At 69.0% G+C, this 56,589-nt stretch carries 50 protein-coding genes (1 of these 50 only partly in view); 32 read left to right on the top strand and 18 right to left on the bottom strand.

All coding sequences use genetic code 11. The annotated features are described in order from the left end of the window. Positions 1-8 precede the first annotated feature (8 nt). From ACO07Z_RS14005 to ACO07Z_RS14020, 4 genes are all read left to right on the top strand, one after another. Positions 9-518 (top strand): RNA pyrophosphohydrolase, encoded by a 510-nt coding sequence (locus tag ACO07Z_RS14005; protein WP_421699265.1) that lies wholly within the window; start codon positions 9-11, stop codon positions 516-518. Between the two features lie 161 nt (positions 519-679). Then, positions 680-1,372 carry a TetR/AcrR family transcriptional regulator gene (locus tag ACO07Z_RS14010; RefSeq protein ID WP_421699266.1) on the top strand — a complete coding sequence of 231 codons (693 nt, stop codon included), beginning with the start codon at positions 680-682 and terminating at the stop codon, positions 1,370-1,372. Beyond that, entirely contained in the window at positions 1,369-2,631 is a 1,263-nt protein-coding gene (locus tag ACO07Z_RS14015) for an efflux RND transporter periplasmic adaptor subunit (RefSeq protein WP_421699267.1), read from the top strand. The genes ACO07Z_RS14010 and ACO07Z_RS14015 overlap by 4 nt, the downstream gene beginning before the upstream one ends. Beyond that, positions 2,631-5,831: an efflux RND transporter permease subunit gene (locus ACO07Z_RS14020; RefSeq protein WP_421699268.1), complete on the top strand. Its 3,201-nt coding sequence runs from the start codon at positions 2,631-2,633 to the stop codon at positions 5,829-5,831. The genes ACO07Z_RS14015 and ACO07Z_RS14020 overlap by 1 nt, the downstream gene beginning before the upstream one ends. Positions 5,832-5,953: 122 nt before the next feature. On the opposite strand, the gene ACO07Z_RS14025 is transcribed toward ACO07Z_RS14020, so the two are convergent. The 5 genes from ACO07Z_RS14025 to ACO07Z_RS14045 form a co-directional block, all read right to left on the bottom strand. Then, positions 5,954-6,631, bottom strand: coding sequence for an LON peptidase substrate-binding domain-containing protein (locus tag ACO07Z_RS14025; RefSeq protein WP_421699269.1), 678 nt, complete (start codon positions 6,629-6,631; stop codon positions 5,954-5,956). A gap of 77 nt (positions 6,632-6,708) precedes the next feature. After that, positions 6,709-7,635, bottom strand: a complete 927-nt coding sequence (trxA, locus tag ACO07Z_RS14030) for a thioredoxin (RefSeq protein WP_421699270.1) — start codon at positions 7,633-7,635, stop codon at positions 6,709-6,711. 88 nt (positions 7,636-7,723) lie between these two features. Then, on the bottom strand, positions 7,724-8,257 hold the full coding sequence (locus tag ACO07Z_RS14035) for a prolyl-tRNA synthetase associated domain-containing protein (RefSeq protein ID WP_421699271.1): 534 nt from the start codon (positions 8,255-8,257) through the stop codon (positions 7,724-7,726). Positions 8,258-8,346: 89 nt separating this feature from the next. Then, positions 8,347-9,468, bottom strand: a complete 1,122-nt coding sequence (locus ACO07Z_RS14040; protein WP_421699272.1) for an alginate O-acetyltransferase AlgX-related protein — start codon at positions 9,466-9,468, stop codon at positions 8,347-8,349. Positions 9,469-9,481: 13 nt separating this feature from the next. Beyond that, positions 9,482-10,897 carry an MBOAT family O-acyltransferase gene (locus tag ACO07Z_RS14045; RefSeq protein ID WP_421699273.1) on the bottom strand — a complete coding sequence of 472 codons (1,416 nt, stop codon included), beginning with the start codon at positions 10,895-10,897 and terminating at the stop codon, positions 9,482-9,484. Between the two features lie 211 nt (positions 10,898-11,108). Between ACO07Z_RS14045 and ACO07Z_RS14050 the strand changes: the two genes are divergently transcribed. Then, positions 11,109-11,912 (top strand): gamma-glutamyl-gamma-aminobutyrate hydrolase family protein, encoded by an 804-nt coding sequence (locus ACO07Z_RS14050; protein WP_421699274.1) that lies wholly within the window; start codon positions 11,109-11,111, stop codon positions 11,910-11,912. 7 nt (positions 11,913-11,919) lie between these two features. Here the strand turns inward: ACO07Z_RS14050 and ACO07Z_RS14055 are convergent, their stop codons facing one another. Continuing rightward, complete coding sequence (locus tag ACO07Z_RS14055; protein WP_421699275.1) at positions 11,920-12,594, bottom strand: GntR family transcriptional regulator; 675 nt, start codon at positions 12,592-12,594, stop codon at positions 11,920-11,922. Between the two features lie 107 nt (positions 12,595-12,701). On the opposite strand from ACO07Z_RS14055, the gene ACO07Z_RS14060 reads away from it, so the two are divergent. Next, entirely contained in the window at positions 12,702-12,926 is a 225-nt protein-coding gene (locus ACO07Z_RS14060; protein ID WP_421699276.1) for a Trm112 family protein, read from the top strand. 4 nt (positions 12,927-12,930) lie between these two features. Here ACO07Z_RS14060 and ACO07Z_RS14065 read toward each other — a convergent pair whose 3' ends face one another. Next, positions 12,931-14,163 carry a ubiquinone biosynthesis hydroxylase gene (locus ACO07Z_RS14065; protein ID WP_421699277.1) on the bottom strand — a complete coding sequence of 411 codons (1,233 nt, stop codon included), beginning with the start codon at positions 14,161-14,163 and terminating at the stop codon, positions 12,931-12,933. A gap of 153 nt (positions 14,164-14,316) precedes the next feature. Here ACO07Z_RS14065 and ACO07Z_RS14070 point away from each other — a divergent pair, with 153 nt between their 5' ends. The 10 genes from ACO07Z_RS14070 (at position 14,317) to ACO07Z_RS14115 (ending at position 27,960) form a co-directional block, all read left to right on the top strand. Beyond that, complete coding sequence (locus ACO07Z_RS14070; protein ID WP_421699278.1) at positions 14,317-15,198, top strand: acyl-CoA thioesterase; 882 nt, start codon at positions 14,317-14,319, stop codon at positions 15,196-15,198. 296 nt (positions 15,199-15,494) lie between these two features. After that, a complete protein-coding gene (locus ACO07Z_RS14075) occupies positions 15,495-15,833 on the top strand; it encodes a P-II family nitrogen regulator (RefSeq protein WP_244450241.1) in 339 nt (112 codons plus the stop codon). 51 nt (positions 15,834-15,884) lie between these two features. Next, positions 15,885-17,246 carry an ammonium transporter gene (locus tag ACO07Z_RS14080; protein ID WP_421699279.1) on the top strand — a complete coding sequence of 454 codons (1,362 nt, stop codon included), beginning with the start codon at positions 15,885-15,887 and terminating at the stop codon, positions 17,244-17,246. Positions 17,247-17,446: 200 nt separating this feature from the next. After that, positions 17,447-18,709 carry an aminotransferase class I/II-fold pyridoxal phosphate-dependent enzyme gene (locus ACO07Z_RS14085; RefSeq protein ID WP_421699280.1) on the top strand — a complete coding sequence of 421 codons (1,263 nt, stop codon included), beginning with the start codon at positions 17,447-17,449 and terminating at the stop codon, positions 18,707-18,709. A gap of 47 nt (positions 18,710-18,756) precedes the next feature. Continuing rightward, a complete protein-coding gene (locus ACO07Z_RS14090; RefSeq protein WP_421699281.1) occupies positions 18,757-21,405 on the top strand; it encodes a DNA translocase FtsK in 2,649 nt (882 codons plus the stop codon). Positions 21,406-21,573: 168 nt separating this feature from the next. Beyond that, positions 21,574-22,287 (top strand): outer-membrane lipoprotein carrier protein LolA, encoded by a 714-nt coding sequence (locus ACO07Z_RS14095; RefSeq protein WP_421699282.1) that lies wholly within the window; start codon positions 21,574-21,576, stop codon positions 22,285-22,287. A gap of 275 nt (positions 22,288-22,562) precedes the next feature. Continuing rightward, positions 22,563-23,381, top strand: a complete 819-nt coding sequence (locus tag ACO07Z_RS14100; RefSeq protein WP_421700820.1) for an exodeoxyribonuclease III — start codon at positions 22,563-22,565, stop codon at positions 23,379-23,381. A gap of 94 nt (positions 23,382-23,475) precedes the next feature. Further along, positions 23,476-23,685 (top strand): LPS translocon maturation chaperone LptM, encoded by a 210-nt coding sequence (lptM, locus tag ACO07Z_RS14105; protein WP_244450247.1) that lies wholly within the window; start codon positions 23,476-23,478, stop codon positions 23,683-23,685. 13 nt (positions 23,686-23,698) lie between these two features. Further along, complete coding sequence (lysA, locus tag ACO07Z_RS14110) at positions 23,699-24,967, top strand: diaminopimelate decarboxylase (protein ID WP_421699283.1); 1,269 nt, start codon at positions 23,699-23,701, stop codon at positions 24,965-24,967. Positions 24,968-25,128: 161 nt separating this feature from the next. Then, on the top strand, positions 25,129-27,960 hold the full coding sequence (locus ACO07Z_RS14115; RefSeq protein WP_421699284.1) for a TIGR02302 family protein: 2,832 nt from the start codon (positions 25,129-25,131) through the stop codon (positions 27,958-27,960). Between the two features lie 162 nt (positions 27,961-28,122). On the opposite strand, the gene hpt is transcribed toward ACO07Z_RS14115, so the two are convergent. Beyond that, positions 28,123-28,710: a hypoxanthine phosphoribosyltransferase gene (gene hpt, locus ACO07Z_RS14120; RefSeq protein WP_421699285.1), complete on the bottom strand. Its 588-nt coding sequence runs from the start codon at positions 28,708-28,710 to the stop codon at positions 28,123-28,125. A 192-nt stretch (positions 28,711-28,902) separates the two neighbouring features. Here hpt and ftsE point away from each other — a divergent pair, with 192 nt between their 5' ends. The 4 genes from ftsE (at position 28,903) to ACO07Z_RS14140 (ending at position 31,677) form a co-directional block, all read left to right on the top strand. Next, on the top strand, positions 28,903-29,562 hold the full coding sequence (gene ftsE / locus ACO07Z_RS14125) for a cell division ATP-binding protein FtsE (protein WP_421699286.1): 660 nt from the start codon (positions 28,903-28,905) through the stop codon (positions 29,560-29,562). Beyond that, entirely contained in the window at positions 29,555-30,571 is a 1,017-nt protein-coding gene (locus ACO07Z_RS14130; RefSeq protein WP_421699287.1) for a cell division protein FtsX, read from the top strand. The genes ftsE and ACO07Z_RS14130 overlap by 8 nt, the downstream gene beginning before the upstream one ends. Positions 30,572-30,587: 16 nt before the next feature. Further along, positions 30,588-31,265: a YdcF family protein gene (locus tag ACO07Z_RS14135; RefSeq protein WP_421700821.1), complete on the top strand. Its 678-nt coding sequence runs from the start codon at positions 30,588-30,590 to the stop codon at positions 31,263-31,265. Between the two features lie 88 nt (positions 31,266-31,353). Next, positions 31,354-31,677, top strand: coding sequence for a hypothetical protein (locus ACO07Z_RS14140; protein WP_244450252.1), 324 nt, complete (start codon positions 31,354-31,356; stop codon positions 31,675-31,677). 15 nt (positions 31,678-31,692) lie between these two features. On the opposite strand, the gene ACO07Z_RS14145 is transcribed toward ACO07Z_RS14140, so the two are convergent. Further along, on the bottom strand, positions 31,693-32,247 hold the full coding sequence (locus ACO07Z_RS14145; RefSeq protein ID WP_421699288.1) for a gamma-glutamylcyclotransferase: 555 nt from the start codon (positions 32,245-32,247) through the stop codon (positions 31,693-31,695). A 218-nt stretch (positions 32,248-32,465) separates the two neighbouring features. On the opposite strand from ACO07Z_RS14145, the gene ACO07Z_RS14150 reads away from it, so the two are divergent. Beyond that, positions 32,466-33,551: a DUF2125 domain-containing protein gene (locus ACO07Z_RS14150; RefSeq protein WP_421699289.1), complete on the top strand. Its 1,086-nt coding sequence runs from the start codon at positions 32,466-32,468 to the stop codon at positions 33,549-33,551. Between the two features lie 104 nt (positions 33,552-33,655). Here ACO07Z_RS14150 and edd read toward each other — a convergent pair whose 3' ends face one another. The 3 genes from edd to zwf all read right to left on the bottom strand — a co-directional run bounded on the left by edd (position 33,656) and on the right by zwf (position 37,989). After that, on the bottom strand, positions 33,656-35,494 hold the full coding sequence (edd, locus tag ACO07Z_RS14155; RefSeq protein ID WP_421699290.1) for a phosphogluconate dehydratase: 1,839 nt from the start codon (positions 35,492-35,494) through the stop codon (positions 33,656-33,658). 90 nt (positions 35,495-35,584) lie between these two features. Further along, complete coding sequence (pgl, locus tag ACO07Z_RS14160; protein ID WP_421699291.1) at positions 35,585-36,277, bottom strand: 6-phosphogluconolactonase; 693 nt, start codon at positions 36,275-36,277, stop codon at positions 35,585-35,587. Between the two features lie 236 nt (positions 36,278-36,513). Continuing rightward, entirely contained in the window at positions 36,514-37,989 is a 1,476-nt protein-coding gene (zwf, locus tag ACO07Z_RS14165; RefSeq protein WP_244450257.1) for a glucose-6-phosphate dehydrogenase, read from the bottom strand. Positions 37,990-38,711: 722 nt separating this feature from the next. Between zwf and ACO07Z_RS14170 the strand changes: the two genes are divergently transcribed. The 6 genes from ACO07Z_RS14170 to ACO07Z_RS14195 all read left to right on the top strand — a co-directional run bounded on the left by ACO07Z_RS14170 (position 38,712) and on the right by ACO07Z_RS14195 (position 44,699). Beyond that, a complete protein-coding gene (locus ACO07Z_RS14170) occupies positions 38,712-39,722 on the top strand; it encodes a Bug family tripartite tricarboxylate transporter substrate binding protein (RefSeq protein WP_421699292.1) in 1,011 nt (336 codons plus the stop codon). Positions 39,723-39,982: 260 nt separating this feature from the next. Next, positions 39,983-40,483, top strand: coding sequence for a tripartite tricarboxylate transporter TctB family protein (locus tag ACO07Z_RS14175; protein WP_421699293.1), 501 nt, complete (start codon positions 39,983-39,985; stop codon positions 40,481-40,483). A 45-nt stretch (positions 40,484-40,528) separates the two neighbouring features. Further along, positions 40,529-42,043, top strand: coding sequence for a tripartite tricarboxylate transporter permease (locus ACO07Z_RS14180; RefSeq protein WP_244450821.1), 1,515 nt, complete (start codon positions 40,529-40,531; stop codon positions 42,041-42,043). A 332-nt stretch (positions 42,044-42,375) separates the two neighbouring features. Continuing rightward, complete coding sequence (locus ACO07Z_RS14185) at positions 42,376-43,104, top strand: GntR family transcriptional regulator (protein WP_370874165.1); 729 nt, start codon at positions 42,376-42,378, stop codon at positions 43,102-43,104. 246 nt (positions 43,105-43,350) lie between these two features. Continuing rightward, a complete protein-coding gene (locus ACO07Z_RS14190) occupies positions 43,351-43,812 on the top strand; it encodes a TerB family tellurite resistance protein (protein ID WP_244450261.1) in 462 nt (153 codons plus the stop codon). 125 nt (positions 43,813-43,937) lie between these two features. Further along, a complete protein-coding gene (locus tag ACO07Z_RS14195) occupies positions 43,938-44,699 on the top strand; it encodes a glutamine amidotransferase (RefSeq protein WP_421699294.1) in 762 nt (253 codons plus the stop codon). Positions 44,700-44,860: 161 nt separating this feature from the next. On the opposite strand, the gene ACO07Z_RS14200 is transcribed toward ACO07Z_RS14195, so the two are convergent. From ACO07Z_RS14200 to ACO07Z_RS14210, 3 genes are all read right to left on the bottom strand, one after another. Continuing rightward, positions 44,861-45,325: a MucR family transcriptional regulator gene (locus tag ACO07Z_RS14200; protein WP_421699295.1), complete on the bottom strand. Its 465-nt coding sequence runs from the start codon at positions 45,323-45,325 to the stop codon at positions 44,861-44,863. Between the two features lie 406 nt (positions 45,326-45,731). Continuing rightward, the gene (locus tag ACO07Z_RS14205) at positions 45,732-46,376 is read right to left on the bottom strand and encodes a TenA family protein (protein WP_421699296.1); all 645 of its coding nucleotides are present in this window, start codon (positions 46,374-46,376) and stop codon (positions 45,732-45,734) included. A 153-nt stretch (positions 46,377-46,529) separates the two neighbouring features. Continuing rightward, positions 46,530-47,339 carry an SDR family oxidoreductase gene (locus ACO07Z_RS14210; RefSeq protein ID WP_421699297.1) on the bottom strand — a complete coding sequence of 270 codons (810 nt, stop codon included), beginning with the start codon at positions 47,337-47,339 and terminating at the stop codon, positions 46,530-46,532. A gap of 203 nt (positions 47,340-47,542) precedes the next feature. On the opposite strand from ACO07Z_RS14210, the gene pucL reads away from it, so the two are divergent. The 5 genes from pucL to uraD are packed head-to-tail and all read left to right on the top strand — an operon-like array spanning position 47,543 to position 54,217. Next, positions 47,543-48,382, top strand: coding sequence for a factor-independent urate hydroxylase (pucL, locus tag ACO07Z_RS14215; RefSeq protein ID WP_421699298.1), 840 nt, complete (start codon positions 47,543-47,545; stop codon positions 48,380-48,382). A 33-nt stretch (positions 48,383-48,415) separates the two neighbouring features. Next, a complete protein-coding gene (locus ACO07Z_RS14220; RefSeq protein ID WP_421699299.1) occupies positions 48,416-49,249 on the top strand; it encodes an FAD binding domain-containing protein in 834 nt (277 codons plus the stop codon). Continuing rightward, positions 49,246-51,972: a molybdopterin-dependent oxidoreductase gene (locus ACO07Z_RS14225; RefSeq protein ID WP_421699300.1), complete on the top strand. Its 2,727-nt coding sequence runs from the start codon at positions 49,246-49,248 to the stop codon at positions 51,970-51,972. Before ACO07Z_RS14220 ends, ACO07Z_RS14225 begins: the two co-directional genes overlap by 4 nt. After that, the gene (gene guaD, locus ACO07Z_RS14230) at positions 51,969-53,333 is read left to right on the top strand and encodes a guanine deaminase (RefSeq protein WP_421699301.1); all 1,365 of its coding nucleotides are present in this window, start codon (positions 51,969-51,971) and stop codon (positions 53,331-53,333) included. Before ACO07Z_RS14225 ends, guaD begins: the two co-directional genes overlap by 4 nt. Then, on the top strand, positions 53,330-54,217 hold the full coding sequence (gene uraD / locus ACO07Z_RS14235; protein ID WP_421699302.1) for a 2-oxo-4-hydroxy-4-carboxy-5-ureidoimidazoline decarboxylase: 888 nt from the start codon (positions 53,330-53,332) through the stop codon (positions 54,215-54,217). The genes guaD and uraD overlap by 4 nt, the downstream gene beginning before the upstream one ends. 20 nt (positions 54,218-54,237) lie before the next feature. Here the strand turns inward: uraD and ACO07Z_RS14240 are convergent, their stop codons facing one another. The 3 genes from ACO07Z_RS14240 to ACO07Z_RS14250 form a co-directional block, all read right to left on the bottom strand. Beyond that, the gene (locus ACO07Z_RS14240; RefSeq protein WP_307021563.1) at positions 54,238-54,780 is read right to left on the bottom strand and encodes a flavin reductase; all 543 of its coding nucleotides are present in this window, start codon (positions 54,778-54,780) and stop codon (positions 54,238-54,240) included. Positions 54,781-54,854: 74 nt separating this feature from the next. Continuing rightward, the gene (locus ACO07Z_RS14245; protein WP_244450272.1) at positions 54,855-56,168 is read right to left on the bottom strand and encodes an NtaA/DmoA family FMN-dependent monooxygenase; all 1,314 of its coding nucleotides are present in this window, start codon (positions 56,166-56,168) and stop codon (positions 54,855-54,857) included. 4 nt (positions 56,169-56,172) lie between these two features. Then, on the bottom strand, positions 56,173-56,589 hold the 3' end of the coding sequence (locus tag ACO07Z_RS14250; RefSeq protein ID WP_421699303.1) for an ABC transporter ATP-binding protein. Its footprint extends 432 nt past the window's final position; the window shows 417 of its 849 coding nt (coding positions 433-849); its start codon lies off the right edge, out of view — the gene reads right to left on this strand; the stop codon is at positions 56,173-56,175.

Consider the following 56,589-nt stretch of genomic DNA (forward strand, 5'->3'; position numbering starts at 1 on the left):
GTGGCCCCATGATCCCTTTCGACCAGCTTCCCTATCGCCCCTGCGTCGGGGTGGTGCTCGTCAATCGCGACGGGCTCGTCTTTCTCGGCGAGCGCCGGGGCGGGCCGGAGCAGGTGGACGCGCAGCATTCCTGGCAGATGCCGCAGGGCGGCATTGACGAAGGCGAAAGCCCGGAAGAGGCGGGGCGGCGCGAGCTTTACGAGGAAACCAACGTCTCCTCCGTCGAACCGCTCGCCGTCGCGCCGGACTGGTTCACCTATGACCTGCCGGAGCCACTGGCGCGTCAGGCCTGGAAGGGCCGCTACCGCGGCCAGACGCAGAAATGGATCGCGCTGCGCTTCACCGGCACGGATGACGAAATCGACGTGCTCAATCCCGGCGGCGGGCAGCACAAGCCGGAATTCGTCGCCTGGCGCTGGGAGAAGCTGGAGCGCACGCCGGGGCTGATCGTGCCGTTCAAGCGGCCGGTCTATGAGCAGGTGGTAGCCGCCTTCCAGCCGGTGGTGGCGGCGGACTAAGCCGTCGCCCGCATCCGTTCCCGCCCGTGCCGCGTATCCCCGCCAAGGCCGCGAGCGGGGCATTTCCCGACGTTGCAAAATGCGAACGAACGTTCGTTCTTGACTCAGGGCAAGGGTCTGTCTAAATGCGAATGAACGTTCGCTCCAGCCCGGATCGGTGCATGAACACCCTTGCTTCCCGCGCGACCGCCGCCCCTGCGGCCCGTATGCCGGACGGAAAGTCGGCGGCCGCACGCCCGGAAAAGGAGCGGCGGGACCCGCGTCGCCGGGTGCTGGAGGCGGCCATCGCCTGTTTCGGACGTTCCGGCTTCCACGGCACCTCGATGCAGCAGATCTGCGCCGAGGCCGGCATGAGCCCGGGCGCGCTCTACCGTTATTTCCCCTCCAAGGAATCGATCATCATCGCCATCGTCGATGAGGAGCGGGCGCTGCGGATGAGCTGCGTCGACATGCTGGAAACCGCCCCCAGCTTCGTCGAGGGCCTCGCCCGCATGGGCGCGGCGCTGTTCTCCGGCGAGACGCGCATGGTGACGCTGGAACTCGGCCCGGAAATCTACGCCGAGGCGGCGCGCAACCCGGCGCTGAAGCCGACCTTCGACGCCGCCGAGGACGAGATGAACGCGGCGATCCGCGTCTGCTTCGTCGCCGCACAGGCGCGCGGCGAGATCGACCCTACCCTCGACCCCGACCTTGCCATGGTGATGATCAACGCCATCGGCGACGGGCTGGTGCTGCGCCACGGCTTCGAGCCGACGCTGCCGCTCGACAAGATGATGCCGGCCCTTTCCGGCCTCGTCGCCCGCATGCTGGCGCCCGTCCCGGCGCCGACCCTTTCACCGGACCGCACATCATGACCGTGAAGCCGCCATCCCTGCGCGGGCGCATCGCCCTTGCCCTCACCATGACCGCCGTGGTGGTGGGTGTCGCCGGCTACGCCTTCCGTGACCGCATCGCCACCGGGCTCGGTCTGTTCGAACCGGCGCAGGCCGAGGTCGCCGCGCCGGCGCCGAACGAGGTGAAGGGCATCACCATTTCCGTCGTGCCGGCCACGCGGCGCGAAGTGGTGGAGAAGCTTCCCGTCACCGGCACGCTGGTGGCGCGCGAGGAAGTGATGGTCGGGCCGGAGATCGACGGCTACCAGATCACCGAGATCCTGGTGGAGGAGGGCGACCGGGTGGAGGTGGGCCAGGTGCTCGCCCGGCTGTCGCGCGACATGCTGGAGACGCTGCTCGCCCAGAACACCGCCAATGGCGCCAAGGCGCAGGCCGCCATCGCCCAGCAGCGGGCCCAACTGGAACAGGCGCAGGCGCAGCTGATCGAGGCCAATGCCGCCGTGGAGCGCGCCCGCACCCTGATCAAGACCGGCGCCACCTCGCAGGAAGTGCTGGACCAGCGCGAGCGCGCGGCCAAGGTCGCCTCGGCGCAGGTGACGGCGGCGCAGGAAATGGTCACCGCCGCGCAGGCCGAGGCCGACCAGATCAAGGCCAATCGCGACGAAATCCAGGTGCGGCTCGCCCGCACCGAGATCAAGGCGCCGCTTGCCGGCATCGTCTCGTCGCGCTCCGCCCGCATCGGCGCCATCGTGCTTTCCGCCAACAGCGAGCCGCTGTTTCGCATCGTCAAGGACGGCGCCATCGATCTCGATGCCGAAGTGCCCGAATCCGCCCTGCCGCGGGTGACGCCCGGCCTGAAGGTGGCGGTGACTCCGGCCGGCATCCACACGCCGCTGGAAGGAACGGTGCGGCTGGTCGGCGCCAAGGTCGATCCGGCCACCCGCCTCGCCCGCGTCGCGGTGGCGGTGCCGGACGACGCGCGCCTGCGCCCCGGCGCCTATGCGCGCGGCGTGATTGAGATCGCCCGCCATGACGGCGTCGCCCTGCCGCAATCGGCGGTGCAGTTCGCCCCTGAGGGCGCCTTCGTGCTCGTGGTCGAGGGCGACACGGTGCACCGGCGCCCGGTGACGATCGGGCTCAAGGGCGACGGCTATATCGAAATCACCGACGGGGTGCGCGAGGGCGAGAGCGTCGTCGCCCGCGCCGCCGGCTTCCTGCGCGACGGTGACCGGGTGAGCCCCGTGCCGCTGGCCGACGCTCCCGCGAAGGGCGGTGTGTGATGGCTCTCAACATCTCCGCCTGGGCGATCCGCAAGCCGGTGCCCTCCATCGTGCTGTTCGTGGTGCTGACCGCGATCGGCCTCTACACCTTCGACCGGCTGCCGATCACCCGCATGCCGAACATCGACGTGCCGATCGTCTCCGTCACCATCACCCAGCCCGGCGCCGCGCCAAGCGAATTGGAAACGCAGGTGACCAAGGTGGTCGAAACCTCGATCGCCGGCGTGCAGGGGGTGAAGCACATCTCCTCCACCATCACCGAGGGCACCTCGCTTACCGTCGTCGAGTTCCAGCTGGAAACCCAGGTCGACCGCGCGGTGAATGATGTGCGCGACGCGGTGACCAAGGTGCGCACGGAAATGCCGCAGGACATCGAGGAGCCGCTGGTCCAGCGCGTCGATGTCGAAGGCATGGCCATCGTCACCTATGCCGCCTCCGCCCCGGCGATGACGCCGGAGGAACTGTCCTGGTTCGTCGACGACACGCTGGTGCGCGCGCTACAGGGCGTTCGCGGCGTGGCGCAGGTGAAGCGCGAGGGCGGCGTGGAGCGCGAGATCCGCATCTCGCTCGATCCCGACAAGCTGGCCGCGCTCGGCGTGACGGCGGCGGATGTGAACCGCGAGCTCGCCGCCACCAATGTCGACCTCGCCGGCGGGCGCGGCGAAATCGGCACGCAGGAACAATCCGTGCGCACGCTGGGCGGCGCCAGCACGGTGGAGGACCTCGCCGAGACCCGCATCTCGCTGCCCGCCGCCGGCGGCGGGGGCACGCGCTATGTGCGCCTTGCCGACCTCGCCACCGTGACCGACGGCGCCGCCGAGCCGCGCATCTTCGCCCGGCTCGACGGCAAGCCGGTGGTCGCCTTCGGCATCTACCGCGCCAAGGGCTTCTCCGACGTTGTCGTGGCCGAGAACGCGGAAAAGGCGCTGCTCGATCTCGAAAAGCGCCATCCGGAAGTCGACATCACCCTGATCGACACCACGGTGAAATACACCGAGGCCGACTACACCTCGGCCATGCACACGCTGATGGAAGGCGCGGTGCTGGCGGTGATCGTGGTCATGGTGTTCCTGCGCGACTGGCGCGCCACCATCATCACCGCGACGGCAATCCCGCTCTCCATCCTGCCCACCTTCTGGGTGATGGACATGCTCGGCTTCTCGCTCAACGGCGTGAGCCTGCTCGCCGTCACGCTGGTGACCGGCATCCTGGTCGACGACGCCATCGTCGAGATCGAGAACATCGTGCGCCATATGCGCATGGGCAAATCCGCCTATCGCGCGGCGATCGACGCCGCCGACGAGATCGGCCTCGCCGTGGTGGCGACCACGCTCACCATCGTCGCGGTGTTCCTGCCCGTCAGCTTCATGGGCGGCATTGCCGGCCAGTATTTCCGCCAGTTCGGCATCACGGTCGCCGTGGCGGTGCTGTTCTCGCTGCTGGTGGCGCGCCTGCTGACCCCCATGCTGGCGGCCTATTTCATGCGCGACCATGGCCACCGGGAGACGCCGGACAGCTGGCTGATGCGCGCCTATGTCGGCCTGCTGCACCGCTCCATCCGCCACCGCTTCCTTACGGTGACGGCGGGCATCCTGCTGTTCATCGGCTCGATGTGGCTTTCCACCCTGCTGCCCTCCGGCTTCATCCCCAATTCCGACGTGTCCCGCTCCGTTCTGGCGCTGGAACTGCCGCCGGGGGCGACACTGGAAGCGACGCGACGCGTGGTGGACGAGGTGACCGACACGCTGAAGGCGCAGCCGGAAGTGTCGAGCGTGTTCGCCACCGCCGGCTCCGGCTCCACCGACGGGCCGGCCAGCGGCGGCGGCGAGGTGCGCAAGGCGACGATCATCGTCAATCTGGTGCCGCGCGCCGAACGCACGGCGACGCAGAAGCAGTTCGAGATGCGGCTGCGCGACGAGATCGCCCGCATTCCCGACCTTCGCTTCAATTTCGGCGCCTCCGGCGGCGCCGGCCCGGGCGGGCGCGAATTCACCATCATTCTCTCCGGTTCGGACGGGGCCGAGGTGGAGGCGAAGGCGCTGGAGCTGGAACGCGAGATTCGCGAGAAGGTGAAGGGCCTGTCCAATGTGCAGACCTCGGCGGCTCTGGAGCGGCCGGAACTGCGCGTGGTGCCCAAGCTCGCCGAAGCGGCGGCGCTCGGCGTCTCGGTGTCGGACATCGCCCAGACCGTGCGCATCGCCACGCTCGGCGACGTGTCGCAGAATCTGGCGAAGTTCTCCGCCGGCGACCGCCAGGTGCCGATCCGGGTGCAGCTCGACGAGCGGGCGCGCGGCGACCTCTCCACTTTCGAGACGCTGAAGGTGCGCACCGCCGCCGGCGCCTCGGTGCCGCTGCTCTCGGTCGCCGACATCTCCTTCGGCACCGGCCCGTCGAGTCTCGACCGCTATGACCGCGCGCGGCGCGTGGCGATCGAGGCCGACCTCGCCGGCAACACCCAGCTGGGCGAGGCGCTGGCGGAGGTCTATGCCCTGCCGGCGGCCAAGAACATGCCGTCCAGCATCGTGCTGAAGGAGTCCGGCGACGCCGAGATCATGGGCGAGGTGTTCGGCGGCTTCGCCACGGCGATGATGGCGGGCGTGATGATGGTGCTGGCGGTGCTGGTGCTGCTGTTCGCCAACGTGCTGCAGCCGATCACCATTCTGATCGCGCTGCCGCTGTCGGTGGGCGGCGCCTTCATCGCCCTGCTGCTCACCAACAACGCGATGACGCTGCCGGTGGTGATCGGCTTCCTCATGCTGATGGGCATCGTCACCAAGAACGCGATCCTGCTGGTGGATTTCGCCATCGAGGCGGTGCACGCCGGTGTGGACCGGACCACGGCGCTGATCGAGGCCGGGCGCAAGCGCGCGCAGCCCATCATCATGACCACCATCGCCATGGCGGCGGGCATGATGCCCTCGGCGCTCGGGCTGGGGGAGGGCGGCGATTTCCGCTCGCCCATGGCGATCGCGGTCATCGGCGGCCTGCTGGCCTCGACCCTGCTGTCGCTGATCTTCGTGCCGGCCGTATTCACGCTGATGGACGATCTCGGCCACCTGATGGCGCGCATCTTCGGCCGCTTCATCGGCGCCCGCGACGAGCCGGACGAGCACGCCGGCGCGCCGGTGGCGCGCGCCGGGCTGCACGCGGTGGATGCCGGCCCGCACTCGACGCCCCGCCCGCCGCTGGCGGCGGAGTAAAAGGGGGTCCGATCGTCCCTCATCCCCGGGCTTGACCCGGGGAGCCGTCGTACCTCTGCGGCCGCGTGTGAAAGTCTGGGTGGCCGGGTCAAGCCCGGCCATGGGGGCGGGCGCGCGACGCGCTATTGCAGCGTGCCGTCGCCTTCGCCGCCGGTGCGGGCCATGGTCATCTGGGTGACGGCGATCAGCATCTCGGCGCGGGAGGCGAGGGTGGGGGCTTCCAGCAGCGCCTGTTTCTCGCGCGGGCCGAACGGGGCCATCATGGCGAGCGCATTCACCAGCGCCTCATTCGGCGCGTCCTTGATGCTCTTCCAGTCCGCTTCCAGCTGGTTGGCGTCGAGATAATCCGCGAGCGTGCGCAGCAGCGTGGCGCGGTCCACCGCCTCGGCGCCGGCATTGGGGGTGAAGTCGTCGCCATAGGGCGCGTAATCGACCTTGGCCTGGCGGAACGGCGTACCGGAATCGACCTCCGCCACCACACGAAAGCGGGCGATGCCGCTGAGATTGAGCAGGTAGCGGCCATCGCCGCTCTCGGCGATCTCGGTGATGCGGCCGACGCAGCCCACGCCGACAATGTCCGGCGCGCCCGGCACGGTGAGTGCCGACTGCTGCGGCGCGGTCTGGATGATGCCGATCAGCCGGTGGCTGGCCAGCGCCGCATCGATCATCGCGACATAGCGCGGCTCGAACACATTGAGCGGCAGCTGGCAGCGCGGTAGCAGCAGCGCCCCCTCCAGCGGGAAGAGCGGGATGATGGGCGCCAGCTCGGAGGGGCCGGCATAGGGCTTGTTGATCGCCATGGCGTTCCTTGCGCGATATGTCGGCCCCGAAAGGCCGGTGCGGCGTCCCGGCCGGGGCGGGGGCGCCCCTGCCGGCGTCAGGCGAAGAGCAGCGAGGACAGGCGGCGGCGGCCGGCGAGCGTGTGCTCGTCCGTCGGCCCCCAGGCCTCGAAGAACTGCACCAGCTGCTTACGGGCGCCGTCCTCGTTCCAGGCGCGGTCCTTACGGACGATGGCGAGCAGATGGTCCACCGCCTCCTCGCGCCGTCCCCGCGCGCTCAGCGCCACGGCAAGGTCGAAGCGGGCCTGATGGTCCAGCGGGTTGGCGGCGACCTTCGCCTCCAACTCTTTCACATCGCCCAGCGCGCTCGCGGCCTCTTCCAGCTCGATGGCGGCGCGCACGGCGGTGAGCGCGGCGCCGTTGGCGGCGCTGGCGGGCGCGAGGGCCAGCGTCGCCTTGGCCTGTTCGAGATTTCCGGCGGCAAGCTCGGTGCGGGCAAGGCCGGCGATGGCGGCGAGGTTTTCCGGCTCCTCGCCCAGAACGGCAGCGAAGATTTCCGCCGCGCCGGCGAGATCGCCCTCCGCGAGCGCTGCCTCGCCGCTGGCGAGAATGTCGGCGATGTCGTTGCCGCCGCCCGAGGCCGCGATCAGCTTGTCGACGATCGCCTTGATCTGCGCTTCGGGCTGCGCGCCCATGAAGCCGTCGACCGGCTGGCCGTTGACGAAGGCATAGACGGTGGGCAGCGACTGGATGCCGAGCTGCTGGGCGACGGCGGGGTGCTCGTCCGTGTTCATCTTGGCGAGGCGCACCTTGCCCTTGGCCGCGCGCACCACTTTTTCGATGATCGGGGTGAGCTGGCGGCAGGGGCCGCACCAGGGGGCCCAGAAATCCACCAGCACCGGGCGGCGGCGGGATTCCTCGACCACATCCTTCATGAAGCTCTTGGTGGTGACGTCGATCACCACATCGTCGCCGGCCGGCGCGCCGCCCGGGGCGGCGGGAGAGGAGGGCTGGTTCAGCAACATGGGTCGTCCTCGCAATAGGGCAGGTGCTGTCGGGGCTCGTGCTCGGCGTCTAAAATGGTCTGCCGCGCCGCGAATGCAACGGGGGCGATCAGCCCTCGGTGGTGGCGGGCTGCTCCGCCTCGCTGCGCCGGGGCACCGCCAGCACGCGCGGCTCATGGCCGGTGGCGCGCAGGAAGCGGATGAGGTCGGCGCTGGCGATGGTGGTGGTGGCGGTGTTCACCAGCGGGTGGCAGTTCACCGTCTCATGCGCCATCAGCTCGGCGTCGAGCACCACGGTGACGCGGCCCTCGACATCGTTGACCGGGCCGAAGGCGGTGACGGCGCCGGGCTTCACCCCCAGCACCTCTTCCAGAAGCTCGGCGCTGCCGAAGGAGAGCTTGCTCGCCGCGCCGAGCGGAACGTGCAGGTTCTTGAGATCGACCCGCGCCTCCTCCTCCACCACGACGAGGAACAGGTTCCCCTTCTTGTCCTTGAGGAACAGGTTCTTGGTATGCCCTCCGGCAATGTCGCCGCGCAGCGCCTGCGAATCCTCCACCGTGAACAGCGGCGGATGCTCGACCGTGGTGGTGGGAATCCCGAGCTCGGCGAGCCGGGCGAGGAGATCGTCGCGGGAAAGGGGCATGGCGCGGATCCGGCGGAGAGAGACGAGGGCGTTTTAGGGCGGCGCGGGGCGGGGGAGCAAGGCGATCGAGCAACAGGGATGCGGGGGGCTCAGCCGCCCTCGGCCGGCAGGGGCGTCCGGCTCCAGTTCTTGCAGGTGAGGAAGCGCTCCGTCGGCGCGTAGATCAGGATGTCCGGCTTGAAGCGGTCGATGACCCCCCGGTCGAACTCGCAGGCATTATGGTGGATCCAGATCACCGCCGAAGCGCGGTAGGCCAGCGGGTTGGACCAGAACCCCTGGGTGAAGGAATCGCCGATCACCATGATGCGCGGGCCGGCGTGGCCGGTGGCGTAGGCGTTGAAGCCGTAATTCTCGGTTCCGCGCGGCGGCGGGCCGACAATGCCGTCGAGCGGCGTGGTGTTGTGCGGCCCGCCCACTGGCGGCTTCCACACATAGTCCAGATCCGCCGGCTCGCGGTCGGGGACGCCGGCCACCCGCAGGAGGTCGCCGCCCGGGCGTCGCTTTGTGCCGCTGAACGCCAGCGAAGGCGGGATGGCGAGGTCCGGGCGGCCCGCCGCGTCCATCACGGCGTTGAAGGCCAGCAGCCCCGCGAGCGCGTTCCAATGCGTATCGTAGCGATAATAAAGCGGGCCGCTGGCCGCACCTTCGGCGACGATGGGGCGCAGATCGACGAAGGTGATGCCGTCGCGCTTCATCCGCGCGGCAACGAGGTCATACTCGGTCGGCTGGTGGCGCTGCGCGCGGATATAGTCCGGCAGCTTGTCGAAGCGGGCGGTGGCGGCGTTGGGCGGCAACGTCAGCACGAAGGTGCCGCCGCTGGCCGCCATTTTCTGCTGCAGTTCCTCGGCGAGGATGGCGAGCCTCTCCACCCCCTGCAGCCGCACCAGCTGGCCGATCGACTGTTCCAGCGCGTTGTTGTCGCGCAGGAACAGGCTGCCATCCGTGCCATCGACCACACGCGTGCCGGGCGGGGAGCCGATGAAGCGCAGATAGCGGCGATGGGCGGCGAGCACCGGGCCGCGGAAGCCGAAGACGTTGTTGATATAGGGGTCGAGCCGCTCGGAGGCGTGTTCCCACCAGCGCGCCTCCGGCGCCAGCACAGTGCGCATCGGGCCGGGCATGGCGGGGAGCAGCAAGCCGATGGTCGGCAGCGACAGCAGCGCCACGAAGATCACCGCCCACCAGCGGCGGAAGGCCATGAGCAAGGGCATGGTCGCGCTCCCCTCAGAACCGGAAATACAGGAAGGGCGAATAGGTCGCCGCCCCCACCGACAGGATGCACAGCACGAACAGCGCCGCCACCACGACGCTGTCGGTCACGCCATACAGGGCGCGGCGCAGATGCGCCGGCAGCCGCTTGGCGCCGGGCTGCGGCAGGCCGAACATGGCGAGCGGCCAGGCCAGAACCAGTATGACGATCGTCACCGGCTCCAGATCGGCCAGCAGATTGATCGACAGCGGGCCCACCCCGTTCAGCCCGGCGAGGCCGGCGAACAGGTCCATCGCCTGCGGCAGGCTCTCCGCCCGGAACCAGACCCAGCCGGTGAGCACGACGAGAAGCACATAGGCATGGCCGACCACGCGCGGCGCGGCGCGCAAGGCGGCGCCGAGGCGGGTGCGCTCCAGCACCAGGAAGGTGCCGTGATGCACGCCCCAGATGACAAAGGTCCAGCTCGCCCCATGCCACAGGCCGCAGAGCAGGAACACGGTCCAGAGATTCAGCGCCGTGTGCACATGGCCGTGCCGGTTGCCGCCGAGCGGGATGTAGACATAGTCGCGGAACCAGCTCGACAGGCTCATATGCCAGCGGCGCCAGAAATCGGTGATCGACAGCGCGCCATAGGGCAGGTTGAAATTGCGCGGGAATTTCAGCCCCATGGCCAGCGCGAGGCCGATCGCCATGTTGGAATAGCCGCCGAAGTCGAAATAGATCTGCAGCGCATAGGCGCAGACGCCGATCCACGCCTCGCCGAGGTTCGGGGCGGTTGTGTTGTCGAACACCACGCTCACCAGCGGCGCCACCTCGTCGGCGATCAGCACCTTCCAGGACAGGCCGATGACGAAGATGCGCAGCCCCGCTGACACCCGGCCGAGCGTGGTGCGCCGCGCCCTGATGCGGTGGGCGATGGTGGAGTAGCGCACGATCGGGCCGGCCACCAGCTGCGGGAACATGGTGATGTAGACCGCGATCTCCTCGAAGCGGCCATTGGCCCGCGCCTTCCCGCGATAGATGTCGACGAGATAGGAAATGGCGTGGAAGGTGAAGAAGGAGATGCCGAGCGGCAGCGGCAGATGCACCACCGGCAACTGGGCGGCCTCGGGCAGCAGGTGGTTGAGGTTCTCGGCGAGGAAGCCGGCATATTTGAAGGCGATGAGGCCGGCCAGATTGAGCGCCACCGCCAGCCCCAGCATGCGCAGCCGCCACGGGCCGGTGCGGGTGTCGATCAGCAGCGCGAGGCTGTAATTGGCGACGATGGAGACCGCCAGCACCACCACATTGGCGAGCCCGCCCCAGGCATAGAACACCAGCGAGAAGGCAAGCAGCACGAGGTTGCGGGCGCGCAGCCCCGGCGTCGCGAAATAGCAGATCAGGAACGCCGGCAGGAAATAGAACAGAAAGGTGACGGACGAAAAAACCATGGGCTTCCGGCGGCGCCTGCGGACGAGGGGGTGGCCCTTCATACACGAAGATTCTTCGCCGGAAACATTTGGGTAGGGAGCGCGGCGCGGCAGCGGCGATCGGGCGCAAGCGGCAGGGCCGCGCGCCGTGCGGGGCGGACGTGCGTCGCTGCGCCGTTGACAGCCGCCGGGGGCGCGCGCCACATCAGCGGCAGTGAGCGCAGGAGATATTATGCGTCCGGTTATCGGTGTGATCAGCGATGTGAAGGCCAGGGACGGACATGTCGTCCATGGCGTCACCGAAAAATACATCTATGCGGTGGCCCGCGGCGCCCAGGCGATGCCGGTGCTCATTCCCGGCACCATCTCGGCGGTGGATTCCGCCATGGCGCCGGAGCGGATCGTGGTCGACGAGATTCTCGCCGCCGTCGACGCGCTGTTCCTGCCCGGCAGCCCGTCCAATGTCGGCCCGCACCATTATGGCGACCTGCCGCACGACCCGCCGCTGCCGGCCGACCCGCACCGCGACGACATCTCGCTGCCGCTGATCCGCGCGGCGCTGGAACGCGGCGTGCCGCTGTTCGGCGTGTGCCGCGGCTTCCAGGAAATGAACGTCGCGCTCGGCGGCACGCTGTTCCAGAAGCTTTATGAGCAGCCCGGCCGCTTCGACCATCGCGAGGATTCCAGCCTCGACATCGAAGGCCAGTACTCGCCCGCCCATGGGGTGGCGCTGACCGAAGGCGGCCTGCTGGCGAGCCTTGCCGGCGACACGACGTGGCGGGTGAACTCGCTGCACGGCCAGGGCGTGGCGACGCTGGCGCCGGGCGTGGCGGTGGAGGCGACGGCCGGGGACGGCACCATTGAGGCCTTCCGCGTGCCGGATGCGCCGGGCTTCAACATGGCGATCCAGTGGCACCCGGAATGGCGCTTCTGGGAGGACAGGCTTTCCAGCGGCATCTTCACCGCCTTTGGTGCCGCCGCACGCCTCGCCGCCGAGCGCCGGCGCGGCGGCGGCCGGCTGAAGGCGACGGGCTGAGGCGTCTCTACCCCAGCTGCGCCAGCAAATGGCCGATGCCGTCGCGGATATCGGCCTCGATGGCGCGGCGCAGCGCCGCCTCGTCGCGGGCGCGCAGCGCGGCCAGCGCCTCGGCGTGGCGGTCCACGGGGTAGTGTGTCTCCAGATCCGCCAGCGCCATGCGCATGAACGGGCCGATCTGCAGCCACACCGATTCGATCAGCGGCAGCAGCACATTGTCCGCCCGCCCGCCATAAAGCGCGCCGTGGAAGGCGAGATTGGTCTCGATCATCGCCTCGGTATCGGCGGCGGCCACCGCCGCGTCGGATTCGGCGTTGAGCGCGTCGAGCCTTGCGATGAAGGCGTCATCGGCCACGGCGAGGGCGCGGGCCGCCGCTTCGGTCTCCAGCAGCGTGCGCGCCATCATCAGTTCCTCGAAGCGGCGCGCGGTCATTTCCGGCACGCGCACGCGGCGATTGTCGAGCAGCACCAGCGCGCGTTCGGCCACCAGCCGCCGCAGCGCCTCGCGCACCGGCATGGAGGACACGCCGAGCTCATCGGCCAGGCCTCGGATCGTCACCGCCTTGCCGGGCGGAAAGCGGCCGGCCATGACCGAACGGCGCAGGCGGCGGAACACCCATTGCTGCAGCGTATCGCCATCAAGGCGGGGTTCCAGGGCGAGATCGAGCGGGGAAGATTCCATCGGTCCGTGGCGCTTCGGGGAAGGTGGCGACGTGAGAATGTCAGCTTGCTGCGTTATATAGCCGGAATACGTTTGTGATCCTGCCGAAGATCGGGAGATTCCTGCCCATGGCCGCTGCATCCCCCATTCCCGCGCGCGCGGGCTATGAGATCGACCCGAAACTGCTGGAACTGCTGGTTTGCCCGGTCACCAAGGGGCCGCTGGACTATGACCGCGCGGCGCAGGAACTGGTGTCGCGCGCCGCGCGTCTCGCCTACCCGATTCGCGACGGCATCCCGATCCTGCTCGCCGACGAGGCGCGGCAACTGACCGAGGAAGAGGCGGCGCGCTAGCGCTCTACAGCGCTTCCCCGCGCAAAAGGCGCGGGGCGCGCCCGCCAATGCCGGCGGCGTCGCGGATGAAGAAGCCCTTCAGCGCCGGCAGGCGCTCCACCAGCCCGAGCCCGACATCGCGCGCCAGCCGCACCGCGTCCGAGCGCAGGCCGAACAGACGGTTCAGCCCGTCGGTCGCCACGCCCATGGCCAGCGTGTCGAAGCGCCGCCAGCGCTGGTAGCGCTCCAAAACGTCCGGCCCGCCAATGTCGAGGCCGAGCCGGGCGGCGTCGGTGGCGGCTTCCGCCAGCGCCGCCACATCGCGCAGCCCCATATTGATGCCCTGGCCGGCGATGGGATGGATGGTGTGGGCGGCATCGCCGACCAGAGCGAGGCGCTCGCCGATGAAGGAACGCGCCATCTGGAAGCCGAGCGGGAACGCCTTCGGCTCGTCGAGAATCTCGATCTCGCCGAGTTCCAGGCCGAAGCGCTGTTCCAGCTCGTCCAGCAGCAGCACGCGCGGCAGCTTCAGCAGGCGTGCGGCGGTGTCGGTCGCCTCGGTCCAAACGATGGAGCAGCGATTGCCGGTGAGGGGGAGCATGGCGAACGGGCCGGCGGGCAGGAAATGCTCGATCGCCTTGCCCTCGTGCGGGCGCTCATGGCCAACCGTCATCACGATGGCGGACTGGTGATACGACCAGCCGGTGACGCCGATGCCGGCCAGCGCCCGCAGCTTGGAGCGGCCGCCATCGCAGGCGGCGAGCAGGGAGGCGGAAGCTTCCGCGCCGTCGGCGAGCCGCAGCGCGGTGCGGGCCGCGCCGGGGGTGAAGCCGGCGATGCGGGTGGGCAGCAGCGCGACGCCGCGTTCGCGGGCGAGCGCGGTCATCGCGTCCTGCAGCACGGCATTGGGCAGCATATGGGCGAAGGGCTCGCCCGGCTCGACCTCGCCGTCGAAGGAGAGGAACACCGGCCGGGCGGCGTCGCCGAGCTTCGAATCGGTGATCTCCATCGCGAGGATCGGCTGAGCGTCGCGTTCCACCCGCTCCCACACGCCGAGCGCCTCGAACAGGCGGCGGGCGCCGGCGGCAATGGCGGAGGCGCGCAGATCTGTGCTGGCCGGTTGCGGCGCGGCGAAAGCCGGGTCGGCCACGGCGAGGCGGGCACTGTCTCCCAGCCCCTGCCGCAACGCGAGCGCCAGAGTGAGGCCGGCGAGCCCGCCGCCGGCCATCACGGCATCATATCGCTGGTCCTGTTGCATGGCGTGCCGCCTCCGCTCTCGACCATCCGCGCATTGTGCGCGCTCCCTCCTATGCCTTAGCTAGGCACCCCGGACAATGCGCCGGGGTGCCGCCCCCCGCCATGCCATTCTGCCTTGGCCGCCCGTTCCGTCGCGATGAGGAAAAGCCCGCCCATGACCCAAAGCGCCGCCGAACTCGTCGCCCTGCTCGATCTGGAGCGGCTGGAGGACAATCTCTTTCGCGGTCTCAACCCGCCGGAATCCTGGCCGTTCCGTACCCGCGTCTTCGGCGGGCAGGTGCTGGCGCAGGCGCTGGTGGCGGCGCAGCGCACCGTGGAAGGGCTCGCCGCCCATTCCATGCACGCCTATTTCCTGCTCGCCGGCGATCCGAAGGTGCCGATCATCTACGATGTGGAACGGGTGCGCGACGGGCGCAGCTTCGCCACGCGGCGGGCGGTGGCGATCCAGCATGGGCGGCCGATCTTCATCATGTCGGTCTCGTTTCATCGCCAGGAGCCGGGGCTGGAACACCAGCTCGACCTCGACATGGCGGTGCCGCCGCCGGAGGAGGTGCCGGGCATTGGCGAACTGCCCGACGAGGTGATCGCCACCCTGCCGGCGCCGGTGGTGGCCTATTGGCGCCGCCCGCGCCCGATCGAATTGAAGCCGGTGGGCCTGGGGGAAAAGCGCGTCGCGCCGCGCCGGGCGGTATGGTTTCGCACCACCGGCCCGCTGCCCGATTCGGAAGGGCTGCACCAGGCCGTGCTCGCCTATGCCTCCGACATGACGCTGTTGGAAGTGACGACGACGCTGCACGGCACCAGCGCGCTCGGCGAGAACCTGCAGGTCGCCAGCCTCGACCACGCGCTGTGGCTGCACCGTCCCTTCCGCGCCGATGACTGGCTGCTCTATGCCCAGGACAGCCCCAGCGCCGCCGGCGCGCGCGGCCTGGCGCGCGGGCTGATCTATGATCGCGCCGGGCGGCTGGTCGCTTCGGTGGCGCAGGAAGGCCTGATCCGGCCGGTGCGGGCGCCTGCCTCACAGGCATCTGCCTAAAAATTAGCCGACTGATGGCGAATGTGCGGCGGTGACTCGGGAAGGGTCAGCGCCCCGATCAAGAATTGAGCAATCCGGCGGCGCCGCGTGCGTGCAGGGCGGTGGCCGCCAGCGGTGCTTCGGCCGGCGCCTCCCCGCGGCATTTGGACTGGAAGCGTTGATCCGCAACGGTTGGCACGCGAATTGATTCTCTCTTCCCGGCTGGATCGGCAGGTTGCGGAAAACAACCTCGGCGAGTCCGACATGAAACGCCCAGAACCCCGCCAGCGGTTCGGGGCCAAGCGGGGACAGAACCCATGAAGATCGTCATGGCTATCATCAAGCCCTTCAAGCTTGAGGAAGTCCGGGATGCGCTCACTGGCATTGGTGTGCACGGACTGACCGTTACGGAGGTCAAGGGATATGGCCGTCAGAAGGGCCACACCGAGATCTATCGCGGCGCGGAATACGCAGTGAGCTTCCTGCCCAAGCTCAAGATCGAGGTCGCCGTGGCGTCCGATCATGTTTCCAAGGTCATCGACGCGATTACAACCTCGGCCAAGACCGGCCAGATCGGCGACGGCAAGATCTTCGTCTACGCGATCGATCAGGCCGTGCGCATCCGCACCGGCGAAACCGACGCCGACGCCCTCTGAGCCTGCGTCACCGATCCCGACATTTTCCGATTGCGACGGAGCATTGAACCCATGACGACCAAGAATTGGATACGCGCGGGCCTGCCTGCGCTGGCGACGACGGCGCTGTTTGCGGCCGCCGCTTTCGCCCAGGACAACCCGGCCGCCGGCGCGGAAGCCACCGCCGAGGTCGCCGCCGCGGTCACCGTGGACAAGGGCGACATCACCTGGATGATGGTCTCCTCCATCCTCGTTCTGTTCATGACCGTGCCGGGCCTCGCCCTGTTCTATGGCGGCCTTGTGCGCGCCAAGAACATGCTCTCGGTCCTCATGCAGGTCACCGTCATCGCCGCCGTGATGATGCTGCTCTGGGTGTTCTACGGCTACTCGCTCGCCTTCACCTCCGGCAACGCCTTCATCGGCGGCTTCGAGAAGGCCTTCCTCGCCGGCGTGACCACGGAAAGCCTGGCCGACACCTTCTCGGCCAATGTCAAGATTCCGGAATACATCTTCATCGTATTCCAGATGACCTTCTCGGCCATCACCCCCGCGCTGATCATCGGCGCTTTCGCCGAGCGCATGAAGTTCTCGGCCATCGTGCTGTTCAGCATCCTCTGGGTGACGTTCGTCTACTACCCGATCGCCCACATGGTGTGGTTCTCGGAAGGCTACCTGTTCGGTCTCGGCGCGCTCGACTTCGCCGGCGGCACCGTGGTGCACATCAATGCCGGTATTGCGGGCCTCGTCGGCTGCATCATCATCGGAAAGCGCACCGGCTACGGCAAGGAGCTGATGCCTCCCCACTCGCTGCCCTTCGCCATGGTCGGCGCCAGCGTCCTGTGGGTGGGCTGGTTCGGCTTCAACGCCGGCTCCAACCTTGAAGCCAATGCCGGCACCACGCTCGCCGTGATCAACACCTTCGTCGCCACCGCCGGCGCGATCGTCGGCTGGACGCTCATCGAGTGGCTGGCCAAGGGTAAGCCCTCCATGCTCGGCGCCATCTCCGGCATGGTCGCCGGCCTCGTCGCCATCACCCCGGCTGCCGGCCTCTCCGGTCCGCTCGGCGCGATCGTGCTCGGCTTCGTCGCCGCCATCGTCTGCTTCTTCTTCTGCACCACGGTGAAGAACGCGCTCGGCTACGATGACAGCCTCGACGTGTTCGGCGTCCATGGCGTGGGCGGCATCGTCGGCGCCATCGGCACCGGCATCGTCGTCGCCCCGGCGCTCGGCGGCCCCGGCATCGCCGATTACGCGATGGGCCACCAGGTGTGGGTGCAGTTCCAGGCGGTGGCGGTGACCCTCGTGTGGGGCGGCATCGTCTCGGCGATCCTCTACTACATCGTCAACATCCTCGTCGGCCTGCGTCCGTCGGTGGAGAAGGAGCGCGAGGGTCTCGACATCGTCGAGCATGGCGAGCGCGCCTATCACAGCTGATCGGAGCTTCCGGCTCCGCCGGGCGGCGCGTTCCGCGCGCCGTTTCAGGCTCTTTGCTGCGCGAGGCCCCGGCAATGCCGGGGCCTTTTCTTTGCCGGCGGCCCAGCGCTTTGCGCGCGCATGGTTAAGAACGCCTTTACCGCAGCCGGGCTATTGTGCCGGCAGAGGCCGCATTCCGTGGCCGAGGCGAGACCGATCCCGTGCCTGATGCCCTCTCCCCCGCTGCCGCCGCGACGCCGGCCGTTGTCCCCGATCCGGGGCCGGCGGCGCGCTCGCCCTTCGTGCGGCTGACCGAGCTGCTCGCCGATCTCGCCCCGGGAAAGCCGGCGCTGAGCCTGGCGGTCGGGGAGCCGCGCCACGCCATGCCCGGTTTTGTCGGCGAGGTGCTGGCCGGCCATCTCGACGGTTTCGGCCGCTATCCCGCCGGCAAGGGGCTGCCCGAGTTCCGCCGCGCCGCCGGCGACTGGTTCGCCCGCCGCTACGCGCTGGTCCGCGCGCCCGACCCGGAACGCGAAGTATTGGTGCTCAACGGATCGCGCGAGGGGCTGTTCTTCGCCGCGCTGATGGCGCGCCGGCTGCTCTCGCCGCAGAAGCGCGCCCGCATCGGCGCCGCCGAGCCCGCCGTGCTGCTGCCCAACCCGTTCTACGCCGCCTATGGCGCCGGGGCGGAGGCCGCCGGCTGCGCCAGCGTCGACCTGCCTCTGCCGGCCGGGGGCGGCTGGCTGCCGGACCTCGACGCGCTGACCCCGGAACTGCTCGACCGTTCGGTCGCGCTCTATTTCGCCTCCCCGGCCAATCCGCAGGGCACCATCGCGCCGCGCGCCTATCTTGAGCGGCTGGTGGCGCTGTGCCGGGCGCATGAGGTGATGATTTTCGCCGACGAGTGCTATTCCGAGATCTGGCTTGGCGCGGCGCCGCCCACCGGCATTCTCGAAGTGGCCGGGCCGGATTTCGCCGGCGTCGTCGCCTTCAATTCGCTGTCCAAGCGTTCCAGCCTGCCGGGGCTGCGCTGCGGCTTCTGCGCCGGCGAGGCGCGCTTCATCGAGGCCTTCGCCGATTTCCGCAATGTCGCCGCGCCGCAGGTGCCCGAGCCGCTGCAATGGGTCGGCATCGCGGCGCTGGCCGACGAAGCGCATGTGGCAGCGAGCCGCGACCTCTACAAGGCGAAGTTCGACATCGCCGACGAGGTGCTGGCCGGTCATTTCGACTATCAGCGGCCGGATGGCGGCTTCTTCCTCTGGCTGAACGTCGCTGGGCTGCGCACCGGCCGGTACAGCGCCGGCGAGGAAGCGGCGCGGCTTCTGTGGCAGCGCGAGGGGCTGCGTACCGTGCCGGGTGGCTATCTCTGCCGGGGCGACGCGCAGGGCCGCAATCCCGGCGCCGACTATCTGCGCATCGCGCTGGTGCAGGACCTTGAGACGACGCGGGAGGCGCTGCCGCGCCTTCTGGCCGGTCTGTCCTGAGCGGGGCGAGGCGTTTGGCGAGGCGGGGCAAGGAGACGGGGCGGGACATGGGGACGCAGACGACGATGCGGACGCCTCGGCTGGAGGCCGCTCCGTCCCGTGCCGCCCGGCCGCGATCCCGGCCGGAGGGGGCTGGCAAGAGCGGGGCGGGCCCGCGCGCGCACCGGGCCGGGCAGAGCGCGCCGGGCGGCTTCCTGCCCGAGGAAGTGCGTGGCGCGCTTTCCCGCCGCACGGCGGAACTGGTCGGCCTCGCCTGGCTGAGCCTGTGCGCGCTGATGCTGCTGGCGCTGGCGACCTGGTCGGCCGACGATCCCAGCCTCAGCCGCTCCAGCGCCGCCGCGCCGTCCAATCTGCTCAGCCTTCCCGGCGCGATCTTCGCCGATGTGATGATGCAGCTTTTCGGCGTCGCCGCGCTGGCGGTGGTGCTGCCCATGGGCATATGGGGCTGGCTGCTGCTGACCCATCGCCATCCCGGCCGGCTGCGGGCGCGGCTGATCGCGCTGGTGGCGGGCATCGTGTTCGCCTCCGGCTTCGCCGCCTGCCTGCCACGTTTCGGTGGCTGGCCGCTGCCGAGCGGGCTCGGCGGCGTGCTGGGCGAATTCGTGCTCGCCGTGCCGGCGGCGCTGCGCGCGAGCTGGCTGACCAGCGCCGACTATGCCGTAGTCGGCGTCGTCTGCCTCATCGGCGCCGCGCTCACCCTGCCGCTGGCGGTCGGGTTCGGGCTGCGGGCCGAGCCGGAGGAGGCGCTGGACGACCCGCGCCGCGCGCCCGCCAGCTTCGAGGATGACGAGCCGGGTTGGCTCGCCTTCCTGCTCGGTATGATGACTCATGGCGTGCTGTCGCTGAAGGCGCGCTTCGCCCCCGGCGCCGCCCGCCGCCCGCGCCCGGCGCGCGGCCTCGCCGAGCGGCTGCGCGAAAGCGTCGGCTTCGGCAGCGCGGAGGAGGACGATTTCGCGGCCCTGCGCGCCGGCCGGCACGAGCCGAGCTTCGGCCGGCGCGAGGCGTTCGACGACGAGGAAGAGGACGTCGCCGGCTTCGAGAGTGCCGATGACGATTTGCCCGACGCGCTGGACGAGGCCTTCGCCGCCCCGCCGCCGCCGGTGCCGCGCGCGGCCAAGCGCCCGCCGCCGCTGCGCTCGATCCGGGGCGGGCGCGCCGCGCTGGAGGAGCAGCGCCGGCGCTATGCCATGCCCGGGCTCGACCTGCTGTCGCCGCCGCCGCCGCGCGGCGGTCCCGCGCTCTCGCGTGAGGCGCTGGACCAGAACGCGCGCGATCTTGAAGGCGTGCTCGACGATTTCGGCGTGCGCGGCGCCATCGTTAATGCGCGCCCCGGCCCAGTCGTGACCTTGTACGAGCTGGAGCCGGCGCCGGGCATCAAGTCGAGCCGCGTCATCGGCCTCGCCGACGACATCGCCCGCTCGATGAGCGCGATTTCCGCCCGCGTGGCGGTGATCCCCGGCAAGAACGCCATCGGCATCGAACTGCCCAATCCCAAGCGCGACAAGGTGCTGCTGCGCGAAATCCTCGTCGCCCGCGATTTCGGCGAGGCCGCGCACAAGCTCGCCATCGCGCTCGGCAAGACCATTGGCGGCGAGCCGGTCATCGTCGATCTCGCCCGCATGCCGCACCTCTTGGTGGCCGGGACCACCGGCTCGGGCAAGTCGGTGGCGATCAACACCATGATCCTCAGCCTGCTCTTCCGCATGCGGCCGGAACAGTGCCGGCTGATCATGATCGACCCGAAGATGCTGGAGCTGTCGATCTATGACGGCATTCCCCATCTGCTCACCCCCGTCGTCACCGACCCGAAAAAGGCGGTGGTGGCGCTGAAATGGGCGGTGCGCGAGATGGAAGAGCGCTACCGCAAGATGTCGAAGGTCGGCGTGCGCAGCATTGACGGCTTCAACGCCCGCATCGCCGAGGCGCAGGCCAAGGGCGAGCAGATCGTGCGCACCGTGCAGACCGGCTTCGACAAGGAGACGGGCGAAGCGATTTATGAGCGCGAGGAAATGGACCTCTCGCCCATCCCCTATATCGTCGTGGTCGTCGACGAGATGGCCGACCTGATGATGGTGGCCGGCAAGGAGATCGAGGGCGCCATCCAGCGCCTAGCGCAGATGGCGCGCGCCGCCGGCATTCACCTGATCATGGCGACGCAGCGCCCCTCCGTGGATGTCATCACCGGCACGATCAAGGCCAATTTCCCCACCCGGATTTCCTTCCAGGTGACGAGCAAGATCGACTCACGCACCATTCTCGGCGAGATGGGCGCCGAACAACTGCTCGGCCAGGGCGACATGCTCTACATGGCCGGCGGCGGGCGCATCTCCCGCGTCCACGGGCCCTTCGTCTCCGACCAGGAGGTGGAGCGCGTGGTCGAGCACCTGAAGGCGCAAGGCTCGCCCGACTATCTCGACGAGGTGACGATCGACCTCGATGGCGAGGGCGAGGACGGCGCCGTGTTCGACAAGAGCGGCATGGGCGCGGAGGAGGGGGGCGACCTCTATTCCCAGGCGGTGGCGGTGGTGATGCGCGACAAGAAGTGCTCCACCTCCTACATCCAGCGCCGGCTGCAGATCGGCTATAACCGCGCGGCTTCGCTGGTCGAGCGCATGGAGCGCGAGGGGCTGGTCGGTCCGGCCAACCATGCCGGCAAGCGCGAAATCCTCACCGAAGGTGGCGGGGAGGGCTATTGAGCCGATGACGGTCGCCGCTCCCGCACCTGTGTTTCCCCCCGTCGCTGACGCAGCGTCCGGGCCACAGGATCGCCACAGCGGCGCGCTACCCGCTGCCCCGACACCGACATGCGCACGAGGCCTGCGCGCCCCGTGCCGCGCCCGACGTGCTCCAGCGAGATGTGCCCCATGCGCTCCATGATCCGTATCTGCGCCGCCGCCCTGCTGCTCCTGCCGGCGGGCCTTGCCCTGGCGCAGGTGCCGCCGCCGCCCTTCGCGCCGGTGCCGCCGAAGAAGCCGGCCTCGATGCGCACCGCCCAGGCCGGCCCGGCCGCGGGCGCGGATTCCGGCATCCAGGTCGCGGCGGCGGCCAACCAGCGCGCGGCGGCCGAGACGGTCCAGCGCATCAACGACTATTTCAACAGCTTCAAGACGATGATCGGCGACTTCGTGCAGGTCGATCCGGACGGCACGCGCCAGCAGGGCCAGTTCTACATCCTCAAGCCCGGCCGGGTGCTGTTCGAATATGAGGCGCCGAGCCGGATCGAGCTGGTGGCGGACGGGCGCTCGGTGGCGGTGCGCGACAAAAGGCTGAAGACGCAGGACATCACCCCGCTCTCGGCAACGCCGCTGCGCTTCCTGCTGTCGGAGAATTTCAACCTCGCCCGCAACGCCAATGTCACCGGCGTCTATCAGGACGACGTGTTCGCCACCGTGGTGATCGAAGAGAAGCAGCCCATGGTCGGCACCTACCGGCTGATGATCATGTTCGACGCCAAGACCATGCAGCTCAAGCAGTGGACCGTCACCGACCCACAGGGCTACGACACCACCGTCGCGGTCTCCAACCTCGACACCTCCCAGCGCCCGGACCCGATGATGTTCGTCATCAACCGGAATTGACGGTAGCCGAGGCACGGAGTGAGAGATAGCCGCACGCGTCTCCCTCACGACCGGGCTTGAACCGGGCACCCAGGTCGCTGAAGCCCGGGCATCTGTTCGCGCTCAACGGCGCGCCGCAAGGGCCCCCCGGGGCAAGCCCGGGGATGAGGGGCGTGGCGGACGAGGGGGCCTTGGTGAGGGCGCGCGGCGGCGATGACGGTGCCGCGCCGTTCACCTTCGGCGGAACATGCTCTAGTGTCGCCGCCGATTCCCGCCCCTCGACAGGTCTTCCCGCTTTGCCGCTCTCCATCGCTACCTGGAACATCAATTCGGTGCGCCTGCGCATCGGACTCGTCGCCAAGCTCGCCGAGGAACACCAGCCGGATGTCATCTGCCTGCAGGAGACCAAGACGCCGGATGACCGCTTTCCGCTAAAGGAGGCGGCAAAGTTCGGCTATCCCCACGCCGCCATCCATGGCCAGAAGGGCTATCACGGCGTTGCCATCCTCTCGAAGCGGCCCTTCGAGGATGTGAGCCGGCAAGGCTTCTGCGACATGGGCGATGCGCGGCATATTTCGGTGGTGCTCGGCCGCGAGGCGGGGCTCTCGGCGCCGCTCACCATCCATAATTTCTACATCCCCGCCGGCGGCGATATTCCCGACCCTGACGTGAACGAGAAGTTCCGCCACAAGCTCGCCTTCCTCGATGAGGCGACCGCCTGGGAGCACCTGCACCCGCAGGATCCCGCCGCGCGTTCGGTGCTGGTGGGCGATCTCAACATCGCGCCGCTGGAAGCGGATGTGTGGAGCCACAAGCAGCTGCTCGACGTGGTCAGCCACACGCCGATCGAGGTCGACAAACTGGCGAAGCTGCAGGCGGCCGGGAACTGGGTGGATGTGATGCGCAACTTCATCCCGCCGCAGGAGAAGCTCTTCACCTGGTGGAGCTACCGCGCCGCCGACTGGGCGGCTTCCAATCGCGGCCGGCGGCTCGATCATGTGTGGGCGACGCCGGCGCTGGCGCCGACCGCCCGCGCGCTGACCGTGCTGCGCGAGGCGCGCGGCTGGGAGCGGCCTTCCGACCATGTGCCCGTGATCGCCACTTTCGACGCCTGACGGGGCGACGCGCCTGCGCGGCGGGCCTCGCCTTTCCGCAAGCGGCGTTATAGGTTGCGCCTGAACCCGATCCGACCCAGCCGAGGAAGCCTCCTTGTCCCGCGCTCTCTCCCGCCTGTGCCGCACCTTCGCTCTTACGCTCGCGCTCGGTGGCGCGCTGGCGCTGGGCGGCTGCGGTGTGAAAGGCCCGCTGGAGCCGCCGCCCGGTTCGCCGCAGGCGCAGCCCGGCCCGGACGGCAAGGTGCCGAAAGATACCGGCCCGGTGAAGCCGAAACAGCCTTTCATCCTCGACGGCCTGCTCTGACCACCGAAGCGCCATGCACCATTTCGCCTATCGTGACGGCATCCTCCATGCCGAGGATGTGAGCCTTGTCGATATCGCCCGCGCGGTCGGCACGCCGTTCTATGCCTATTCCACGGCGACGCTGGAACGGCACCACCGGGTGTTCACCGACGCCTTCGCCGATATGCGCACCACGCTTTGCTACGCGGTCAAGGCCAATTCCAACCAGGCGGTGGTCCGCACCTTCGCCAAGCTCGGCGCGGGGGCGGACATCGTCTCCGGCGGGGAATTGAAGCGCGCGCTCGCGGCGGGCGTGGAGCCGCACAAGATCGTGTTCTCCGGCGTCGGCAAGACCCGCGAGGAAATGGCGGCGGCGCTCGATGCCGGCATCATGTGCTTCAATGTCGAGAGCGAGCCGGAATTGCTCACCCTCTCGGAAGTCGCGGTGAGCCACGGGGTGGCGGCGCCGATCTCGATCCGCGTCAACCCGGACGTGGACGCCAAGACCCACCACAAGATCTCCACCGGCAAGTCCGACAACAAGTTCGGCATCCCGGTGTCGCGGGCGCGCGAGGTCTATCGCCACGCCGCCGCCCTGCCGGGGCTGCGCATCACCGGCGTCGACATGCATATCGGCAGCCAGATCACCGATCTCGGCCCGTTCGCCAACGCCACCGCGCTGCTGGTGGAACTCGCGCGCGACCTGATGGCCGAGGGGCATCCGCTCACCCATCTCGATCTCGGCGGCGGACTCGGCGTGCCCTATGTCGCCGGCGAGGCGGAGCCGCCGCTGCCCTCCGCCTATGCAGCGCTGGTGAAGCGGCACACGCATAATCTCGGGCTCGGCCTCGTCTTCGAGGTCGGGCGCATGCTGGTGGCCAATGCCGGCATCCTCGTCGCGCGCGTGCTCTATGTGAAGGAAGGCGAGGGCAAGCACTTCGTCATCGTCGACGCGGCGATGAACGACCTCATCCGCCCGACGCTTTATGACGCGCATCACGAAATCTTGCCCGTGCGCGAGGCGGCGCCCGGCGAGGGGCAGATGGTCGCGGATGTGGTCGGCCCCGTGTGCGAATCCGGCGATTTCCTGGCGCTGGGGCGGCGCCTGCCGGGGCTGAAGGCGGGCGATCTCATCGCCGTCATGACCGCCGGCGCCTATGGCGCGGTGCAGGCGTCCACCTACAATACCCGCGCGCTGGTGCCGGAAGTGCTGGCGCGGGGCGGGGAATTCGCGGTCGTGCGTCCGCGTGTCGAGGTGGATGAGCTGATCGCGCTCGACCGGATTCCCGGCTGGCTGGCCTGAACGGCCGCCGGCCCGCGCGGCCACATTCGCCGCCGCGCCCGCTCACAAGGTGATGATGGCGTGAGCCTGCCCGTTCCGGCGGCAGGACTGGCGCGCCGGCCTCGCCATGTTAAGGTGACCTTGGGGCTGGTGTGGACCTGAGAGCGTCGGAGGTCGGCCGCGTGACGGCAACACCGGATGGAACGGAAGGCGAGGGCCGCCCGGCGGCGGAGGTGAACGCGCGCGCCGACAGGGCGCGGGCCGATGCCCGGCTGCAGGAATTTCGCCCGCAGGAATCGCGTTCGGCCGAGCCCGGCACCGCCGAGGCGCGCATGGGCGTGGCGCTGCGGCGCGCGCGCGGCGTGCTGCTGTGGGAGCGGGTCTGGCCGGCCATCGTCGCCGTCGCGGCGGCGCTCGGCGTGTTCCTCATCGCCTCCTGGCTCGGCCTGTGGCTGGCGCTTCCGCCGCTCGGCCGCATCCTCGGCCTCGCTCTCTTCGCCGCCCTGTTCGCCCTGGCGCTGGTGCCGACCTTCCGTATTCGCCCGCCTTCCGCCGGCGAGGCGCTGTCGCGGCTCGACCGCGAGAGCCATTTGCCGCACCGGCCGGCCACCGCCCTTTCCGACCATCTCGCCTCCAAGCCCGACGATCCCGTCGGCGCCGCGCTGTGGCGGGCGCATCTGGCGCGGATGGCGGCGCAGATCGGCAGCCTGCGCGTCGGCATGCCCGCGCCGGGCGTCGCCGCCCGCGATGGGCGGGCGCTGCGGGCGCTGGTGCTGCTCGGCGTGATCGCTACCTTCTTCATGGTGCCGGGCGAGCATCTGCGCCGCATCGCCTCTGCCTTCGACTGGGCGGAGCTGGTGCCGCCCAAGCCCTACCGCGTCGATGCCTGGGTGACCCCGCCGGGCTATACCGGCCGTGCGCCGATCCTGCTGCCGGGCCTGCGTTCGCAAGAGGTGGCGCAGGGAACGGCGGCCGCACCGCCGGACGCCGGCGGGACTTTTGAAGCGAGCGCGATGACCGTGCCGGCCGGCAGCGAGCTGGTGGTGCGCATCATCGGACTGGCGGACGCCAAACTGGTGACGCAGGGCGGCCTCGCCGCCGCCGTGCCTAGGGAAGGCGAGGCGGCCACCGCCGCTTCCGCCCCGGCGCCGGCCGCCTCCGCTCCTGCTGCGACCCCGCCCGCCTCTGGCGACGAGCGGCGCTTCGTTATCGCTGCCGATGGCAGCGCCCGCATCGAAGGGCCGGACGGGCGCTTCGTCTCCTGGCATTTCCGCGCCCAGCCGGACGCGCCGCCGACCATCGAGCTGACCAAGGAGCCGCAGGCCTCCGGCAACAACGCGCTGTCGCTGAGCTACAAGGCCGAGGACGATTACGGCATCGCCAGCGCCGAGGCCCGCTTCACCGCCCTGCCGCCGGCCCCGCCGCTGCACGCGCTGAAGAATGCGCCCGCGCCCGCCGCGCCGCGCCCGCTGATGGAGGCGCCGAACTTCCCGCTACCGCTGGTCGGCGGCCGCTCCCGCGCCGCGACCGGGCAGACCACCAAGGACTTCACGGAGAATCCCTGGGCCGGCACGAAGGTGGAAATGGTGCTGGTGGCGCGCGACCAGGCCGGCAATGTCGGCCAGTCCAAGCCGCGCAGCTTCACCCTGCCTCAGCGCAGCTTCTCCAACCCGCTGGCGCGGGCGCTGATCGAGGAGCGGCGGCTGCTGGCGCTCGACGCCAATGAGCGCGAGCGGGTGCAGGCCGCCCTCGACGCGCTCGCCATCGCGCCGGAAGTGTTCACGCCGGAACCCTCGCATTATATGGGCCTGCGCACGGCCTATTTCCGCCTCGCCAATGCCCGCAGCGACGAGGATCTGCGCGGCGTGGTCGACTATCTCTGGGAAGTCGCGGTCCGCATCGAGGATGGCGACCTCTCGGATGTCGAGAAGCGGCTGCGCGACGCGCAGCAGGCCTTGCAGAACGCGCTGGAAAACAACGCCTCCGAAGAGGAGATCGCGCGGCTGACGCAGGAACTGCGCGACGCCATGAATGAGTTCATGAAGGCGCTGGCCGAGGAAGCGCAGCGCAACCCGAACCGCGCCAACAACCAGCCGATGGACCCCAACACCCGCACGGTCCGTCCGCAGGACCTGCAGAAGATGCTCGACCGCATCGAGGACATGGCGAAGAACGGCGCCCGCGACGCGGCCAAGCAGATGCTGAGCGAGCTGCAGAACATGTTGAACGGCCTGCAGGCCGGGCGGCAGCAGCAGCGCCAGCAGCAGGGGCAGAGCCAGATGTCCCAGTCCATGGACCAGCTGGGCGATATGATCCGCCGCCAGCAGCAGCTGCGCGACCGTACCTTCAAGGAGGGGCGCGAGGGCCAGCAGGACCAGGCGTTCAACGAGCTGAAAGAGAACCAGGAAAAACTGCGCGAGCAGCTGCGCCAGCTGCGCGAGAAGATGCAGCAGGCCATGCGCGACCGGGGCCAGCAGGGCCAGCAAGGTGAAGGTCAGCAGGGGCAGGGCCAGCAAGGCCAGCAGCAGGGCCAGGACGGCGAAGGCCAGCAAGGGCAGGGTCAGCAGGGCCAGCAGGGACGCGGCCAGGGTCAAGGGCAGGGTCAGGGCATGCCGGGCGACGCTGGTCTTGGCCAGGCCGAACAGGCGATGCGCGAGGCCGAGCAGGCGCTGGGCGAGGGCGACGGCACCGGCGCAGTGGACGCCCAGAGCGAGGCGCTGCAGGCGCTGCGCCGCGGCGCCCAGCAGATGGCCGAGGCGATGCAGCAACAGCAGGGCGGTCCCGGTGGCGAGGGGCCGGGCGGCCCCTCCGGCCAGACCGCCGAGCGCACCGATCCGCTCGGCCGGCCGATGCGCTCGCGCGACTATGGCGACGACAACACGGTGAAAGTGCCGGAAGAGATCGACATGCAGCGCGCCCGCCGCGTGCTGGAGGAGCTGCGCCGCCGCTTCGGCGAGCCCGACCGGCCGCGCCTCGAACTCGACTATCTGGAGCGGCTGCTGCGCGACTTCTGAGGTCGGTCCGTCATCCCGGGACGGCCGCAGACCGTATCCGGGATCGGCTGCCGATGCTGGCAAGCATGCTCGGCAGGCGGGCTCGGGAAGGCGATCCCGGCTCTCCGCTTCGCTGCGGCCGGGATGAGCTCGGGACATGCGTGCCGGCGCGTGCCGCCGCCGCTATTTCTCCGCCTCGGGGATGTAGCCGATGAAAGGCAGCTGGCGGAAGGCGTGGGAGACATCCATGCCATAGCCGACGACGAAATAATCCGGGCATTTGAAGCCGACGAAATCGGCCTCGATCTGCACGGCGCGCTTGTGCGGCTTTTCCAGCAGCACGCACACCATCACCCTGCGCGCCCCGCGCGCCGCCAGCAGGTCCTTGGCGAAGGCCAGCGTGCGGCCGGATTCGAGGATGTCGTCGATCAGCAGCACGTCGCGCCCGCGCACATCGGTTTCGATGTCGCGCAGCACGGTGACATGGCCGGAGGAGATGCGGGCGTCGCGGTAGCTCGACAGGGTGATGAACTCCACCTCCGGCGCGAGCCCGGCATGGTGCATGGAGCGGATGAGATCGGCGGCGAAGACGAAGCTGCCCTTGAGCACCGCGATCACCACCAGCTTCTCCGGCGCCGCCTCGACGATCTCCTCGACCAGCTCGCGGTTGCGCTCGGCAATGGTGGCGGCGTCGAACAGCACTTCGATCCGGGCATCGTGATAGGGATGCCCGGCCTCGGTGGCGGTCGCGGCGGTATTTTCTTCGGTCATCGGCTTCCTCTTGCGCGGCAGGTGACGCACCCTGTGTTTTGCCGGCAGGATGAACGGGCCGTCCTCGCGCGTCCAGCCTGGTTTCCCATTACCGGCCCGCGCGGCCTGTCTTTTGCGACGCCGCGCACACGCTATGTTAGAGGTCGCGCCATCAGAATCAGCGGGCGGCATGTCCCGTCGAAGGATTGAGTCTTGGTTCGCTTCGAAAATGTCGGCCTGCGCTACGGCATGGGCCCGGAGGTTCTGCGGGATGTCACCTTCGGCATTCCCCCGCATTCCTTCCAGTTTCTCACCGGGCCATCGGGCGCCGGCAAGACGACGCTGCTCCGCCTGCTGTTCCTCTCGCTGCGGCCGACGCGGGGGCTCATCACCATTTTCGGGCGCGATGCCGCCAAGCTGGCACCGGACGAGACCGCGGCGCTGCGCCAGCGCATCGGCATCGTGTTCCAGGATTTCCGCCTGCTCGACCACCTCAGCACCTATGAGAATGTTGCGCTGCCGCTGCGCGTGCAGGGGCGCGAGGAGACGAGCTATCGCGCGGAAGTGACCGAGCTGCTGCACTGGGTGGGGCTGGGCGAGCGGATGCATGTGCTGCCCCCGGTGCTCTCGGGCGGCGAGAAGCAGCGTGCCGCCATCGCCCGCGCGCTGATCAGCCGGCCGGAAATCCTGCTGGCGGACGAGCCGACGGGCAATGTCGATCCCAGCCTGGCGCGCCGTCTGCTGCGCCTGTTCCTCGAACTGCACAAGAGCGGCACCTCGGTCCTGATCGCGACCCATGATATCGGGTTGATGGACCAGTTCGACGCGCGCCGCCTCGTCATCAATCAGGGACGCCTGACCGTCTATGACTGACCAACGACCCACGTCATCCGGACGGCTGGCGACGGTAGCCGGGCGCCTGCGGGCGCCGGCCGCGCCCGACGCCGAGCGGGCGACCCGCCCCGGCCCCGGCGCCCCCGCGGTGAAATCGGCGGCGCAGCGCCCCATCGTGCCCAGCACGACGGTGACGACGCGGGCGCTGATCGCGGTCATCGCCATCATGACCTTTCTCGCCGGCATCACCATCGGCGCCGTCTCGGCGGTGAGCAATGTCGCGGCGGAATGGACCGCCGACATCGCCCGCGAGGCGACGATCGAGATCAAGCCGGGCGATGGGCTCGATCTCGACGCCGCGCTGGCCAAGGCGGTGGAACTCGCCAAGGCGACGCCGGGAATCGCAGATGCCAAGGCGCTGGACCCCGCCGCCACTGCCCGTCTGCTGGAGCCCTGGCTCGGCGCCGGGCTCGACCTCGCCAATCTGCCGGTGCCGCGGCTGGTCACGGTGACGCTGGCCGCCTCGGCGGATGCGCAGACCCTGCCCGCCTTGCGCGAGGCGCTGACGCGGCAGGTGCCTTCCGCCAGCCTCGACGATCACCGGCTCTGGGCCGAGCGGCTCGCCGCCACCACGCGTACCGCGATGACCATCGGCCTTGCCGTGCTGGCGCTGGTCGCCACCGCCACCGTGCTGTGCGTGACGGTGGCCACCCGAGCGGCGGTGGAGGCGGCGCGCTTCGTGGTGGAGGTGCTGCATTTCGTCGGGGCGCGCGACACCTTCATCGTGTCGGAATTCCAGCGCCACTTCCTGACCGTCGGCCTCAAGGGCGCGGCGGTCGGCGGTGGCGCGGCGGTGGCGCTGTTCTTCCTCGGCTCCACCGTCCCGTCCTGGCTGCGCGTCGACCAGCAGATCGACACCTTTGTCGGCGCGATGACCATCGACGCGCGCGGCTATGGCGGCATTGTCGGGGTGGCGGTGCTGGTGGCGCTGGTGACGACGCTGACCTCGCGGCTGACCGTCTACCGCACGCTGCGCGGCATCAGCTAGGGCGCGCGTCGTGTCCATGCTCTCCCCTTCCGATCCCGCCCGCGCGCCCATGCCCGGCCGCTCCCGCCGCTGGCTTTGGCTGTGGATCCTCGCGGCCGTGCCGCTGGCGGCGCTCCTCGGCCTGCTCATCGGCTTCGCTGTCTTCGTCGCCGGGATCGAAGGCCGCGAGGCGCAGGCGGGGCGGGCGGCGGACGGCATCGTGGTGCTGACCGGCGGATCCGAACGCATCGCGGAAGCCACCAATCTCCTGCTGGAAGGGCGTGGCAAGCGCCTGCTCATCACCGGCGTGCATCCCGACACCACGCTCAATGAGATCGTGCGCACCGTGCCGGCGACGCGCGAGGCGCTGGAATGCTGTGTCGAGCTCGGCCGCTCGGCGCTGAACACGCAGGGCAACGCCATTGAGGCCGGCGAATGGGCCAAGGCACAGCATTTCCGCTCGCTGCTGGTGGTCACCTCGGCCTGGCACATGCCGCGCGCGCTGGTGGAACTGCGCCGCACCACGCCCGGAATCACGCTGGTGCCCTATCCCGTCGTGCCCCGCCGCGCGGAGGAGAACAGCGGGCCGACCTTGGCCGGCCTGCGGCTGCTCGCGGTGGAATATGTGAAGTTCCTCGCCGCCTCGCTCGGGGTGCGCGCCTGGCCGGCGGTGACATCGCAAATGCGTGAAACGGGGCGGTTACCAGCCCCTTAACGCGGCTTGTCAAGGGAACCTTCAGCATCTTCGCGGATTCCTCCACAGACAGTGTTGACGCCGAAACCAGATGTTCTAGATTTGTTCCATGATGACACGCGACACCACCCGCTTTGATTCGCTTGAGGACGCCGGCCCGCTCAGCGCCAGCGGTTTGCTGGCGCGTCGCTTCCGCCTCTGGCGCGGCACCGATGGCCGCCGGCAGGTCTATTCCGTCTATGCCGCGGAGGAGGCGCCGGACTATCCCGCCGCCGTCGCCATCGCGGTGCGGATGGAAGGCACGCGCCGCATTCCGGTGTGGGCCGGCCCGGCCGGGGCGAAGGCCCGCAGCGCCGCCATGGCCACCGGGGCGCAGGAAATCCATCTGCGCGTGCTGCCCGACGCCGAGAGCGGCACGCTGGCGCCGATGTGACCGGCCCGTCCGGGCCTAGAGCCGGGCGACCAGCCAGCTGATCTCCGCGTCGCGAATGCCAAGCTCGGCAAGATGCCGGGCGGTGGCGGTGACGTAATCCGCATTCGGCCCGCCCACGCCGTGCCCTTGGCGGATGAGGTGGAGCCGCTCCTCGGCCGTGATCTGCCCGGCATATTGCGCGTGGCCGCGATCGACCAGAAACACCACCGCCGGCACGGCGCGGGTGCTTCCGTCCTTCAGCCACACCCGCCGCACGGCTTCACGATAAATATTCGTGACCTGCTCGCGCTCGCGCAGATAGGCGAGCGTCGCCTCCGCCTGTTCCGGCGCGACGCGGAAGGCGATGCCGACGCAGGCGCCGCCACGGTCGAGGCCGAGCACCAGGCCGGGCTTCTCCGGCGTTCCCCGCCAATGCACCGATTTCACGCAGAAGGAACGATGCGCGCCGATGAGCTTGCCGGGCACGCGCTCCTCATAGGCGAAGCCCGGATTCCACATCAGGGAGCCATAGCCGAACACCCAGAGCGGTTCGCCGGGGGTGAGGGAATGGATGGCGTGGCCGGCGGACATGGCGGGCACCTGCGAGGCTTTGACGACGGACGCGGGCGGGGGGAATCGGCGCCGCCGCCGCGCGCCGCTTCTGCTTGCCCGGCTCCGCGTTCTGGCGCAAGCGCCGCGCATGACCTAAACCCACACTGGGCCCGTGCCGGGAACCCATGGCGCCCTCGCGCCTTAAGCCTGCCGTATCGGCGTCCGAGCCTGCGCCTGCCCGCCACTGGAGTCCGCCCATGACCTCGTCCGATGCCCGCCCCGCCCCGGCCGCCTCCCGCCGCCGGTGGCTGATCGCGCTGCCCTTCGCCGCGCTGGTGCTGCTGGGCATTGGTTGGTCCTTCGTCTGGCAATGGAGCGCCGGCCGGGCGGAGGCGGAAATCGACGCCTGGATCGCCCGCGAGGCGGCGGAAGGGCGGAACTGGGCCTGCGCCAGCCGCGAATTCGGCGGCTTTCCCTTCCGCTTCGAACTGATCTGCAACGCGCCCACCGTCACCTTCACCGGCCCGGAGCCGTGGACCGCGCGCATGACCCGCGCCCATGCGGTGGCGCAGGTGTGGAACCCCCAGCACATCATCGCCGAGTTCGAGGGGCCGTCCGTGCTGACGCAGGGCACAAGCGGGCGCGAGATCACCGCGACCTGGTCGCTGCTGCAGGTGAGCGGCGTGGGCCGCGAGGGCCGCGCCGAGCGTGTCTCGATCTCGGCCAATGATTATTCGCTCGCCGAGGGCGGCACGACGGTGTTCTCCGCCCGCCATGCCGAGTTGCATGTGCGCCACCATCCCGGCGAGGCGGCCGGCACGCTCGACATCGCGCTCGGCTTCACCGGCGCCAGCGGCATGGCGCTGAGCGCCACGCCCCGCACCGCCGGCGTCGCTGCCGCCCAGGCGGCGGCACAGGCCGCGAAGTCGGTCGATGGCGAAATGCAGGCGAGCGTGACGCAGGTGCCGCCCTTCCGCTCCATGCCCGCCGCCGAGCGGCTGGCGCTGTGGCAGCAGGCCGGCGGCCGGGTGCAACTGCAGATCGCCCGCATCACCGGCGGCGGCGGAGCGCTGAGCGCTTCCGGCGAGCTTGGCCTTGATGCCCAGCGTCGCCCGGACGGGCGGGTCGACCTTGCCGTGGTGAAGGCGCAGCCCTTGTTCGCGGCGATGGCGGCGGCGGGGCTGCTGCCGGATTTCCTCGCCAATCTCGCGCCTGCGATGATGATGGCGGGGATGCCGACCACGGTGGACGGGCAGAAGGCGAGTTCCTTCCCCTTCGTGTTCCGCAACGGGCAGGTGATGCTCGGCGTGCTGCCGCTGGGCAAGATCGGCCCGCTGTACTGAGGCGGTCGTCATCGCGGACGGCCGTAGCCCGATCCGGGATCGCGCGGACGTGCAACGATCCCGGCGCGGCGGCTGCGCCGCCGGCCGGGATGACGCCTTTGCCGTCACACCGCGAAGATGCTGGCTCCCGTATCCGCCGTGCCGACCGAGGCGCGGAAGGCGGCGAACAGTTCGCGCCCGACGCCGACATGCGAGGGGGCGAGGTTGGCCGGAGCCGGCGCGCGCTCCGCCCATGTTTCCGGCTCCACCAGCACGGTGAGCGTGCCGGCCACCGCGTCGAGGCGGATCAGGTCGCCATCGCGGATAAGGGCGATGGCGCCGCCATCGGCGGCTTCCGGGGTGACATGGATCGCCGCCGGCACCTTGCCGGAGGCGCCGGAAAGCCGTCCATCGGTCACGAGCGCGACCTTGTGCCCGCGATCCTGCAGCACGCCGAGCGGCGGCATCAGCTTGTGCAGTTCCGGCATGCCATTGGCCTTCGGTCCCTGGAAGCGCACCACGGCGATGAAGTCGCCGGTGAGCGATCCGGCCTTGAACGCGGCCTGAAGTTCCTCCTGGCTGTGGAAGACCCGAGCCGGCGCCTCGATGATGTGGCGTTCGGCAGCGATGGCGGAGGTCTTGATCACCGCCCGGCCCAGTTCGCCGGACAGCAGCTTGAGCCCGCCGGTGGGCTGGAAGGGCTCGCCGGCCCCGCGCAGCACGGCCGCGTCGCCGCTCGCCTCGGCGCCCTCGCGCCAGCCGAGCGTGCCGTCCTCGCGCAGCACCGGCTCCTGCGTGTAGGCGCCGAGCCCGCCGCCCCACACGGTTTCCACATCCGCGTGCAGCTTGCCGTCGGCAAGAAGCTCACGGATGACGAAGCCCATGCCGCCGGCGGCGTGGAAATGGTTCACGTCGGCCTTGCCGTTGGGATAGACGCGGCAGAGCAGCGGCGTCACCTCGGCGAGGTCGGAGAAGTCGTCCCAGGTCAGTGTGATGCCGCCGGCCGCCGCCATGGCGACGATGTGCAGCGTGTGGTTGGTCGAGCCGCCGGTGGCGTGCAGGCCGACAATGCCGTTGACGAAGGCCTTCTCGTCCAGCATGCGGCCGACCGGGACATAATCATTGCCGAGCGCGGTCATCGCCATGGCCCGCTCCGCCGCCGCCGTGGTCAGCGCCTCGCGCAGCGGCGTGTTGGGGTTGACGAAGGAGGCACCGGGCAGATGCAGGCCCATGATCTCCATCATCATCTGGTTGGTGTTGGCGGTGCCGTAGAAGGTGCAGGTGCCCGGCCCGTGATAGGACTGGCTTTCCGCCTCCATCAGCGCGTCGCGCCCGACCTTTCCTTCGGCGAAGAGCTGGCGGATCTTCGCCTTTTCGTCATTGGGCAGGCCGGACGTCATCGGCCCGGCGGGGATGAACACCGCCGGCAGATGGCCGAAGGCCAGCGCGCCGATGACGAGGCCGGGCACGATCTTGTCGCAGATGCCGAGAAATACAGCGGCGTCGAAGGTCTGGTGCGACAGGGCGACGGCGGTGGAGAGCGCGATCACGTCGCGCGAGAACAGCGACAATTCCATGCCGGCCTCGCCCTGAGTGACGCCGTCGCACATAGCGGGCACGCCGCCCGCCACCTGCGCCGTGCCGCCGGCGCGGCGGGCGGCGGCGCGGATCAGCGCCGGATAGGTCTCATAGGGCTGGTGGGCGGAGAGCATGTCGTTATAGGCGGTGACGATGCCGAGATTGGCGCCGGTGCCTTCGCGCAGCATCGCCTTGTCCGAGGGGCCACAGGCGGCAAAGCCGTGCGCCTGGTTGGCGCAGCCGAGCTTCGCCCGGCTCGGCCCGCGCTGGGCGGCCTCTGCGATCCGTTCGAGATAGCGCGCACGGGCGTCGCGCGAGCGCGTGGCGATGCGCGCGGTGACCTCGCCGATGCGGGCATTCACATGGGACGGAATGGCAGTGGCCATGCGGCTCTCCTCAGGGTCGTCGGCGGCCGGCAGGTCCGGCCGGTCTTCGGTGGCGGCGGCCCGGGCGGGCCGCCGGAACGTGTGCCCGGCTTACGGGCACCAGAAGATGTCGAGCGCGGGCTTCGCCCGCAGCACGGCGCGGATCGGCATCTCGGTCGCCGGGCCGTCGCCGAGCGCCTTTTCCAGCACCGGCTTCTTGGCCTCGCCCTCGATATGCAGCGCCAGCGCGTCGGCGGCGAGCAGCACCGGCAGGGTGAGGGTGATGCGCGGCTCGCCGGCATCGGGCGCGCGCATGGGGATGAGGCCGAGAGGCGCGTCGGGGTCGATGGCCTCGTTCAGATGGTCGCCGCCGGGAAAGAAGGAAGCGGTGTGGCCGTCGTCGCCCATGCCGAGAATGGCGCAGGCGAGCGGCCAGGAAATATCTTCCAGCGCCTCGTTGACGGCGAACAGCCCGTCCTCCGGCGTCGGCGCGTCATTGGCGAGCGGCACGAATTTCGCGCCCGCCGCCTTGTTCTGGAGCAGATGCTGGCGCACCAGCCGCGCATTGGAGCGGTCGGAGGTTTCGCGCACCCAGCGTTCATCGACCAGGGTGACGGCGATCTTGTCCCAGGGAAGGTCGCGGGTGGAGAGTTCTTCGAAGAAGCGGGTGGGCGTGCGCCCGCCGGAGACGGCGAGGCTGGCCATGCCGCTGCGGGTGACGCGGGCGGCGAGCGCCGCGCTGGCGAAATCGGCGACCGCGCGCGCCACCTCGGCGCTGTCCTTCAACTCGTGCAGTTCCGGCATGCCCGGCAGTCTCCCTCTCGTGCCGGCCTGCGGCCGGCGCCTCTACGGATCGCGGCGCCCGAGGCGCCTGCGCTCAGTATAGGGCAGTTGTGCGACGACCGGAGGCCGGCCGCCGCACGTCTGGTTGAGCGCCCACGGGTCCCGGCGGGGCGCGGTGGTCACGGCCGGCGCCGTTCAGGCGCCGTCCTCAAGCCCAAGGCGCCGCTCAGGCGCCGTCTTCCAACCAAAGGCGCCGTTCAGGCGCCGTCTTCCAGCCACGTGCGGCCGTCGCGTTCGATGAGGGCGATGGCGGCCGAGGGGCCCCAGGTGCCGGCGGTGTAGGGGCGGGGCGGCTCCTTGGCGTTGCGCCAGGCTTCCAGGATCGGATCGACCCATTTCCACGCCGCCTCGACCTCGTCGCGGCGCATGAACAGGGTCTGGTTGCCGCGCACCACATCGAGGATCAGCCGCTCATAGGCGTCCGGGTTGCGGACCTTGAACGCCTTGGCGAAGCTCATGTCGAGCGGCACATGGGTGAGGCGGATGCCGCCGGGGCCGGGGTCCTTGATCATCAGCCACAGCTTCACGCCTTCGTCCGGCTGCAGGCGGATGACGAGGCGGTTGGACTCGATGGGGCCGACATTGGCGTCGAACACCGAATGAGGCACCGGCTTGAAGCCGACCACGATCTCCGAGACGCGCGAGGCGAGGCGCTTGCCGGTGCGCAGGTAGAACGGCACGCCGGCCCAGCGCCAGTTCTCCACCTCCGCCTTCACGGCGACGAAGGTCTCGGTGCTGCTGGTGGACGAGCCGAGCTCGTCGAGATAGCCGGGCACCGCACCGCCCGCCGAGGCCCCGGCCCGGTACTGGCCACGCACGGTGACGGCGGCCATGTTCTGGTCGTCGATGGGTTTGAGCGCGCGCAGAACCTTGAGCTTCTCGTCGCGCACCGCGTCGGCGTCGAGCGAGGCGGGCGGTTCCATGGCGACGAGGCAGAGCAGCTGCAGGATATGGTTCTGCACCATGTCGCGCATGGCGCCGGCCGTGTCGTAATAGCCGGCGCGCTCCTCCACACCCAGCGCCTCGGCGACCGTGATCTGCACATGGTCGATATGGGCGTTGTTCCACAGCGGCTCGAACAGGGCGTTGGCGAAGCGCAGCGCCATCAGGTTCTGCACCGTCTCCTTTCCGAGATAGTGGTCGATGCGGTAGACGCGGTCTTCCGGGAAGATGCGGCCAACCTGCTGGTTGAGCGCCACGGCCGACTTCAGATCCTTGCCGATCGGCTTCTCGATGACGACGCGGCCCTTCTCGGCAAGACCGTATTTCCCCAGCCGTTCGCAGATCGGGCCGAAGAGATGCGGGGCGGTGGCGAGATAATAGACCGGGATATGCTCGGGGAAGGCCTCGACGCGCTGGGCCAGTTCCGACCAGCCGCCGTCGGCGTCGGCATCGGCGGCGACATAGGAAAGGCGGGCGAGGAAGCGGTCCACCTCCGGCCCTTCCAGCTCGCTGCCGGGAATGTGGTCGGTCAGCGCCTGCCGGGCGAAGGCGCGGAACTGCTCGTCGCTGAGCGCGCGGCGCGACACGCCGATAATGGTCGCGTCGTCGGGAAGCTGCCCGTCGAGATCGCGATGAAACAGGGCGGGAATCAGCTTGCGGCGCGCAAGGTCGCCCGTCGCCCCGAAGACGGTGAGGGTGAAGGGCGCCACCGGAATTACGCGGCTGGTCATATGGACTGTGTCTCCATGGCGTCCCGCGGCGGGACGGGAGGTGGGTCGGTCCGTCTCGTGCCCCTGGGGGCGGGGAGTCGTTTCACGCGACTCCTAGCAAAAACGATTCCGCGCCGCGACCGGCGCGGGTGGCCTGTCGCGGTCGTCGGGTGGGGCGGGGGAGGGGGCGATTCAGCGGTGGCTCTCCCCTTCCGCCCGTTCGGAGCACGTGTTGCAACGCAACAATATGGCGAGAAAGTGGGCGAGTTCGGGGCGAAATTGGGCGGAAGGCGGCTGTCCAAGTATTCGCGTCGCACGCCGTCAGGACGATGGGGCGAGGCCGATCTTCGCGACGAGCACGGGACGACTTAAGGGAAATGCCCCGGGATGGTGCTCAAGTGCCGACGAAAAAGGCTTTTTACTCAATGGTTTGAGTAATAACGTATTCGTACGCACTTTATAAAGTATGCCGTATGCCAGAGATGGCATGCCAAATACATAATAATCGTAATACGTAATACCAGTTGACCTTGCGATGCAACATTGAACTTTAGAATTATCGCTTGGCTTCGGCTTATTCTTGGTACAAGTTATTCCACAGAATAACCGGCGGAGAGACACAACAACGCCCCCGGCTATCGAGGTCTCGCCCCGCCAAACGGTGTGAGGCGGGGCCCAAACTAAAGAGCCGACCAACCAATGAGTCGGCCGTTCGCCAAAACCCTTTGGGAAGGAAACGCCAAATGAAACATCTGCATGCTCTCGGCCTCGGTGCCGTGACCGCTCTTGGCATGACGGCCCTGTCCATGCTGCCCGCCGCAGCCGCCTGGGAGCCCACCAAGCCGGTGGAGTTCATCGTTCCTGCCGGCACCGGCGGCGGCGCCGACCAGATGGCCCGCACGCTGCAGGGCATCATCGCCAAGCACGATTTGATGTCGACCCAGCTCGTCGTCATCAACAAGTCCGGCGGCGCCGGCGGCGAGGGCTTCCTCGACGTGAAGAGCAACAAGGGCAATCCGCACAAGATCGTCATCACGCTCTCCAACCTGTTCACCACCCCGCTCGCCACCGGCATTCCCTTCAACTGGAAGGACCTGACCCCGGTCGCGATGCTGGCGCTCGACGAATTCGTTCTGTGGGTGAACGCCCAGGAGCCCTACAAGACCGCGCAGGAATATGAGGCGGCGATCAAGGCGGCGCCGGATGGCACGTTCAAGATGGGCGGCACCGGCTCCAAGCAGGAAGACCAGATCATCACCGTCGCCATCGAGAAGGCGCTCGGCAAGAAGATGACCTACATCCCCTATAAGGGCGGCGGCGAGGTCGCGGTGCAGCTGGTCGGCGGCCACATCAATTCGAGCGTGAACAACCCGATCGAGGCCGTCTCCCAGTGGCGCGGCGACAAGGTGCGCCCGCTCTGCGTGTTCGACTCCAAGCCGCTCCCCTACACCGACAAGATTCTCGGCGATCTGTCCTGGTCCTCGGTCCCGACCTGCAAGTCGGCCGGCCTTGATGTCGAATATCTCATGCTGCGCGGCATCTTCATGCCCCCGGGCGTGAGCCAGGAGCAGGTCGCCTACTTCGTCGAGCTGTTCAAGAAGGTGCGCGAGACCCCCGAGTGGCAGCAGCTCATGAAGGACGGCGCGTTCAACCAGACCTTCATGGCTGGCGACGAGTTCAAGGCGTGGCTCGACCAGTCCGAGAAGACGCACAAGGACCTGATGACGGCGGCTGGCTTCATCGCCGGCAACTGATACGCCCTCTAAAGGCGTAGCCCCGAGCACGGCCGACCCCCTAAGGGTGATCCCTAAGAGCGATCCTCACGGGCCGGCCGCGCGATCCTCGACCGGATCGCGGCCTGCGCGGCGGGAAGGCGGAGACGGCTCCTCGTCTCCGCCGGGCCGCACCCCGGCCGGGACATAACAACAATCATTCAGCGGGCTGGCGCCAGTGTGCCGTCGACGGGCCTTGTCCCGCCGGCCCGGCTTTTGCGCGGATTTTCGGAGACATCGCGATGGAACAGTCTCACCACGGAGCCGAGTCGGGGCCCAAGCAACGCGCCGTAGAAGTCGGCACGGCGCTGCTGACCCTGATCTTCGGCCTCATCGTTCTCTACGGCAGCGTCCTCGTCGGCTTCGGGTGGGGCTCGGACGGTCCGCAAGCCGGTTTCTTCCCCTTCTATGTCGGCCTCATCATCTGCGTGTGCAGCGTCATCAATGTGGTGTCGGGGCTGCGCGAAGACCCGGATGAGCTCTTTGCCGAGAACCAGCAGCTGGTTCAGGTGCTCAAGGTTCTCATCCCCGCCTGCATCTATGTGGCGCTGGTGCCCTTCCTCGGGATCTACGTCCCCTCGGTGGCGCTCATCGTCCTCTTCATGGTCTGGCTCGGCCATTACAGCTGGCCGCTCTCCCTGGCCGTCGCCCTCGGCGTCCCGGCCTTCTTCTACGTCACGCTCGAACGGTGGTTCATGATCCCCCTCCCGAAGGGGCCGATCGAGGCCATGTTCGGTCTCTGATCCGGACAAACAAGAAGGCCACCCAAGGGGATAGCGCCCATGAACATGATTGCTGAGAATTTCACCTTCCTCTACCACGGCTTCGGCATCGCCTCCGATCCGTTCAACATCCTGCTGATGGCCATCGGCATTCTGCTGGGCGTCATCATCGGCGTGCTGCCGGGCCTCGGCGGCGCCAACGGCGTCGCCATCCTGCTGCCGCTCACCTTCTCCATGTCGCCGACCTCGGCGATCATCCTGTTGACCTGCATCTACTGGGGCGCGCTGTTCGGCGGCGCCATCACCTCGGTGCTGTTCAACATTCCGGGCGAGCCCTGGTCGGTGGCCACAACCTTCGACGGCCATCCGATGGCGCGTTCGGGGCGAGCCGGCGAAGCGCTGACGGCGGCGTTCACCTCCTCCTTCGTCGGTGCGTTCTTCGCGATCGTCATGATCACGCTGATCGCCCCGCTGGTCGCGCAATTCGCGCTCCAGTTCGGACCCGCCGAGAAGTTCGCGGTCTACTTCCTCGCCTTCGCCTCCTTCGTCGGCATGAGCAAGGAACCGCCCGCCAAGACCATCGTCTCCATGATGATCGGCTTCGCCCTGGCGGCGGTCGGCCTCGACATGGTGACCGGCCAGCTGCGCCTAACCTTCGGCATCACCGAACTGCTCAACGGCTTTGACTTCCTCATCGCGGTCATCGGTCTGTTCGGCATCGGCGAAATCCTGCTGACGATGGAAGAAGGCCTGGAGTTCCGCGGCAAGGCGGCGAAGATCGACCCGAAGGTGGTGTGGAAGACCTGGAAGACGCTTCCGCGCTACTGGATGACCTCGCTGCGCTCCTGCATCATCGGCTGCTGGATGGGCATCACCCCGGCGGGCGCCACCCCGGCCTCCTTCATGGCCTATGGTATCGCCAAGCGCGTGTCGAAGAACGGCAAGAACTTCGGCAATGGCGAGATCGAGGGCGTCGTCGCTCCCGAAACCGCCGCCCACGCTGCCGGTACTGCCGCCATGCTGCCGATGCTGGCGCTGGGCGTTCCCGGTTCGCCGACCGCCGCGGTTCTGCTCGGCGGCCTGCTGATCTGGGGTCTGCAGCCCGGCCCGATGCTCTTCGTCGAGCAGGCCGAATTCGTGTGGGGCCTCATCGCCTCCATGTATCTCGGCAACATCGTCGGCCTGATCCTCGTGCTGACCACGGTGCCGCTGTTCGCCTCGATCCTGCGCATCCCCTTCTCGATCATCGCCCCGGTGATCCTGGTGATCTGCGCCATCGGTGCCTACACGGTGAACAACAACGTGTTCGACGTGATCATGATGATGGTGTTCGGCGTCCTCGGCTACCTCCTGAAGAAGACGAACTACCCGCTGGCGCCGCTGGTGCTGGCCATCGTGCTCGGCGACAGTGCCGAGGAAGCCTTCCGCCAGGCCCTGCTGTCTTCCGGCGGCGCCATCTCGGTGTTCTGGTCGAACGGCCTGGTGTCCTCGATCATGGGTCTCGGCCTCATCGCCGGCCTGTGGCCGCTGATCGGCCTGGCGTTCAGCAAGCTGCGCGGCACCTCCGCCCAGCCGGCCTGAACCCGGTAAGCAACGGACCCGCCGCGCGGCAGCGTGCGGCGGGTTCAGCCGCGAGAAGATGATGCAACATCATCGGTCTCGGGCGCCCAGGCGAAGGGCGGGGCCAATCGCTCTTCCGCCGAATCCCTCGCCCCCGGAGAGGGAAATCGGGCCATCAACGGTCGCGGGACACTCCGGCGCCCGAGCCACGCAGCAGAAGGTGGCCGGCGGATGGAAGCGCGAACCGACGTTTCGGGGGGACGGGAGGCAACGCCAATGATCTACGCCGATACGGAGCTTCATCGCCGATGCCCAGGGCCGGTGCCCGGGCGCAGGCAGGGGATGGAAGCCTCATGATGAGCGTCGAGAGCACGATCCGCCGGGTCAATGGAGGAGCGGCCAAGCTCTCCGTGGCCCCGCTCGAAGACACCTCCACCTTCAAGAACCGCGCCTATACGGCGCTGAAGGAGGTGATCGTCTCGCTCAATATCTACGACCAGGCCGGCGAGGTGCGCCTCGACGAGCGCCAGCTGGCGCAGAGTCTCGGGGTCAGCCGCACCCCGGTGCGCGAGGCCATGGCCCAGCTGGAACGCGAGGGCTTCGTGCATTCCGTGCCCCGGCGCGGCATCTATGTGGTGCGCAAGACGCGCCGCGAAGTCATCGAGATGATCCAGGTCTGGGCGGCGCTGGAAAGCCTCGCCGCCCGGCTGATCACGGTCCATGCCAGCGACGAGGAGATCGGCCGGCTGCGGCAGATGTTCGCCTCCTTCGACGAGGCCGGCGGCCCGCATGCCAAGCTGGACGAATATTCGGAGGTGAACATCCAGTTTCACCAGACGATCATCGCCATGGGCGGCAACGGCATTCTGGTCAATCTGGCGGAAAACCTGTTCACCCATATGCGGATGATCCGTCGCAAGACCATCGGCGAGGAGAACCGGGCCGACCGCTCGATCCAGGACCATCTCGCCATCATCCAGGCGCTGGAAGCGCGCGACACCGACGCGGCCGAAGTGCTGGTGCGCAACCACGCCCTCGGCCTTGCCGACCACGTCGCGCGCTACGCCGACTATCTCGAATAGGGGCCGCGCCACCGCAACGGCGCCCCATCCAACACTCCGACCCGGCGGGTTCCTCGACCCCGCCGGGCTTTTTTGCATGGGGGACGGCGAGGTGTGGCGCGGCTGCACCGGCGCCGCGCCTTCGGTCGCGCGCGGCAGACCGGCCGTTGCGCCCTTGCGGTGATTGGGTTACCCACGCTTCAGGCCCGCCACCGGGCCCCATCCCATCGCCGAACCGATCGACCCGCCGCGGAGGAGCCGCACGGCATGCTGCGCTCGCTGACCGATTTCATCGCCGAGATTGCCGGGGGCGGTCGCGAGACCTCCGCCTTTGCCGAGAACGACTACCGGCTGGCGGCGGCGGCACTGCTGGTGCATGTCGTCACCATTGATGGCGTGATCGGCGCCGATGAGATGGACAAGCTGCGCCGCCTGCTCGCCGCGCGTTTCACCCTTTCCGAGGATGACGCCGAAAAGCTGCTGGAGGCGGCCATCGCCCGCGACGCCGAGGCGGTGGACCTCTACGCCTTCACCAGCGTGCTCAACCGCGCCATGGACGAAGAGGGACGCCGGCGGGTGGTGGAGATGATGTTCGAGGTGGCCTATGCCGATGGCGGGCTGACCGAATTCGAGGACAATCTGGTGTGGCGGGCGGCGGAACTGCTCAACGTCACCTCCCGCGATCGGGTGGACATCCGCAAGCGCGTGCGCGACGCTTTCGAAGGCTGAGGCCGGCATAGGCCTCCTCGCGTCGAGGTGGGCGAGGGTGGGGTTGAGGCGCGGCGCGAATCGTGGCGTCATCCTTGCTTGCGGGGAGACCAGCACTCTCCGTCCTGTTCGTGCCGCACGAGATCATGGCTGTCGCAGAAACCCCGCTTCCCATCCTCATCGTGCTCCATCAGGAGCATTCCTCGCCCGGCCGCGTCGGACGCCTTCTGGCAGAGCGCGGGCACAGGCTCGACATAAGGCGGCCCTGCCTCGGCGATCAGCTGCCCGCCACGCTCGCCGGTCATGCCGGGGCGGTGGTGTTCGGCGGGCCGCAAAGCGCCAATGACTGCCATGATTACGTGCGGGCCGAGATCGATTGGATCGGCGTGCCGTTGCGCGAGGGCAAGCCCTATCTCGGCATCTGCCTCGGTGCGCAGATGCTGGCGAGGCAGCTCGGCGCGCGGGTCGCCCCGCACCCGGACGGGCTGGTCGAGATCGGCTATTACCCGATCCGCGCCACCGAGGCGGGCGCGCGGATGCTGCACGCGCCGCCCACCTTGACCTTGCCCGGCCCGGCCTGGCCCGACCATGTCTATCACTGGCACCGCGAGGGTTTTGAACTTCCCAGCGGGGCGGAACTGCTGGCGAAGGGCCCGACCTTTCCCAACCAGGCGTTCCGCTATGGCCCGCGCGCCTTCGGCATCCAGTTCCACCCTGAGGTGACGCATCACATGATGTGCCGCTGGACGGTGCAGGGCGGCGAGCGGCTGGACCTGCCGGGCGCCCGCCCGCGCCGGGCGCATTTCACCGACCGCCTGCAGCATGACGCACGGATCCGGCTCTGGCTGGAGGCGTTTCTCGGCCGCTGGCTGGGCGATGAGGACGCGTCGCCCGCTCCGGGCCATTGAGGGGCGCGGGCGAGGAGCCAGGCGAAAAAAGGCCGCGCGGGCAACCGCGCGGCCTTTTCTCATTCGCTCTTACAACCTTGCGCCAACCGCCAGCGGACCGCTGACGGTGCGTCTCAGGCCCACACTCGCATGCCGGAGCGAAAGGCTCCGGCGCGTGAGCGTCAGGCCACCTTCTTGGCGCGACCGCGCGGCTTGGCCACCGGGGCCGGCGCGGGCTTCTTGCGCTGCTGGCCGAGGCCCATCTTCTTGGCCAGATTGGAGCGCGCCTCGGCATAGCTGGGGGCGACCATGGGATAGTCGTTGGGCAGGCCCCATTTGGCGCGGTATTCTTCCGGCGTCATGTTGTACTTCGTGCGCAGATGACGCTTCAGCGACTTGAACTTCAGCCCGTCTTCCAGGCAGATGATATATTCCGGCGTCACCGACTTCTTCACCGGCACCGCAGGCTTCAGCACCTCTTCGACGACAGCCGGCGCGGGAGCGGAGAGGCGAAGCAGGGCGCCGTGGACCTTGGCGATCAGATCGGGAAGTTCGGCGGCGGGCACCGAGTTGTTGCCGACAAATGCCGCAACGACATCCGCAGTGAGGCCGAGATAATCAGCCGACACGCTTTCCTGCTCAGACATCTATTTTCTCCATTGAGACTGAGATCGATTTAACATCAAACGGCCAAACGTCAATAAGCAATTGACAAGCAAAGCGGCGTCGATATGGCAGCTTTCTCGGCTCTAAATGAAAAATACCACGTCGCGCGCTCGGTTTTGGAGGCTTCCACTGACTCCCGGCCCCGCTGCGGCGGCGTCTGACCAAGTCGAACGAAGTGGCGCGCCGAAAAAGGTTTTTCGCCCGCGCCGGCCACGTGCGCTGTCAAGACTAAAAGGGTGCCCTTGTACTGCCGCAGCGTCACTGGGTGACGTCAGCGATGACTGAATGTGGCTAAGAATAATCGGATGGGCACGCACAATTTCTTGATGAGGGTTGCCGCCAAGTACAATCTCTGAGCGGCCGGGGCACAGCTCACACTTACTCGAATCACTCATAGATGTGATCGAAGAAAGCCCGCTCCAGCGTCACGGCGCGACGGAAAAAGGCGGCGGCATCGGCGCGCCCGGCGTCGTCGATGACCGCACCAACGCGGTCGAGTTCGCCGCGCAGCCAGGTGACGAAGCCACGGAAGCCATCATTATTGTGCAAAGTGATCCATTCCGCATGCACGAAGTCCGGCGGCAGTGCCTCGCCCGCCCGGTCGGCCCAACTCAAATAGAGCCATTCGGCGACGGTGAGCACCGCGAGGCAGTTTGCATAGCCGCGGCTGGCGGCGGCATCCTTCATCAGAGTCTGGAAGCCGGCAGTAGGCGCGGTGAGAACGGGATGCGCCCGCTCCGCCTCCGGCACGCCGAGCGCGACGAAGGCGCGCTGGAAATAGGTGTTCTCGTCGCTGGTGATCATGGCCGCGAACTGGGCGAAGCGGATGCGCGAGTCGAAGCGGTCGGCGGTGGCGATGGCCATGCCGAGCAGAGCGACGAAACCGTCGATGAACTGATAGTCCTGCGCGAGGTAGCGGCGCATGACATCGGGCGCAACCGTGCCGGCGAAGATCTCCCGGACGAAACGGTGCTCGACACAGGCTTGCCAGTCCTGCGCGTTCGCGTGCCGAAGTTCATCGCTGAAGCTCATCGTTGCCTCTCCGCCGTGTGTCCGTCGTCGGGAGGTTATCTAGAGCCCTTTGCAGACAAGGGAAATCATTGGCTGAGGGAAGAGGCGCGCTATCCTTAACGCCCGCCAGCATGTCGCGCCGCGCGGGTAAGATGTGGGGCGGCGGTGTGGCGCTCACATCCGGACCGACTGCCCGCCATCGACGACGAGCACATGGCCGTTGACGAAGGAGGCCTCGTCCGACGCCAGAAACACCGCAGCGGCGCCGATTTCCGGGGGATGGCCCCAGCGGCCGATGGGCACGCGGGTGTCGACGAAGACGGAGAAGGCGGCGTCGGCGACCAGGCCGGCATTGGTCTCCGTCGCGAACATGCCGGGCGCGATGGCGTTGCTGGTGATGCCGACGCGGGCATAGTCCACCGCCAGCGCCCGCATCAGCCCGGAGAGCCCGGCCTTGGCGGCGGTGTAGACCGGGTCGTGCCGGTTGGCGATGTGCGCGGCGATGGAGGTGACGGTGATCAGCCGGCCATGGCGGTGTGCCGCCATGTGCTCGGCCGCCTCGCGCGCCAGCAGCATCGGGCCGATGAGATCGGTGGTCATCAGCGCCGTGGCTTCACTGGCGGTGAAGTCCTTCAGCGGCCGGCGGTCGCGCGCGCCGACATTATTGACCAAAATGTCGAGCCGGCCGTGTTCCGCCGCGATGGCGGCGATGGCCGCGCGCCCGGCGGCGGTGTCGGCGATATCGAATGGGGAGATGCCGACCGGCCGACCCGTGGCTGCCGCCAGCGCTGTCGCTGCCGCCTCCAGCCGCCCGGCATGGCGGCCATTGATGATGATTTGCGCGCCGGCGGCGGCGAGCGCCTTCGCCATTTCGAAGCCGAGCCCGCGCCCGGCCCCGGTCACCAGCGCAATTCGCCCGTCGAGGCGGAAGGGGCGTGGCAGTGGAACGGGTGTGGAGGAAGCTGGCGGCGGTAAAATAGTCATGATGAACTCGGTTTGGGCAGGAGCGCGCAGTGTCGCCTGCCCGGCGGACCGGCGCCACCCGCTTTCGCGATGCCCACGCCGCCGGCATTTCGGTCCGGGCGGTCCGGGTGACTTCCGCGCCGCGCCGCGCGGTGCCAGACTGGCACCGGTTTCGCATAACCGATCGTTCCGAAAGACCGATCCGCACCCGGGGGACAGTGCCGATGCCGCTTATTTCCAACAGCTATGGCAAGGGCCGCGTGCGCATCATGCGCGTTGCGCGCGACAGCGCTCGCCATGAGGTGCGCGAGCTGTCCGTGCAGGCGATGCTGACCGGCGACTTCGCCGCTGCCTACACCCAGGGCGACAACCGGCAGGTGATCGCCACCGATTCGATCAAGAACATCATCAACATCGTCGCCCGCGACCATGTCGGGGCGGAGAATGAGGTGTTCGCCAGCGCGCTGGCGCAGTATTTCCTCGATCGCTACCCCCATGTCGCCGGCGTCTCCATCACCGCCCACGAGACCAAATGGCGGCGGCTGGACGTGGACGGCGCGGGGCATGACCACGCCTTCGCGCTCGACGGCAATGGCCGCCCCGTCGTCCGGCTCGAGGCGACGCGCGAGGACAGCCGCCTCGCCTCCGGCGTCGAGGGCTTCACCTTCCTCAAGACCACGGAATCTGGCTGGGAGGATTACTGGTTCGACGAGGCGACGACGCTGAAGCCGACCGCCGACCGGCTGTTCGCCACCGCGATGGAGGCGCAGTGGCGCTGGAGCGGCGTGCCCGCGAGCTATGAAGCCGCCAATGCGGCAGTGCTCGACGCGGCGTTGAAGGTGTTCGCCACCACCTACAGCCCCGGCGTGCAGGCGACGCTGTACCAGATGGGCGAGGCGGTGCTTACCGCCGTGCCCGAGGTGGCGGACATCTCCATGGCCTGTCCGAACAAGCATTACCTCCCCATCGACCTCTCGCCCTTCGGCCGTGCCTTTGACGGGCAGGTCTTCACCCCGACCGACGAGCCGCACGGCCAGATCGTCTGCACCATCGGGCGGGGCTGAGCGGGCGGGAAGGGCGACGACGGGGATCGGCCGATGGACCTCAACACGGTTTCCGAGGTGCTGCGCCCGCGCGCACGGGCGGAGCTTCCGGCCGCCGACGCGGGCGATGCGGTGCTCGGTGGCGGCACCTGGCTGTTCTCCGAACCGCAGCCTTCGGTGCGGCGGCTGGTCGATCTCTCCGGCTTCGGCTGGGAGCCTTTCCGCGCCGGGGCGGACGGGCTGAGCATCGCCGCGACCTGCACCATCGCCGAACTCGCCGGCTTCGAGCCGCCGGCGGAGTGGCGGGCCGGCTTCCTCATCCGCGAATGCTGCCGCTCCTTCCTCGCCTCGTTCAAGATCTGGAACATGGCGACGGTGGGCGGCAATATCTGTCTCGGCCTACCGGCCGGGCCAATGATCTCGCTCGCCGTGGCGCTGGAGGGCGAAGGCGTGCTGTGGGGGCCGGACGGGGCGGAACGGCGGGCCCGCATCGCCGATCTCGTGCGCGGCCCGCGCGAGGTGGCGCTGGCGCCGGGGGAGGTGCTGCGCGCGGTGGAACTGCCGGCGTGGGCGCTGCGCCGTCGGGCTGCCTTCCGCCGCGCCTCGCTCACCCCGCTCGGCCGCTCCGGCGTGCTGCTGATCGGCACGCGCGCGGCGGACGGCGCCTTCGCGCTCACGGTGACGGCCTCCACAAGGCGGCCGGTGGAAATCGCCTTTCCCGCCTTGCCGGGCGCGGCGGAACTGACCGCGCGGCTGGCGGCGGCGATCCCGCAAGCGCTCTATTATGACGACATGCACGGGCGGCCCGACTGGCGCCGCCACATGACGCATCTTCTCGCGCAGGACATCCGCGACGAACTGAGTGAACCGGGCGAGGGGCGCGCGTGAGGCTGACCGTGAATGGCCGTGCCGTCGAGACCGAGGCCCGGCCGGGCCAGTGCCTGCGCACCCTGCTGCGCGAACTGGGCTGGTTCGGGGTGAAGAAGGGCTGCGACGCCGGCGATTGCGGCGCCTGCACGGTGCATCTCGATGGCCGGCCGGTACACAGCTGCGTCACCCCCGCCTTCCGTGCCGAGGGGCGGGCCATCACCACCATCGAGGGGCTGGCGGACACGGCGGAAGGTGACGGCCTGCACCCGATTCAGGAGGCGTTCCTTGCCGCGCAAGGCTTCCAGTGCGGCTTCTGCACCGCCGGCATGGTGATGACGTCAGCCGCGCTCGACCAGGGCCAGCGCGCGGATCTGCCGGACGCGCTCAAGGGCAATCTGTGCCGCTGCACCGGCTATGCCGCCATCGCCGATGCGGTGGCCGGGATTGAGACCGTGGAGGCCGACACGCGGCAGGGCCGCGTGGGCTGCTCCGTCGCCGCGCCGGCCGGACCGGCCATCGTCACCGGCGCCGCACGCTACACGATGGATGTGGCGCCGGAGGGCGAGCTGGCGGGGCTGCTGCATATGAAGCTGCTGCGCTCGCCGCATCCGCACGCCCGCATCCGCGCCATCGACACGGCGGCGGCCCTCGCACTGCCGGGGGTGGTGGCCGTGCTGACGCATGATGACGCGCCGTCCCGCCTGTTCTCTTCCGCCCGGCACCACCATGCCACCGACGATGCCGACGACACCCGTGTGCTCGACGATGTGGTGCGCCATATCGGCCAGCGTGTGGCCGCCGTGGTGGCGGTGAGCGAACAGGCCGCGGAGGCCGGCTGCGCGGCGCTACGCGTGGATTATGAGCCGCTGCCGGCGGTGTTCGACCCGGAGGAGGCGATGCGCCCCGGCGCGCCGCTGGTGCATGGGGACAAGGGGCCGGACAGCCGCATCGCCGACGCTTCCCGCAACATCGTCGCCGCGCTGGCGGGGGAGGTGGGGGATATCGCCGCCGGCCTGCGGGACGCCGATGTGGTCCACGAGGCGACCTATGAGAGCCAGCGCGTCCAGCACGCGCATCTGGAAACCCATGGCTGCATCGGCTGGCGCGACAGCGAGGGCCGCCTGGTGATCCGCAGCTCCACCCAGACGCCCTTCCTCACCCGCGACGCGCTGGCGGCGCTCTACGATCTGCCGCGCGAGCGCGTGCGCGTCTTCGCCGCGCGGGTGGGCGGCGGTTTCGGCGGCAAGCAGGAAATGCTCACCGAGGACATCGTGGCGCTGGCGGTGCTGAAGACCGGCCGGCCGGTGAAGCTGGAATACACCCGCGCCGAGCAGTTCGCCGCCTCCACCAGCCGCCACCCGATGAAGGTGACGGTGACGCTCGGTGCGACGCGGGACGGGCGGCTCACCGCCTTTTCCATGCGCATGCTGCTGAACACCGGCGCCTATGGCAACCATGCGGCGGGCGTGCTGTTCCACGGCTCGGGCGAGAGCGTGGCGCTGTACAATTGCCCGAACAAGCGGGTGGAGGGCTGGTCGGTCTACACAAATTCCCTGCCGAGTGGCGCCTTTCGCGGCTATGGGCTGAGCCAGACCATCTTCGCGGTGGAATCGGCCATGGACGAGCTGGCGCATAAGCTCGGCATCGATCCGGTGGCGCTGCGGCGGCTGAACATGGTGCGGCCGGGCGATGCGATGGTCTCTTCCGGGGAGCCGCACCACGATGTCGAGATGGGCAGCTACGGGCTCGACCAATGCCTCGACCGGGTGGAGGCGGAACTGGCCAAGCCCTCGCCGGCGCGGCTGGGGGCGGGGTGGCTGGTGGGGCGCGGCGTCGCGGCGGCGATGATCGACACCATTCCCCCGCGCGGCCATGTCGCGCAGACACGGCTGACTCTGACGCCGGACGTCACCTATAAGCTGCGCACCGGCACGGCGGAATTCGGCAACGGCACTACCACCGTGCATGTGCAGATCGCCGCCACGCTGCTCGGTGCGCGGCCGGAACAGATAAACGTGCGCCAGTCCGACACCGCCCATGTCGACCATGACACCGGCGCCTATGGCTCGACCGGCACGGTGGTGGCCGGCAGCGCGACGCAGGCGGCGGCGGAAAGGCTGGCGGTGGCGATCCGCGCGGCGGCGGCCGCCCGGCTCGGCGTGCCGGCCGATACCTGCCGGATCGAGGGCGAGGCGGTCGTGGCCGGGGAGAAGCGGATTGGCCTCGCCGCGCTGGCCCCGCTGGAGGCGGTGGGCGACGCTTCCGGCAGCCCACGGTCGGTGGCGTTCAATGTGCAGGGCTTCGAGGTCGCGGTGCATGGGCGCAGCGGCGAAATCCGCATCCTGCGCTCCGTCCATGCGGCGGATGCCGGCACGGTGGTCAACCCGATGCAGTGCCGGGGGCAGGTGGAGGGCGGCGTCGCCCAGGCGATCGGCGCCGCGCTCTATGAGCGGCTGAGGATGGATGAGGCGGGCGCGGTGACCAATGCGAGTTTTCGCGGCTACCATATCCCCGCCTTCGCGGATGTGCCGCGTACAGAGGTCTTCTTCGCCGAGACGTTTGACGCCATCGGCCCGCTGGGAGCGAAATCGATGAGCGAGAGCCCGTTCAACCCGGTGGCGGCGGCGCTCGCCAATGCGATCTTCGACGCCACCGGCGTGCGGCTGCGCGCGACGCCCTTCGTGGCGGATGAACTCTACGCGCTGCTGCCCGCCCAGGCGGCAGAAGAGGCCGTTTCATGAGCGGGAGCCTTCAATCGCGGGTGCTGCGCGGGCCGGCGGCGACGCTGGCGGGTAATCCGTTCGAGCAGCCCTCGCGCGGCTGCCTCATCACCCATGACGACGCGCTCATCGTCATCGAGCACGGGCGGATCACCGCCTTCGGCCCCTATGCGGAGCTCAGCGACACGCTGCCCGAGGGCGTGGCGGTGGAGCATTATCCCGGCCATCTCCTCGTGCCCGGCTTCATCGACGCGCATGTGCATTACCCGCAGATGCAGGTGATCGGCGCCTTCGGCACGCAATTGCTGGAATGGCTGGAGACCTACACCTTCCCCGCCGAGATGAGCTTCTCCGACGCCGGCCATGCCGGGCGGGTGGCGCATCTGTTCCTGCGCGAATTGCTGCGTGCCGGCACCACCACGGCGATGGTGTATTGCACCGTGCATCCGCAATCGGTCGAAGCCTTCTTCACCGAGGCGGCACGGTTCGACGCGCGGATGATAGCCGGCAAAGTGCTGATGGACCGCCACGCCCCTGCCGGCCTGCTCGACACGGCCCAGCGCGGCTATGACGAGAGCCTCGCGCTGATCGAGCGCTGGCATGGGCGAGGGCGCGCCCTCTACTGCGTCACGCCGCGCTTCGCCCCGACCTCGACCGATGCCCAGCTGGATGCCGCCGGGGCGCTGCTGAAGACCCGTGACGGTCTCTTCCTGCAGACGCATCTGTGCGAGAACCTGGCCGAGATCGAATGGGTGCGCGAACTCTTCCCCGCTCGCGCTTCCTATCTCGATGTCTATGCCCATGCCGGGCTGGTGGGGCCGCGCTCCATGTTCGGCCATGGCATCCATCTGCATGAGGGCGATTTCTGCACCTGCCACCAGGCGGGGGCGGCGCTGGCGCATTGCCCGACCTCCAACCTGTTTCTCGGCAGCGGCCTGTTCCGCCTGTTCGAGGCCGTGGACCCGCGCCGGCCGGTGAAGGTGGCGCTCGGCACCGATGTCGGCGGGGGCACCTCGCTGTCGCAGCTGCAGACGCTGAACGAGGCCTATAAGGTCGCGGCCATGGTCGGTCACAAGCTTGACGCGGTGCAGGGCTTCTATCTCGCGACGCTGGGCGGGGCGCGGGCGCTGGGGCTGGACGACCGGATCGGCCGGCTGGCGCCGGGGATGGAGGCCGATATCTGCGTGCTCGACCCGAAGGCGACCCCGTTCATGGCGTTCCGCGCCGGCTATTGCGCCTCGATGGAGGAATTGCTGTTTCTCCTGATGACGCTCGGCGACGACCGGGCCGTGCGCGCCACCTATGTCGCCGGCCGCCCCGTCTATGACCGCGACCGGCCGGGCGATCCATTCCGGCCGGTGCATGGTGAGGAGCAAGCGTGACGCATCCCGTCTCCCTCGACACGCTGAACACGCTCGACCGCGACGGCTTCATCGCCGCGCTGGACGGCATTTTCGAGCACGCGCCCTGGGTGGCGGAGGCCGCTTTCGCCCATGCGCCCTTCGCCACCGTGGCGGCGCTGCACGAGGCGCTGATGGCTTCAGTATGGGCGCGGCCGGAGGTGGAGCGCATCGCCTTCGTCGCGGCGCATCCCGACCTCGCCGGCAAGGCGGCGCGGGCCGGTGACATCGCCCCCGCCTCGGTGTCGGAACAGGCGGGGCTGGGGCTCGACCGGCTGTCGGATGCGGAGTTCGCCCGCTTCGAGCGGCTGAACAGCGCCTATCGTGCCCGCTTCGGCTTTCCCTTCGTCATCTGCGTGCGACGGCAGACCCGCGACGCGCTGCTCGACGCCTTCGAGGCGCGCCTCTTGCACAAGCGCGACGAGGAACTCGCCGCCGCCTTGGTCGAAATCGGCCATATCACTGCGCTGCGGCTGGTGGAGCGGGTGACGGGTCCCGGCCAGCCGAAAGTGTTCGGCCGCCTTTCCACCCATGTGCTCGACACCCATAGAGGCGGGCCAGCGCAGGGCGTGCGGGTGGAGCTCTACGAGGTGGGGGCGAGTGCGCGGGCGCTTCTCACCGAGGCGGTGACCAATGCGGACGGACGCACCGACGCGCCACTGCTCTCCGGCGCGCCGCTGCGGGCGGGGCGCTATGAGCTGGTGTTCCATGTCGGCGCCTATTTCACCGCGCGCGGGCTCGATCTGCCCGGCCCGGCTTTTCTCGACACGGTGCCGCTCCGCTTCGGCATCGCCGAGCCGGAGGGGCATTATCATGTGCCGCTGGTGGTAACGCCGTGGAGCTATTCCACCTATCGCGGCAGCTGAGGGGCGCGCCAGAGCCCGCTTCAATCGTCGGTGGGGCCGGACAGGGTGTGGTAGCGTCGGCTGTAATAGATGAGGCTCTCATTCGAGCCGCCCTCGGCGACGCCGACCACCTCGCAGAACAGCACGTCATGGGTGCCGACCTCGACCGTGCGGACGATGCGGCAGTCGAAGGCGACGACAGCGCCGTCCAGCATCGGCGCGCCGGTGACGGCCGGCCGCCAGTTGCCGCTGGCGAAGCGCTCCTCCGGCGGGGTGCGGCCGCCGAACAGGTTGGACAGCGGCTCGTGCCCGGCGGCCAGCGTGTTGATGCAGACGACACCATTGGCATGGACGGGGGCGGCGGCGGAGGAGCCCTTGTTGAGGCACACCAGCAGGGTCGGCGGGCTGTCGGTGACCGAGCACACCGCCGAAGCGGTGAAACCGTGTCGCCCGCCGGGTCCATCGGTCGTGACGATGTTCACCGCCGCGCCGAGGCGGGCCATGGCGTTACGAAAGCCCTGCCGGGTCACCGGCGGCGGGCCGTTATCGGGAGCGCCGTCCAGCGGCGAGCACGGGGGGGACATGCCCTTCTCCTTCCTGCCGGTTCAGCGCCGGCGCCGGCGGGCGCGGGGAATCCGCGCCCGATGGTTCGCGCGGGTCAGAACTCGCGCAGATTGTCGCGCAGCAGTTGGTGCTTGTATTCGGTGCGCACGAGGCCGCGCGCCTGCAGCTCCGGCACCAGCCCGTCGCAGATCTCGGTGATGTAGCGGCGGGAGACGCGCAGCACCGGGGTGGTGATGAGGAAGCCGTCGCCGCCCACTTCCGCCATCGCCTCGCCCATCTTGTCGGCGACCTGCGCCGGGGTGCCGATCAGTTCCATGGAGGAGACGAGGCCGCCACCGCCCGAGGCCGCGAGCTCGCGCAGGGTCTTGCCGGAGCCCCATTGCTGGAACTTGTCGAGCGTGCCGGATTCGCCATTCGTGACGAGCTTTTCCGGCAGCGGCTTGTCGAGATCGTATTTGGAGAAGTCGATCTCAGTGATGGCGGAGATGGAGATCAGCACGTCGGTGACGAAATTGTCCGACATGGTGACGTTCTCATAGCGGGCGCGCGCCTCCGCTTCCGTCTCCCCGAGGCTGGGGCAGATGCAGAAGAACACCTTGATGTCGTCCGGGTTGCGGCCGATGGCTTCGGCCCGGGCGCGGATGTCGGCGCGGAACGCCTTCATGCCCTCGACGCCATTGGCGACCGAGACAATGGCGTCGGCGTAGCGGGCGGCGAAATCGCGGCCGCGCGGCGAGGCGCCGGCCTGCAGATAGACGGGGCGGCGCTGCGGCGACGGCACGGTGTTGAGCGGGCCGCGCACCTGGTAGTATTTGCCCTTGTGGTCGATGGTGTGGACCTTGGAGCCGTCGGCATAGATGCCGTTCTTGCGGTCCAGCACCACGGCGTCCGGCTCCCAGCTGTTGAACAGCTTGTCGCAGACTTCCATGTATTCCTCGGCCATGGCGTAGCGGTCCTCGCGCGGAGGCAGCTTGTCCATGCCGAAATTCTTCGCCATCAGGTCCTCGGCCGAGGTGACGACATTCCAGCCGAAGCGGCCCTTGGTGAGGCTGTCGATGGTGGAGGACAGCCGCGCCAGCATGAAGGGCGGGTAGGCCATGGTAGACATGGTGGCGACGACGCCGAGATGCTGGGTCGCCATGCCCATGGCCACCGCCAGCGGGGCGGGATCGGCTTTCGGCACCATCATGGCGTGCTTGAGCGAGAGGTCGCGCGAGCCGCCATAGGTCTCCGGCACCATCAGCTTGTCCTCGATCATGATCAGATCGAAGCAGGCGCGCTCCATCGCCTGGGCCATCTCGATGTAGAAACGGCCATCCCACGGGTTGCCACCCTGGCCGAAGGGTTCGCGCCATTCGTCGGGCGTGAAGTTCATGAACCAGGCGAGGTGGAAGCGCTTGTCGGCCATTGTGTCAGTCCTTCACTAAAGCAGTCTCGAATGCCGGAACGGCCGGGTCGTCCCCGGTGGCGGGCGCGGCGGCGAGCAGGGCGAGGCGCACACGGGCGCGCTCCGCCTCGAACAGGCGGGATTCGCGCACGCTGCGGCACTTGGCTTCGAAATCGGAGACGATGCTGGCGCCGAAGCGCTCCGGGGCCTGCGGGTCCTTGCGCCGCTTGTCGACGGCGATAACGCGGGTGCCGAGCAGGAAGGCCTCGGGCAGATCATGCGTGACCATGACGATGGTCATGCGGTTCTCTTCCCAGAGTTCGCCCACCAGCTCATGCATGGATTTGCGGGTGCCGGGATCTAGCGCGCCGAAGGGCTCGTCGAGCAGCAGCACTTTCGGCTTCATGATCAGCGCTTGCGCCAAAGCGAGGCGCTGCTGCAT

Origin of the sequence: Ancylobacter sp. (assembly GCF_965229075.1) — a bacterium.
Classification (GTDB): Bacteria; Pseudomonadota; Alphaproteobacteria; order Rhizobiales; family Xanthobacteraceae; genus Ancylobacter.

Excerpts from the sequence above, each read along its gene's own strand:
- ACO07Z_RS14005 (WP_421699265.1), top strand. The coding sequence starts at position 9 with ATGATCCCTTTCGACCAGCTTCCCTATCGCCCCTGCGTCGGGGTGGTG.
- ACO07Z_RS14010 (WP_421699266.1), top strand. The coding sequence starts at position 680 with ATGAACACCCTTGCTTCCCGCGCGACCGCCGCCCCTGCGGCCCGTATG.
- ACO07Z_RS14015 (WP_421699267.1), top strand. The coding sequence starts at position 1,369 with ATGACCGTGAAGCCGCCATCCCTGCGCGGGCGCATCGCCCTTGCCCTC.
- ACO07Z_RS14020 (WP_421699268.1), top strand. The coding sequence starts at position 2,631 with ATGGCTCTCAACATCTCCGCCTGGGCGATCCGCAAGCCGGTGCCCTCC.
- ACO07Z_RS14025 (WP_421699269.1), bottom strand. The coding sequence starts at position 6,631 with ATGGCGATCAACAAGCCCTATGCCGGCCCCTCCGAGCTGGCGCCCATC.
- trxA (WP_421699270.1), bottom strand. The coding sequence starts at position 7,635 with ATGTTGCTGAACCAGCCCTCCTCTCCCGCCGCCCCGGGCGGCGCGCCG.
- ACO07Z_RS14035 (WP_421699271.1), bottom strand. The coding sequence starts at position 8,257 with ATGCCCCTTTCCCGCGACGATCTCCTCGCCCGGCTCGCCGAGCTCGGG.
- ACO07Z_RS14040 (WP_421699272.1), bottom strand. The coding sequence starts at position 9,468 with ATGCCCTTGCTCATGGCCTTCCGCCGCTGGTGGGCGGTGATCTTCGTG.
- ACO07Z_RS14045 (WP_421699273.1), bottom strand. The coding sequence starts at position 10,897 with ATGGTTTTTTCGTCCGTCACCTTTCTGTTCTATTTCCTGCCGGCGTTC.
- ACO07Z_RS14050 (WP_421699274.1), top strand. The coding sequence starts at position 11,109 with ATGCGTCCGGTTATCGGTGTGATCAGCGATGTGAAGGCCAGGGACGGA.
- ACO07Z_RS14055 (WP_421699275.1), bottom strand. The coding sequence starts at position 12,594 with ATGGAATCTTCCCCGCTCGATCTCGCCCTGGAACCCCGCCTTGATGGC.
- ACO07Z_RS14060 (WP_421699276.1), top strand. The coding sequence starts at position 12,702 with ATGGCCGCTGCATCCCCCATTCCCGCGCGCGCGGGCTATGAGATCGAC.
- ACO07Z_RS14065 (WP_421699277.1), bottom strand. The coding sequence starts at position 14,163 with ATGCAACAGGACCAGCGATATGATGCCGTGATGGCCGGCGGCGGGCTC.
- ACO07Z_RS14070 (WP_421699278.1), top strand. The coding sequence starts at position 14,317 with ATGACCCAAAGCGCCGCCGAACTCGTCGCCCTGCTCGATCTGGAGCGG.
- ACO07Z_RS14075 (WP_244450241.1), top strand. The coding sequence starts at position 15,495 with ATGAAGATCGTCATGGCTATCATCAAGCCCTTCAAGCTTGAGGAAGTC.
- ACO07Z_RS14080 (WP_421699279.1), top strand. The coding sequence starts at position 15,885 with ATGACGACCAAGAATTGGATACGCGCGGGCCTGCCTGCGCTGGCGACG.
- ACO07Z_RS14090 (WP_421699281.1), top strand. The coding sequence starts at position 18,757 with ATGGGGACGCAGACGACGATGCGGACGCCTCGGCTGGAGGCCGCTCCG.
- ACO07Z_RS14095 (WP_421699282.1), top strand. The coding sequence starts at position 21,574 with ATGCGCTCCATGATCCGTATCTGCGCCGCCGCCCTGCTGCTCCTGCCG.
- lysA (WP_421699283.1), top strand. The coding sequence starts at position 23,699 with ATGCACCATTTCGCCTATCGTGACGGCATCCTCCATGCCGAGGATGTG.
- hpt (WP_421699285.1), bottom strand. The coding sequence starts at position 28,710 with ATGACCGAAGAAAATACCGCCGCGACCGCCACCGAGGCCGGGCATCCC.
- ACO07Z_RS14130 (WP_421699287.1), top strand. The coding sequence starts at position 29,555 with ATGACTGACCAACGACCCACGTCATCCGGACGGCTGGCGACGGTAGCC.
- ACO07Z_RS14135 (WP_421700821.1), top strand. The coding sequence starts at position 30,588 with ATGCTCTCCCCTTCCGATCCCGCCCGCGCGCCCATGCCCGGCCGCTCC.
- ACO07Z_RS14140 (WP_244450252.1), top strand. The coding sequence starts at position 31,354 with ATGATGACACGCGACACCACCCGCTTTGATTCGCTTGAGGACGCCGGC.
- ACO07Z_RS14145 (WP_421699288.1), bottom strand. The coding sequence starts at position 32,247 with ATGTCCGCCGGCCACGCCATCCATTCCCTCACCCCCGGCGAACCGCTC.
- ACO07Z_RS14150 (WP_421699289.1), top strand. The coding sequence starts at position 32,466 with ATGACCTCGTCCGATGCCCGCCCCGCCCCGGCCGCCTCCCGCCGCCGG.
- edd (WP_421699290.1), bottom strand. The coding sequence starts at position 35,494 with ATGGCCACTGCCATTCCGTCCCATGTGAATGCCCGCATCGGCGAGGTC.
- pgl (WP_421699291.1), bottom strand. The coding sequence starts at position 36,277 with ATGCCGGAACTGCACGAGTTGAAGGACAGCGCCGAGGTGGCGCGCGCG.
- zwf (WP_244450257.1), bottom strand. The coding sequence starts at position 37,989 with ATGACCAGCCGCGTAATTCCGGTGGCGCCCTTCACCCTCACCGTCTTC.
- ACO07Z_RS14170 (WP_421699292.1), top strand. The coding sequence starts at position 38,712 with ATGAAACATCTGCATGCTCTCGGCCTCGGTGCCGTGACCGCTCTTGGC.
- ACO07Z_RS14175 (WP_421699293.1), top strand. The coding sequence starts at position 39,983 with ATGGAACAGTCTCACCACGGAGCCGAGTCGGGGCCCAAGCAACGCGCC.
- ACO07Z_RS14180 (WP_244450821.1), top strand. The coding sequence starts at position 40,529 with ATGATTGCTGAGAATTTCACCTTCCTCTACCACGGCTTCGGCATCGCC.
- ACO07Z_RS14185 (WP_370874165.1), top strand. The coding sequence starts at position 42,376 with ATGATGAGCGTCGAGAGCACGATCCGCCGGGTCAATGGAGGAGCGGCC.
- ACO07Z_RS14190 (WP_244450261.1), top strand. The coding sequence starts at position 43,351 with ATGCTGCGCTCGCTGACCGATTTCATCGCCGAGATTGCCGGGGGCGGT.
- ACO07Z_RS14195 (WP_421699294.1), top strand. The coding sequence starts at position 43,938 with ATGGCTGTCGCAGAAACCCCGCTTCCCATCCTCATCGTGCTCCATCAG.
- ACO07Z_RS14200 (WP_421699295.1), bottom strand. The coding sequence starts at position 45,325 with ATGTCTGAGCAGGAAAGCGTGTCGGCTGATTATCTCGGCCTCACTGCG.
- ACO07Z_RS14205 (WP_421699296.1), bottom strand. The coding sequence starts at position 46,376 with ATGAGCTTCAGCGATGAACTTCGGCACGCGAACGCGCAGGACTGGCAA.
- ACO07Z_RS14210 (WP_421699297.1), bottom strand. The coding sequence starts at position 47,339 with ATGACTATTTTACCGCCGCCAGCTTCCTCCACACCCGTTCCACTGCCA.
- pucL (WP_421699298.1), top strand. The coding sequence starts at position 47,543 with ATGCCGCTTATTTCCAACAGCTATGGCAAGGGCCGCGTGCGCATCATG.
- ACO07Z_RS14220 (WP_421699299.1), top strand. The coding sequence starts at position 48,416 with ATGGACCTCAACACGGTTTCCGAGGTGCTGCGCCCGCGCGCACGGGCG.
- guaD (WP_421699301.1), top strand. The coding sequence starts at position 51,969 with ATGAGCGGGAGCCTTCAATCGCGGGTGCTGCGCGGGCCGGCGGCGACG.
- ACO07Z_RS14240 (WP_307021563.1), bottom strand. The coding sequence starts at position 54,780 with ATGTCCCCCCCGTGCTCGCCGCTGGACGGCGCTCCCGATAACGGCCCG.
- ACO07Z_RS14245 (WP_244450272.1), bottom strand. The coding sequence starts at position 56,168 with ATGGCCGACAAGCGCTTCCACCTCGCCTGGTTCATGAACTTCACGCCC.